General features: G+C 73.0%; 37 protein-coding genes (1 of these 37 running past the window's edge). 5 read left to right on the plus strand and 32 right to left on the minus strand.

What is annotated here, in order from left to right:
* Nucleotides 1-324: 324 nt before the first annotated feature.
* The 17 genes from ACIRG6_RS37035 to ACIRG6_RS37115 form a co-directional block, all read right to left on the minus strand.
* Complete coding sequence (locus tag ACIRG6_RS37035; RefSeq protein WP_364824072.1) at nucleotides 325-1,665, minus strand: dihydrolipoamide acetyltransferase family protein; 1,341 nt, start codon at nucleotides 1,663-1,665, stop codon at nucleotides 325-327.
* 10 nt (nucleotides 1,666-1,675) lie between these two features.
* On the minus strand, nucleotides 1,676-2,641 hold the full coding sequence (locus ACIRG6_RS37040; RefSeq protein ID WP_364684149.1) for an alpha-ketoacid dehydrogenase subunit beta: 966 nt from the start codon (nucleotides 2,639-2,641) through the stop codon (nucleotides 1,676-1,678).
* Nucleotides 2,642-2,658: 17 nt separating this feature from the next.
* Entirely contained in the window at nucleotides 2,659-3,816 is a 1,158-nt protein-coding gene (gene pdhA / locus ACIRG6_RS37045; RefSeq protein WP_364684080.1) for a pyruvate dehydrogenase (acetyl-transferring) E1 component subunit alpha, read from the minus strand.
* On the minus strand, nucleotides 3,813-5,069 hold the full coding sequence (locus ACIRG6_RS37050) for an AMP-binding protein (protein WP_403326461.1): 1,257 nt from the start codon (nucleotides 5,067-5,069) through the stop codon (nucleotides 3,813-3,815). The genes pdhA and ACIRG6_RS37050 overlap by 4 nt, the downstream gene beginning before the upstream one ends.
* A 14-nt stretch (nucleotides 5,070-5,083) precedes the next feature.
* Nucleotides 5,084-5,605, minus strand: coding sequence for a flavin reductase family protein (locus ACIRG6_RS37055; protein ID WP_189231469.1), 522 nt, complete (start codon nucleotides 5,603-5,605; stop codon nucleotides 5,084-5,086).
* Nucleotides 5,605-6,411, minus strand: a complete 807-nt coding sequence (locus ACIRG6_RS37060) for a thioesterase II family protein (RefSeq protein ID WP_364684085.1) — start codon at nucleotides 6,409-6,411, stop codon at nucleotides 5,605-5,607. Before ACIRG6_RS37060 ends, ACIRG6_RS37055 begins: the two co-directional genes overlap by 1 nt.
* Nucleotides 6,408-8,843, minus strand: a complete 2,436-nt coding sequence (locus tag ACIRG6_RS37065; RefSeq protein WP_364684087.1) for a beta-ketoacyl synthase N-terminal-like domain-containing protein — start codon at nucleotides 8,841-8,843, stop codon at nucleotides 6,408-6,410. Before ACIRG6_RS37065 ends, ACIRG6_RS37060 begins: the two co-directional genes overlap by 4 nt.
* Entirely contained in the window at nucleotides 8,840-18,010 is a 9,171-nt protein-coding gene (locus ACIRG6_RS37070) for an SDR family NAD(P)-dependent oxidoreductase (RefSeq protein WP_403326466.1), read from the minus strand. The genes ACIRG6_RS37065 and ACIRG6_RS37070 overlap by 4 nt, the downstream gene beginning before the upstream one ends.
* 56 nt (nucleotides 18,011-18,066) lie before the next feature.
* Nucleotides 18,067-24,336 carry a type I polyketide synthase gene (locus ACIRG6_RS37075; RefSeq protein WP_403326469.1) on the minus strand — a complete coding sequence of 2,090 codons (6,270 nt, stop codon included), beginning with the start codon at nucleotides 24,334-24,336 and terminating at the stop codon, nucleotides 18,067-18,069.
* A 232-nt stretch (nucleotides 24,337-24,568) separates the two neighbouring features.
* Nucleotides 24,569-26,212, minus strand: coding sequence for an NAD(P)/FAD-dependent oxidoreductase (locus ACIRG6_RS37080; RefSeq protein ID WP_318215527.1), 1,644 nt, complete (start codon nucleotides 26,210-26,212; stop codon nucleotides 24,569-24,571).
* 63 nt (nucleotides 26,213-26,275) lie between these two features.
* Complete coding sequence (locus tag ACIRG6_RS37085; protein ID WP_403326472.1) at nucleotides 26,276-29,080, minus strand: AAA family ATPase; 2,805 nt, start codon at nucleotides 29,078-29,080, stop codon at nucleotides 26,276-26,278.
* Nucleotides 29,081-29,161: 81 nt separating this feature from the next.
* Entirely contained in the window at nucleotides 29,162-30,361 is a 1,200-nt protein-coding gene (locus tag ACIRG6_RS37090; protein ID WP_350720444.1) for a cation:proton antiporter domain-containing protein, read from the minus strand.
* 152 nt (nucleotides 30,362-30,513) lie between these two features.
* Nucleotides 30,514-31,788: an NAD(P)/FAD-dependent oxidoreductase gene (locus ACIRG6_RS37095; RefSeq protein WP_225637005.1), complete on the minus strand. Its 1,275-nt coding sequence runs from the start codon at nucleotides 31,786-31,788 to the stop codon at nucleotides 30,514-30,516.
* 148 nt (nucleotides 31,789-31,936) lie between these two features.
* The gene (locus ACIRG6_RS37100; RefSeq protein ID WP_403326476.1) at nucleotides 31,937-32,947 is read right to left on the minus strand and encodes an MBL fold metallo-hydrolase; all 1,011 of its coding nucleotides are present in this window, start codon (nucleotides 32,945-32,947) and stop codon (nucleotides 31,937-31,939) included.
* Between the two features lie 135 nt (nucleotides 32,948-33,082).
* On the minus strand, nucleotides 33,083-33,691 hold the full coding sequence (locus tag ACIRG6_RS37105; RefSeq protein WP_189231478.1) for a TetR/AcrR family transcriptional regulator: 609 nt from the start codon (nucleotides 33,689-33,691) through the stop codon (nucleotides 33,083-33,085).
* Nucleotides 33,692-33,752: 61 nt separating this feature from the next.
* Nucleotides 33,753-35,315 (minus strand): MFS transporter, encoded by a 1,563-nt coding sequence (locus ACIRG6_RS37110; protein WP_364684098.1) that lies wholly within the window; start codon nucleotides 35,313-35,315, stop codon nucleotides 33,753-33,755.
* A 131-nt stretch (nucleotides 35,316-35,446) separates the two neighbouring features.
* The gene (locus ACIRG6_RS37115; protein ID WP_403326479.1) at nucleotides 35,447-37,330 is read right to left on the minus strand and encodes an AfsR/SARP family transcriptional regulator; all 1,884 of its coding nucleotides are present in this window, start codon (nucleotides 37,328-37,330) and stop codon (nucleotides 35,447-35,449) included.
* A 630-nt stretch (nucleotides 37,331-37,960) separates the two neighbouring features.
* Here ACIRG6_RS37115 and gndA point away from each other — a divergent pair.
* Entirely contained in the window at nucleotides 37,961-39,406 is a 1,446-nt protein-coding gene (gene gndA / locus ACIRG6_RS37120; protein ID WP_364684102.1) for an NADP-dependent phosphogluconate dehydrogenase, read from the plus strand.
* A 630-nt stretch (nucleotides 39,407-40,036) separates the two neighbouring features.
* Here the strand turns inward: gndA and ACIRG6_RS37125 are convergent.
* From ACIRG6_RS37125 to ACIRG6_RS37150, 6 genes are all read right to left on the minus strand, one after another.
* Complete coding sequence (locus tag ACIRG6_RS37125) at nucleotides 40,037-40,687, minus strand: aspartate/glutamate racemase family protein (RefSeq protein WP_364684104.1); 651 nt, start codon at nucleotides 40,685-40,687, stop codon at nucleotides 40,037-40,039.
* Nucleotides 40,688-40,692: 5 nt separating this feature from the next.
* Nucleotides 40,693-41,037, minus strand: coding sequence for a GNAT family N-acetyltransferase (locus ACIRG6_RS37130; RefSeq protein WP_350720432.1), 345 nt, complete (start codon nucleotides 41,035-41,037; stop codon nucleotides 40,693-40,695).
* Between the two features lie 24 nt (nucleotides 41,038-41,061).
* Nucleotides 41,062-41,481 (minus strand): aspartate 1-decarboxylase, encoded by a 420-nt coding sequence (gene panD / locus ACIRG6_RS37135; protein ID WP_364684107.1) that lies wholly within the window; start codon nucleotides 41,479-41,481, stop codon nucleotides 41,062-41,064.
* Nucleotides 41,482-41,523: 42 nt separating this feature from the next.
* The gene (locus ACIRG6_RS37140) at nucleotides 41,524-41,913 is read right to left on the minus strand and encodes a transposase (protein ID WP_364684151.1); all 390 of its coding nucleotides are present in this window, start codon (nucleotides 41,911-41,913) and stop codon (nucleotides 41,524-41,526) included.
* Nucleotides 41,910-42,080: a hypothetical protein gene (locus ACIRG6_RS37145; protein WP_364684109.1), complete on the minus strand. Its 171-nt coding sequence runs from the start codon at nucleotides 42,078-42,080 to the stop codon at nucleotides 41,910-41,912. The genes ACIRG6_RS37140 and ACIRG6_RS37145 overlap by 4 nt, the downstream gene beginning before the upstream one ends.
* A 139-nt stretch (nucleotides 42,081-42,219) precedes the next feature.
* Nucleotides 42,220-43,146: an oxidoreductase gene (locus ACIRG6_RS37150; protein WP_364684111.1), complete on the minus strand. Its 927-nt coding sequence runs from the start codon at nucleotides 43,144-43,146 to the stop codon at nucleotides 42,220-42,222.
* Nucleotides 43,147-43,569: 423 nt separating this feature from the next.
* Between ACIRG6_RS37150 and ACIRG6_RS37155 the strand changes: the two genes are divergently transcribed.
* The 3 genes from ACIRG6_RS37155 (at nucleotide 43,570) to ACIRG6_RS37165 (ending at nucleotide 46,141) form a co-directional block, all read left to right on the plus strand.
* Nucleotides 43,570-44,244, plus strand: a complete 675-nt coding sequence (locus tag ACIRG6_RS37155) for a TetR/AcrR family transcriptional regulator (protein ID WP_364684113.1) — start codon at nucleotides 43,570-43,572, stop codon at nucleotides 44,242-44,244.
* A gap of 690 nt (nucleotides 44,245-44,934) precedes the next feature.
* Nucleotides 44,935-45,762, plus strand: a complete 828-nt coding sequence (locus tag ACIRG6_RS37160) for an NUDIX domain-containing protein (protein ID WP_364684115.1) — start codon at nucleotides 44,935-44,937, stop codon at nucleotides 45,760-45,762.
* A 253-nt stretch (nucleotides 45,763-46,015) separates the two neighbouring features.
* Nucleotides 46,016-46,141, plus strand: a complete 126-nt coding sequence (locus ACIRG6_RS37165) for a hypothetical protein (protein ID WP_364684117.1) — start codon at nucleotides 46,016-46,018, stop codon at nucleotides 46,139-46,141.
* A gap of 64 nt (nucleotides 46,142-46,205) precedes the next feature.
* Here ACIRG6_RS37165 and ACIRG6_RS37170 read toward each other — a convergent pair whose 3' ends face one another.
* The 8 genes from ACIRG6_RS37170 to dnaK are packed head-to-tail and all read right to left on the minus strand — an operon-like array spanning nucleotide 46,206 to nucleotide 55,235.
* Nucleotides 46,206-48,020, minus strand: a complete 1,815-nt coding sequence (locus ACIRG6_RS37170; protein WP_364684119.1) for an FAD-dependent oxidoreductase — start codon at nucleotides 48,018-48,020, stop codon at nucleotides 46,206-46,208.
* Nucleotides 48,020-48,283, minus strand: a complete 264-nt coding sequence (locus tag ACIRG6_RS37175) for a UBP-type zinc finger domain-containing protein (RefSeq protein ID WP_364684121.1) — start codon at nucleotides 48,281-48,283, stop codon at nucleotides 48,020-48,022. The genes ACIRG6_RS37170 and ACIRG6_RS37175 overlap by 1 nt, the downstream gene beginning before the upstream one ends.
* 5 nt (nucleotides 48,284-48,288) lie before the next feature.
* Nucleotides 48,289-48,735, minus strand: a complete 447-nt coding sequence (trxA, locus tag ACIRG6_RS37180; protein WP_364684123.1) for a thioredoxin — start codon at nucleotides 48,733-48,735, stop codon at nucleotides 48,289-48,291.
* A gap of 29 nt (nucleotides 48,736-48,764) precedes the next feature.
* Nucleotides 48,765-51,371 carry an ATP-dependent chaperone ClpB gene (gene clpB / locus ACIRG6_RS37185; protein ID WP_403326489.1) on the minus strand — a complete coding sequence of 869 codons (2,607 nt, stop codon included), beginning with the start codon at nucleotides 51,369-51,371 and terminating at the stop codon, nucleotides 48,765-48,767.
* Nucleotides 51,362-51,769, minus strand: a complete 408-nt coding sequence (locus ACIRG6_RS37190; RefSeq protein ID WP_364684127.1) for a chaperone modulator CbpM — start codon at nucleotides 51,767-51,769, stop codon at nucleotides 51,362-51,364. Before ACIRG6_RS37190 ends, clpB begins: the two co-directional genes overlap by 10 nt.
* On the minus strand, nucleotides 51,766-52,707 hold the full coding sequence (locus ACIRG6_RS37195) for a J domain-containing protein (RefSeq protein WP_364684129.1): 942 nt from the start codon (nucleotides 52,705-52,707) through the stop codon (nucleotides 51,766-51,768). Before ACIRG6_RS37195 ends, ACIRG6_RS37190 begins: the two co-directional genes overlap by 4 nt.
* 6 nt (nucleotides 52,708-52,713) lie before the next feature.
* On the minus strand, nucleotides 52,714-53,325 hold the full coding sequence (grpE, locus tag ACIRG6_RS37200; RefSeq protein ID WP_364684131.1) for a nucleotide exchange factor GrpE: 612 nt from the start codon (nucleotides 53,323-53,325) through the stop codon (nucleotides 52,714-52,716).
* 8 nt (nucleotides 53,326-53,333) lie between these two features.
* Complete coding sequence (gene dnaK, locus ACIRG6_RS37205) at nucleotides 53,334-55,235, minus strand: molecular chaperone DnaK (RefSeq protein ID WP_364684133.1); 1,902 nt, start codon at nucleotides 55,233-55,235, stop codon at nucleotides 53,334-53,336.
* A gap of 285 nt (nucleotides 55,236-55,520) precedes the next feature.
* Here dnaK and ACIRG6_RS37210 point away from each other — a divergent pair, with 285 nt between their 5' ends.
* The gene (locus ACIRG6_RS37210; RefSeq protein WP_403326494.1) at nucleotides 55,521-57,290 is read left to right on the plus strand and encodes a PucR family transcriptional regulator; all 1,770 of its coding nucleotides are present in this window, start codon (nucleotides 55,521-55,523) and stop codon (nucleotides 57,288-57,290) included.
* A 120-nt stretch (nucleotides 57,291-57,410) separates the two neighbouring features.
* On the opposite strand, the gene ACIRG6_RS37215 is transcribed toward ACIRG6_RS37210, so the two are convergent.
* Nucleotides 57,411-57,671 carry the final stretch of a LysR family transcriptional regulator gene (locus tag ACIRG6_RS37215; RefSeq protein ID WP_364684137.1) on the minus strand. It continues 630 nt past the right edge of the window, so 261 of the gene's 891 nt are visible here — the last part of the coding sequence; the start codon falls outside the window, past its right edge; its stop codon occupies nucleotides 57,411-57,413.

Raw genomic sequence — 57,671 nt, forward strand, 5'->3', positions numbered from 1 at the left:
TCGGCCGGGAAGTTCGGCAGCGTCGACAGGTCGTTGCCGAAGGACGCCGTCTCCGAGGTGAAACGGTCACCGGTGAGCTGCATACCGTCACCGGAATCCCCGGCGAACCTGATGATCACCCGGTCGACGGTCTTCACCGCCTTCACCGAGTTGTTGGCCGACACTGCGGTGCTCCTCATGTGTTCGGGTACAGAAGGGACGGGCGGAAGACGGACCGGCCGCCAGGCGGGGGATGGCTGGCGGCCGGCCCTGTCACGGGGGCGTCACACAGTCTGCGACGGCGGTCTGTGCAACCTCTGGACATCGGCTGGAGGCGGGCCGCGCTCAGCTCCAGGCGATCAGGCGGTGGGGGCGCTCCAGCACCGCGGCGACGTCCGCGAGCACCTTGGAACCCAGTTCCCCGTCGACCAGCCGGTGGTCGAAGGACAACGACAGGGAGACGACCTGGCGGGGCACCACCTTGCCCTTGTGCACCCAGGGGCGGGGCGTGATCGCGCCGACGGCGAGGATGGCCGCCTCCCCCGGGTTGAGGATCGGTGTGCCGCTGTCCACGCCGAAGACACCGATGTTGGTGAGGGTGACCGTCCCACCGCTCAGCGCGGCGGGACTGGTCCGCCCGGCCCTGGCCGCGTCGACCAAGTCGTCCAGTGCGCCGGCGAGTTCGGCCAGTGACAGCGTGTGCGCGTCCTTGACGGCCGGGACGATCAGGCCGCGGGGGGTGGCCGCGGCGATGCCCAGGTCGACGTAGTGCTTGCGGACGATCTCCTGGGCCCCGTCGTCCCAGGAGGCGTTGATCTCCGGGTTGCGTTCGACGGCGACCAGGAGAGCCTTGGCCACCAGGAGCAGCGGGCCCACCCTGCGGTCCGCGAAGCGCGGCTCCCTTCTGAGGTCGCGCACCAGCTTCATGGTCCGGGTCACGTCGACGGTGACGAACTCGGTCACGTGCGGGGCGCTGAACGCGGAGGCGGTCACGGCTGCGGCGGTGGCCCGCCGCACTCCGCGCACCGGCACCCTCGTCTCCCTCGGCTGTCCCGTCCGCCTCGTCTCCATCGGCTCCCCGTCCGGGCCGGGTGCCGACTCCTGGGGGACGGAGGGCGATGCGGGAGCCGGGGCCGGTGCGACCACGGTGCCGGCCGTGTGCGCGGCCGCGTGTACGTCCGCCCGCAGGATGACGCCCTGCGGGCCCGAGGGCACGACGCGGGTGAGGTCGACGCCGAGGTCCTTGGCGAGTTTGCGCACCGGCGGCTTGGCCAGGACGGGTCCGGAGCCGGAGGCGGAGCCGGGTTCGGCGGGGCGGGCGGGGGGCGGGACCGCCGTGCGGCGACGGCGGCTCGTGGGCCCGGAGGCGACCCCGTAGCCGACGAGCACCGGTTCCCGGGCCGGCGGCGCGGGTGACGGGTCCGGCGCCCGGGCCTGGGCCACGGTGATGACGACCGTGCCGACGGGCACCGTCTCGCCCTCCGCGCACCGCAGTTCCCGCACCACCCCGTCGAACGGGATCGGCAGTTCCACCACGGCCTTGGCCGTCTCTATCTCGCACACGGTCTGCCCGTCGACGACGGTGTCGCCGGGCCGCACGTACCAGGTCAGGAGCTCCGCTTCCGTGAGTCCCTCGCCCACGTCGGGCATCCGGAACTCCAGCAGTCGTCCGGCAGTGTCAGTCATGGGTGGTCCCTCAGTACGCCAGCGCGTGGTCGACGGCGGCGAGCACGCGGTCGAGGTCGGGCAGATAGTGCTCCTCGAGCCGTGCCGCCGGGTAGGGGGCGTGGTGTCCGCCGACCCGCAGGACCGGGGCCTCCAGCGAGTAGAAGCACCGGGTGGTGATCCGGGCGGCGATCTCCGCGCCGGCCCCGAAGAAGACGGGTGCCTCGTGCACGACGACCAGGCGGTGCGTCTTCGACACGGAGTCCTGCACGGTGTCGAAGTCGACGGGGGACACGGACCGCAGGTCGACGACCTCCAGTGAGCGGCCCTCCTCGGCCGCCGCTTCGGCGGCCTCCAGGCACAGCCGCACCATGGGGCCGTAGGCGACGAGGGTCAGGTCGGTGCCGGGGCGCACCACCCGCGCCCGGTGCAGGGGGGCGGGGGCGGCGGCCTCGTCGACCTCGCCGGTGTCCCAGTAGCGGCGCTTGGGCTCGAAGAAGATCACCGGGTCGTCGCTGCGGATGGCCTGCTGGAGCATCCAGTAGGCGTCCGAGGGATTCGAGGGGGAGACGACCTTCAGTCCCGCCACGTGGGCGAAGAGCGCCTCCGGGGACTCGCTGTGGTGTTCCACGGCACCGATGCCGCCGCCGTAGGGGATCCGGACCACGACGGGCATCCGGATCGTGCCGTGCGAGCGGGCGTGGAGCTTGGCCAGCTGGGTGACGATCTGGTCGTAGGCGGGGAAGACGAAACCGTCGAACTGGATCTCGACCACGGGCCGGTAGCCGCCGAGCGCCAGTCCGATGGCCGTGCCGAGGATGCCCGACTCGGCGAGCGGGGAGTCCATCACACGGTCCTCACCGAAGTCCTTCTGCAGGCCGTCGGTCACCCGGAAGACGCCTCCGAGCCTGCCGACGTCCTCCCCCATCACGAGGACTCGCGGGTCGTCCTCCAAAGCTTTGCGCAAGGACCGGTTGAGTGCCTTGGCCAGTGTCATCGTGTCCGCAGGCATGGTCATCCACTCTCCGGGCGGGCGAAGGATCGGTGGTACTCCTCGAACTGCCGCCGTTCCTCTTCCAGGACGGCGTGCCCTTCGGCGTACACGTGGTCGAAGACGGCCGGCCGCTGCGGGTCGGGCATGTTCCGCACCTCGCGACGGACCCGGTGGGCGAGGTCACGGGCCTGTTCCTCGACCTCTTCGAAGAACGACGGCGCCGCGTGCCCGGCTTCGGTCAGGTGGACGCGGAGCCGGGCGATGGGGTCCCTCGCCCGCCAGTACTCCAGTTCCGTCTGGGTGCGGTACCGGGTCGGGTCGTCCGAGGTGGTGTGGGCGCCCATGCGGTAGGTGAACGCCTCGACGAGGAAGGGGCCGTTGCCGCTGCGGATGTGGTCCAGCGCGAACCGCGTCACGGCGTGCACCGCGAGGGCGTCGTTGCCGTCCACCCGCACGCCGGGGAACCCGTAGCCGTGGGCCCTGCGGTAGAGCGGGCCGCGCTGCTGCCGGGTGACGGGCTCGGAGATGGCCCACTGGTTGTTCTGGCAGAAGAACAGCACCGGCGCGTCGTGGACGGCGGCGAAGGTGAACGCCTCCGCGACATCGCCCTCGCTGCTGGCGCCGTCCCCGAAGTAGGCCACGGCCGCGGCGTCCGAGCCGTTCTTGGCCAGGCTCATGGCGTATCCGGTGGCGTGCAGGGTGTGTGCGCCGACGACCAGGGTGTACAGGTGGAAGCCGGACTCGCGCGGGTCCCATCCGCCGTTGGTGACTCCCCGGAACAGCCGGACCACGTCGACCGGGTCCACGCCCCTGCACCAGGCGACGCCGTGTTCGCGGTAGCTCGGGAACACGTAGTCGTCGGGGCGCAGTGCGTGGGCCGAGCCGACCTGGGCCGCCTCCTGGCCCGCCAGCGGCGGCCACAGTCCCAGTTCGCCCTGCCGTTGCAGGGCGGTGGCCTCGGTGTCGAGGCCACGGGAGATCACCATGTCCCGGTAGAGGGTGCGCAGCAGCTCCGGGGCGTAGCCGGGGATCTCCTCCGGGGGCGCGACCAGGGTGCCCGCCGGCGTCAGCAGTTGCAGCGTCTCCGGTTCCTGCGGGCGGGTCATGAAGGCGTTCACAGCGTCCGTGAAGCCGGGCGCCGGCGCCGTGGGCGAGCGGTCACTCGTGGGCAAGGTCATGTCACTTCCATGTCGGGGCGGGCCGCCGGGGCCGCCGGCCGGTCTTCGCGGCCGGGTCCCCGTGCCGCGCGGCCGGTGAGGTCGAGGGTGTGATCCGGGGTCCAGCAGCCCCGCCAGCCCGAGTACTGCACGTCCTCGGGCCACCAGGGCGGGCCGGTCGCGACGATGGAGCCGACCGCTCCCTGCGGCAGGCTCTCGCCGCCGGCTCCGGCGACGCGCAGGCGCAGCGGCGGCACCGAGCTGCCCGCGCCGGGTTCGTGGGGCCGTCCGCCGTCCCGGGCGAACAGCTCCTGCGCGGTCCACGGCACCGCGCCGTCGGTCGGGGCGAACTCGGACCACAGCCGGGTGCCGGGGCGGGCCGCGAAGTGCCGGGAGACCAGCCGACGCGTGCAGGGGCCGCCGATGAGCACCACGGTGCCCGGGCCGCCGGCGGTCCGAACGGTCCGCCGCTCGGGGGGCGGGCCGGCGTCGAGGCGGTCGGCGTACTCCTCCGGGGTGAGCACCGTGACGCTGTCACGCGCTCCCGTGAGCGGCCAGCCGGGGTCCTGGTCCCACGGCGCGGTGTGCAGCATCGCGCCGCAGCTGTAGGCCCACCACATGGCCGCCAGAGCGGCCGGCGACGCCGGTTCCTGATCGATGGTCACGGTGCCGCCGGGCACGCCGGCCCGGCGGCTGCGGTCGGCCGCGGAGCGCAGCCAGGACCGGTGGTCGATCAGCCGCTCACGGCCGTCCCGGTCGAGCAGCAGATGGGCGCCGCCTTCCGCCGACGAGCGGGACAGGGCCGCCTCCACCGGGACCGAGGCGATCTTGCGCCAGGTCGCCGGGTCGTCCAGGGCGAGCGACGGGGCGCCGTTCACGGCGGGGTCGTAGGTGGAGCGGCTGCACAGGACGGCACGCGCCCCGGTGGCGCGCACGGCGGCCGCCGTGCCGCCGGGGCCGTGCGGTGCGGGGACGCACACTCCCCCCGCCTTGAGCACGGCGAGCTGGGCGACGAGCCCCTGGCGGTGGTTCTCGCAGCGGACGACCAGCGGATCCCCGAGCTGGACCCCGCCGCGTACCAGGGCGGAGGCCAGCCGGACCGCTTGGCGATCGGCCTGGGCGTAGGTGAGCCGGTGCCAGCCGTCCTGGATCGCCACCCGGTTCGGATGACTCCCGGCGGTGTGCGCGAAGATCTGGTCGAGGGCGAGGGCGGCCGGTGGTCCGTCCCGGGACGGGAGGGTGGGCTCCCGCCGCTTCCGCTGGTGCGTGGTCACTGGTCCTCCCCGTCTCAGGAGATGAAGTCGTAGGACAGGTGGTCCTCGGTGTCGGGCCAGGTGGCGAAGCGCCGCAGCCCGTACAGCAGGGGGTGCTGCTCCTCCGCCATCCGGGTGACGCGGGTGACCCGGCCCATGATCACGACGTGGTCGCCGACGACCTGGTCGTTGGTGACCGTGCAGTCGGCGATCGTGTGGGCGGCGTCCACCAGGTGGGGACCGGCCGCGTCGTCGCCGGTGCGCCAGGGCACCCGGTCGAAGCGGTCCGGTGCCCCGGAGGCGAAGAGTTCGGCGGTGGCCCGCGCCCGGCGGTGCAGCAGGTTGACCGCGAACCGCCGGCCGTCCTGGACGGCGTCCAGGGTCGGGCTGCCCCGGCGCATGCACACCAGCAGCACGGGCGGTTCCAGGGACACGCTGCACAGCGAGGTGAGGGTCATGCCGCGGTGCGCCCCGTCGGGTCCCGTGGTGGTCACGACGGTCACGCCGGTGGGGAATCCGGCCATGAGGGTGCGGAAGTCGGCGGGATGCCCGTGCATCAGTACGCTCCTTCCCGGCCGCCCGTGGCCGCCGAGGACGACAGGGTGCCGAGCGCCTCCCGGATCTCGGCCACCACGGCCTCCGTGAACGCCGGGAAGGCGTCGCCGAGGAAGTGGAAGTGGCCGCCGGCGAAGAGCCGGCGCCGGAAGGCGCCCTCGGTCTCGGGGGCCCAGGCCGCCGCGCCCGGAGCGGGCGCCAGTGCGTCGTCCGTCGAGGCGAACACCGTCAGCGCGCCGGTCAGGGGCCGCCGCCCCGGGTCGGGCCGGTAGGAGTCCAGGGCCCGCAGGTCGGACCTGATCACCTTGAGGAAGCGGTCCTTGAACTCGGGGAGTTCGTCGAGCCGGTCCGGCATGCCGCCGAGCCGGGTGAGCCGGCGGACGAACTCCACGTCGGACAGGCTGGGGTCCAGGAGGCGGATCGCGGGCTGGATGCCGGGTGCCTGCCGGCCGGAGACGCCCAGCCACAGCGGGGCGGTGCCGCGGTCCTGGAGGGACCGTGCGGTCTCGGAGGCGACGACCGCGCCGAGGCTGTGCCCGAACAGGGCCAGGGGTGTCCCGTCGGAGACGGCGAGCACGTCCTCGGTGACCCGGGCGACCAGCGCCTTCATGTCGGTGACAGGCTGCTCGGCGTGCCGCCTGCCACGGCCCGGCAGGTCCAGGAGCAGCAGGTCCCAGGTGGGCGGCAGGAAGCGGGTCATGGGGTGGTAGACGCTGCCCGAGCCGCCCGCGTGCGGGACGACCACCAGACGGACGGCGGGCGCGGCGACGGCCCGGGGCCGGACGAAGGCGTCGGTGCCGGTCGTCATGCGCCCACCCCCCGGCCGGCGGCCGCGGTCGCGGCGATGCTTTCGGCGAGCTTGCCCAGCAGGTCCCGCAGGGGCATGGAGAGGGACAGCTCGTCGGCGGTCATGCCGACCTCGAAGTGCTCCTCGACGCGGGTGATGAAGAGGGTGGAGGTGAAGGAGTCGCCGCCCACGTCGAGGAAGGTCAGCTCGGGGTCGAGGGCCTCCGCCTGCAGGACCTCCTGCAGCAGGTCCAGGAGGTAGCGGGTCAGCGGCTCGGCTTCCAGCGACTCGGGGAGGGCGACTCCCGCCGCGGTCTCGGCGGTGGGCCCGGGCTCGGGAACGGCGGCCGGCTCGTCGATCCAGTACGTCCTGCGGCGGAAGGGATAGGTGGGCAGCTCTCCGACGAAGCGGGCGCCGGGGGCGGACAGCGCGCCCAGGCGGAGGTCGGCTCCCGCGGCGAACAGCTCGGCGAGGGCCGTCCGCAGCAGGCCGGGGGCGTCCTCGGGGCCGGCCCCGGCCAGCGGCAGGACGGTCCGGCGGCCGTGCGCCTCCCACGACAGGGCGACCCGGTCCTCCGTGTCGGCGGCGGTCCGCCCGGCGCCCTCGGCCGGCCTGGCGTGGACGCCGAGCCGGGCCAGCATGTCGCGCAGGCGGGCCGCGGGGTGCTCGGCCCCGGTGCCCGCGTCCCGCAGGCCGGGGTGGGCGTCGGCGAGGCCGGCGACCACGGCCTCCAGCTGCCCGGCCGGGCCCCCGGTGTGGAGGGTGATCAGGCGCGGCGGTTCCTGCACGGGAACCGTGACCACGCCCTGGGCGCGCCAGTCGGCGAGGGCCTCGGCGAGGTCGCGGGCGGTGGCACCGGTCAGTGCCAGGCGGTGGGCGAACGGGGCGCGTCCGGCGCGCAGGGTGTGGCACAGGTCGGCCGGCCGTGCGTCGGTGCGGCGCAGCAGCGAGCCCACGCGGTCGGCGAGCCGGTCGAGTGCCGCGTGGTCCTTGGCACTCAGGGTGAGCAGTTCGGGGCCGGGCGGGGCGGGGGCGGGCTCCGCGGGCGGCCGGTGGGCCTCGATGACGGCATGGACGTTCGTGCCGCTCATGCCGAAGGAGTTGATGCCGGCGACCCTGCGGGACAGTTCGCCGGGCCACGGCGTGTTCTGGCGCGGCACGGTGAAGTCGAGCCGCCCCCACGGGATGTGCGGGTTCAGTTCGCCGTCGTCGGGGTGCGCGGCAGCCGGGATCACCCCGTGCTGGAGCATGAGCACGGTCTTCATCACGGACGCGATGCCGGACGCGCCTTCGAGGTGGCCGAGCCGGGACTTGACGCTGCCGACGGCCAGCGGGACGCCCCGGCGGCGGACCGCCTCCCCGAGCACCCCGTCCAGGGCACCGATCTCGATCGGGTCGCCGAGCACGGTGCCGGTGCCGTGGGCCTCGACGAAGCCGACCTCGGCCGGGTCGACCCGGGCGTCGGCCAGCGCCGCCCGGATCACTTCCTGCTGGGCCGGTCCGTTGGGGGCCGTCAGCCCGGAGGCCGCGCCGTCGTGGTTGACGGCCGTACCGCGGATGACGGCGAGGACCGGCCGGCCCTCGCGCTCGGCGTCGTCGAGGCGCATCAGGGCGACGACGCCGACCCCCTCGCCGCGCCCGTAGCCGTCGGCGGTGGCGAGGAAGGACTTGGATCGGCCGTCCGGTGCCAGCGCCCTCGTCTGGCACAGCGAGACCATCAGGCTCGCGGAGAGCAGCAGGTTGGCGCCGGCGGCCAGCGCGTAACGGCACTCGCGGTTGCGCAGCCCCTGGACCGCCAGGTGCAGGGTGGTCATGGAGGAGGAACAGGCCGTCTCCACCCCGAGGACGGGGCCGGAGAAGCCCATCAGGTGGCTGACGCGTCCGGCGCCGAAGCTGAGGCCGCCGCCCGTGATGTAGTACGGGTCGATGCGGGACATGTCCGAGCGGTCCTCGTTGCGCTCGCTGTACTCGGACGTCATCATGCCGAGGTAGATCCCGACGTCGAGCCGGTCGGAGCGGCGGACCGCGATGCCGGCCCGCTCCAGCGCCTCCCAGCTGGTCTCCAGGAGCATCCGCTGCTGGGGGTCGAGCAGGCGGGCCTCACGCCGGGAGAGCCCGAAGAAGCCGGCGTCGAAGTCGGCGATGGTGTCGAGGAAGCCGGCGCGGTCGACGTAGGAGCGGCCGAGCCGTCCGACGGACGGGTCGTACACCGCGCGCAGGCCGGGCCGGTCGGCGGGGATCGCGGACAGCGCCGAGTCGGTGCCGCACAGGAAGTCCCAGTACGCCTCGGGCGTGTCGATGGCCGGCGGCAGCCTGAGCCCCATGCCGACGACGGCGACGGGTGCGTGACGGTCGTCCTCGAGCTCGGCGATCCGGGCCCGCAGCCGGTGGGAGAGCCGGAGCTGGTCCTCCATCAGGGCGCGGACGGCTTCGGTGTCCATGGCCTCACTCATGCCTGCCTGTCTCCTTTCTGGGATACGTCGCTGTGGACGGCCTGGACGAGTTCCTCGAAGGACAGTTCCGCGAGGTCCGGGAGGCCGGCGGCCTCCGCCTGGTCCGGTGTCTCCGGGCGGTCCGGCCGGCCGGGGTCGGCGGGCCGGGCGGGTTCGGGGTGCAGCAGGCCGAGGATGTGGTCCGCGAGGCGCGGGACCGTGGGGTGGTCGAGGGCCACGGTCGCCAGGAGGTCGACGCCGAGGGACTGGGAGAGCCGGGTCCGCAGGTCGATCACCATGATCGAGTCCAGGCCCATGTCCCCGAAGGTGGTCTCCTCGTCCAGGGCCGCGGGCTGGCCCAGGGTCTCCCCCGCGGCTTCCCGGACGAAGTCCCGCAGCGCCGCGTCGCGTTCGCCCGGGTCCAGCGCGGCGAGGTGGGCGCCGAACCAGCCGCGCGGCCGGCCGGACGGGTCCGCGTCCGGTCGGCGGGCGCCGTGGCCGTCTCCCCCGGCGGGGGCCTCCAGCAGGCGAGCCCGCGGATGGCCGCCGAGCGCCTCGGTGAACGTGTCGGGTGCGAGGTCTACTGCGATGACCCGGGCTTGGCGGGCGGTGAGCGCGGCCAGCAGCAGCGCCTCGGCCGCCTCGTCGGTGAAGGTGCCGATGCCGAGCCGGGTGGTGGCCCGGCGCACGGCCTCCGAGGCGGCCATCCCACCCTTGCCGTCGGGCACCCAGGGCCCCCAGGCGATGCTCGTGGCGGGCACGCCCTCGGCGCGCAGCGTCTCGGCGAGGCCGGTCAGGTAGCCGTTGGCGGCGGCGTAGGTGGTCTGTCCCGCCGAGCCGAGCACGCTGGAGGCCGACGAGAACAGGACGAAGGCGTCGAGCTCGTGGCCGCGCAGAGCCTCGGCGAGAACGTCCGCGCCGTGCGCCTTGGCGGCGAAGACGCGCTCGGCGGCGCCGCGGTCGACGCGGCCGAAGGCCCGGTCGTCGGTGGCCCCGGCGAGGTGCAGGACCAGGCGCAGCGGATGGACCGCTCCGGCCCGTGCGACGGCGCGGGCGCAGTCGGCGGGGTCGGTGACGTCGCCGCGCACCACGTGGACCGGTGTGCCGGCGGCGGTGATCTCCTCGATGAGGCGGCGCGTCTCCGGGTCCGGTTCCGAACGGGCCATCAGGGTGACGGCGGCGCAGCCGTTGCGGGCGAGGACCGCCGCGGTGCTCAGGCCCAGTCCGCCGAGTCCGCCGGTGACGAGGGCGGCGCCGGAGAGGCCGCCGGCCGTGGTGTCCGCCGGGGCGGCCGCGGGGACGAGCCGGGCGGTGCGGGTGCGGCCGGGGCCGATCTCCAGCCGGGTCTCCACCGTGCCGTCGTCGAGGATGCGGTCGAGGGCGCTCAGCAGGCCGGGGGCGTCCCAGCCGTCCGCGAGGGTCACGCGCAGCAGCCGGCGTTCGCTCTCCTCGGCCTCGACGCCGGCCAGCAGACCCCACAGCGCCTCGCGCAGGGGGGCGTGCGGGGTGCTGCCGGCGACCGGGACGGCGTAGGGCACGTCCTGGGGGACGGAGCGCAGGACGGCGGCGAGGTCGAGGACGGCCTCGGTCGCGGCCTGCGCGCCGGCCGGTGCGTCGGCGGTGAGGAAGCGGGCGTCGACGATCAGGTCCGGGGTCCGCGCGAGCGGCGCCTGCGCGTCGGCCGCGAGGGTGTGGTGGCCCGCTCCCTCGGCGGCCCGGGTGAGGAGCTTCCCGGCGGGGGTGGCGGCGCCGACGACGGCGACCGTCCGCTCCCGGGTGGCGGCCGGGGCGGTGGCGGGCAGCTCGGTCCAGGCCAGGTCCCAGGTGTGGCGGGTGCCCTGGCGCAGCGAGGACTGGAGCACGGCGCGGGAGGCCGTGCGGAACCGGAAGCCGTCCATGGCGAGGACGGTGGCGCCGCTCTCGTCGAACAGGTGCAGGTCGGCGGTCTCCACCTGGTGGAACCGGTCGTCGGCCGTCTCCCGCAGCTCGGCTCGGACGTGCCCCCACAGGGGCCGGCCCGGGACGGGCCGGCCGGGGAACGACACGCGGGCCGCGGCGAACGGGATGACCAGGGCCTTTTCCTGGTCCAGCGGCTCCGCGTCGTCCTCGTGGATGGCGAAGCAGACGGAACTCTGCAGGCAGGAATCGAGCAGGCCCGGGTGGATCTGGTAGTCCTCGGCGGGCTCGTTCATCTTCTCCGGCCAGTCGAACCGGATCAGGGCCTCGTCCCCCCGGATCCAGGCGTCTCCGACCCAGCTGAAGGACGGGCCGAGCAGGTAGCCGATGCCGCGCAGATGGCGGTAGAAGGCCTCGCCGCCGAGGTGACGGTCGGCGTGCGCGATGAACTCCCGCGGGTCGGGCGCGGTGCGGTGCCCGGCCGGGTCGGCCGGGATGCGGCGTGCGGTCAGGTGCTCCTGCCACAGATGGCGTTCCGGGTCGAGGAGGCTCTGCACGCTGACCGTGCGGGCGCCCCGTTCACCGTCGCGCTCGATGATCTGCAGTTCGTAGCGCTCGCCGTCGTGCAGCACCAGCGCGCGCGGGAAGTGCAGGTCCTCCAGGACCACCCGGTCGCCGTCGCGGCCCAGCGCGGACAGCACCGTGGCGGTCTGGGAGGCACCCGCCACCTGGACGGTGCCGAACAGCCGGTGGTCGTCGAGGTGCGGCGGGTACACGGTGCTGCGCTCGGTGACGAACACCCGCCCCTGGATCGCCGGTGAGCGCAGCTCGGTGCCCCACGGCGGGCCGGCCGGGGCGGCCGCGGGCACGGGCCGCCCGTCCTGCGGCGCGGCGGACGCGGGGACCGGTGTGCCGGCCCGGCCGGCGCCCCGCCAGTAGGGGGTCGCGGCGAACGGGTAGAGCGGGGCAGCCGCGCGCGGGGTGCGGCGCGGTGCCTGTACGGCGGCCCAGTCGATGTCCTGGCCGAGTTCGTACAGTTCCTTGGCGGCGGCGGCCAGGGCGGCCCGGTCCCCCGTCCCGCGCCGCAGCGAGGGCAGCAGGGTGCCGGCCGGGACCGAACCCCCCGCGCGCACCAGGTTCACCAGGGTGCCGTCCGGGCCGATCTCCAGGCAGACGTCCACCTTCTGCTCGGCGAGCCGCCGCGCACCGTCGTGGAAGCGGACGGGGTTGCGGGCGTGCCGCACCCAGTACTCCGCGTCGAACGTGCCGGGTTCGGCGAGGGTGCCGGTGAGGTTGGAGATCAGCGGGATGCCCGGGTCGGTGAGGTCCAGGGCGGCGGCGGTCTCACGCAGCCGCGGCAGGACGGGGTCGAGCAGCCGCGAGTGGAAGGCGTGCGAGACGGTGAGCCGGACGCCGCGTACGCCGTCCGCGGTGATCCGGGCGGCGAACCGCTCGATGTCCTCCGGGGCGCCGGCCACCACGGTGGCGTCCGGGGCGTTGACGGCCGCGATGTCGAGGGGGGTGTCCGCCAGCAGGGCGCGCACCTGCTGCTCGGAGGCGCGGACGGCCAGCATGGCTCCGCGCCGGGTGCCCTGCATCAGCTCGGCCCGCCGGGCGATCAGCCGCAGCCCGGACGACAGGTCCGTCACTCCGGCGTGGACGGCGGCGGCGACCTCGCCGACGCTGTGGCCCATGACCACGTCCGGGGTGACGCCCCAGGACTCCCACAGGGCGGCCAGTGCGCTCTCCAGGGCGAACAGGGCCGGCTGGGTCACCCGGGTCTCGTCGACGGCCTTCGGGTCGTCGCCGTAGAGGACGAGTTCCACCAGGGAGCCGCCCAGGACGGGGGCGAGTTCGCGGTCGCAGCGGTCGAAGACCTCCCTGAAGACCGGCTCGGTCTCGTACAGTTCGCGGCCCATGCCGAAGCGCTGGCTGCCCTGTCCGGAGAACAGGAAGGCGATGCGCGGGCGGCCGGTGGTCCGGCGGCTCGCGAGCGGGGCGGCGAGCTGGGCGAGGAGCTTGTCGCGGGTGTCGCCCAGCAGGGCGCGGCGGTGCGGGAAGTGGGCCCGGCCCGCGGACGCGGTGGCGGCCAGGCCGGCCAGCTCCTCGTCGCCCGCGGCGGTCAGCCGCTCGCGCCAGGAGGCGGAGAGCCGCTCCAGGCCCGCCGCGTCGGGGGCGGACAGGGGGACGAGGTACGGGGTGCCGGCCGGGGCGCCGCTCGTGGCGGCAGGGGCCCCGGCCGGTGCGTCGGCGAGCACCACGTGCGCGTTGGTCCCGGTGAGTCCGAAACCGGAGACGCCGGCCACGCGCGGAACAGCGCCGGAACGCCAGGGGATGGGGGTGTCCACCACCCGGACGTTCATCTCCGCCCAGTCCACGTGCGGGTTGGGTGCCGCGAAGTGGAGGTTGGCCGGGATGAGATCGTGTCTCAAGGCGAGCACGGTCTTGAAGACCGCCGCCATCCCGGCGGCCGACTCGCAGTGACCGATGTTGCTCTTGACGGAGCCGATGTGGAGCGGCTCGCCGGGCTTGCGGTCCGGGCCCAGGACGTGCCAGGCCGCGCCCAGTTCGATGGGGTCGCCCAGGGCGGTCCCGGTTCCGTGGGCTTCCAGGTAGGAGACCTGGGAACCGGTGACGCGGGCGTCGGCGAGGGCGTCGGCGAGCAGGGCCCGCTGGGCCGTGCCGCTGGGGGCGGTGAGGCCGGAGGAGGCGCCGTCCTGGTTGACGGCGGTGCCGCGGATCACGGCGAGCACGCGGTCGCCGTCGCGCCGGGCGTCGGTGAGCCGCTTGAGGACGAGCACTCCGCAGCCCTCGGCACGCACGAAGCCGTTGGCGTCCGCCGAGAACGTCCGGCAGCGTCCGTCGGGCGACAGCATGTGCGCGCGGCTGGCCGAGACGGAGGCCATCGGGTCGAGGATGATGTTGACCCCGCCGGCCAGCACCGTGTCCGACTCGCCGCCGCGCAGCGACCGCACCGCGAGGTGCAGGGCGACGAGGGAGGACGAGCAGGCGGTGTCCACCGCCATCGCGGGACCGTTCAGCCCGAGGGTGTACGCCAGGCGGCCCGCGGCGGCGTTGAGCGAGGTGCCGGTGCTGTAGTAGGCGTCGAGGTGCTCGGCGCCGGTTCCGGCGAGCACCCGGGCGTAGTCGGCGTAGCTGATGCCGACGAAGACGCCGGTGCGGGAGCCGCGCAGGGCATGCGGGTCGGTACCGGCGTCCTCCAGGGCGTGCCACGCGGACTCCAGGAGCAGCCGTTGCTGCGGGTCGAGGTTCTCCGCCTCGCGGCCGGGGATGCCGAAGAAGCCGGCGTCGAACCGCTCGATGTCCGTGAGGAAGCCGCCCTGGTCGGTGGTGATCCGGCCGCTCTCGGGGGCGTCGTCGCCGTGGAAGGCGGCGGTGTCGTACCGGCCTTCGGGGACCGGGCCGACGGCGTCGCGGCCCTCGCGCAGCAGGGTCCACAGGTCCTCGACGGAGTCGGCCTGCGGGAAGCGCCCGGCCATGCCGACGATCGCGATCGGCTCGTGTGCGGTGCTCGGGGGCTCGCCCGGGGCCTCGTCGTACGGCGTGGCGGCGGGTGCCGGAGTGTCGTACGGCGTGGTGGTGGCAGCCGGAGTGCCGTTCGGCGTGGTGGCGGGTGCCGGCCGCTGCCCGGGCGCGGGCGGGGCCGTCTCCGGCGCGGGGGCGGACGGCGGGGCGTCGGTGAGCAGGTACTCCGCCATCCGGGTCACCGTGGGGTGGTCGAACACGTCGGCCGCGCGCAGGGAGACCTCGAAGGCCTGGCCCAGGCGTGCGACCAGGTCCACGGCCATGATCGAGTCGAGGCCCAGGTCGAAGAAGCCGGTGTCGTCCTTGACGGCCGCCGCGGACTCGAAGCCGAGCTGGGCGGCGACGATCCGGGCCACGTGGACGCGGGCGGCGGCGGGCCGGGCACGCTCGGGCACCGCCGCCAGCCCGGCCACGACCGACGGCTCGCGGACGGCCGCCACGGGTTCGTCCCGCACCGGGTCCGGCAGGTCGGCGGAGAACAGGCCGCGGGCCCGGAAGCGGGACATGACCGAGCGGAACCGGGGCATGTCCAGCGGGCAGACGACGACGTGTCCGGAGACGGCGGGGGACGCGGCCAGCGCGGCACGGCCGGCGGCCGCGTCGAGGGCGCCGACGCCCAGCCGGGCGAAGGTGTCGCGGCTGGCGGAGTCGGCCATGCCCGACTCGCCCAGGTCCCAGGGCCCGTAGGCGATGCTGACCGCGGGCAGGCCGCGGCCGGCGCGGTGCGCCACCAAGGCGTCGAGACCGCCGTTGGCCGCGGCGTAGCCGGCGCACCGGTCGGTGCCCCACACGGCCGAGACCGAGGAGATCATGGCGAAGAAGTCCAACGGCCAGTCGAGCGAGGCACGGTGCAGCAGCCAGGCACCCGCGAACTTGCCGCGCAGGGCGTCGGCGAAGTGCGCGGCGCCGGCTTCGGCGGCGGGCACGCGGTCCAGCACGCCCGCCGCGTGCAGCACGCCCCGCACGGGCGGCATGGCCTCCAGCGCGGAGCAGGCGGTCGCCACGGCCTGAGGGGTGTCGCATCCGCCCGGCCGGTAGACGGCCTCGACACCGGCGGCGGCGAGGTCGTCGAGCAGCTCCCGCGCCTCGGGGGCCAGGTCCTCCCGGCTGCGCCGGCCGATGAGCAGGAGATGGCGGGCGCCGCGGGCGACCAGCTCCGAGGTCAGCTCGCGGCCGACGCCGCCGAGACCGCCGGTGACGACGTAGGTGGCCTCGGGGACCACCCGCAGGGGTTCGGTCGGTGCGGTGTTCTCGACGAGACGGGCGGTCAGGACCGCGCCGTCGCGGACGGCGGCCCGGTCCTCGGCCGCCTCCCCGCGGGCGGCGGCGTCGCTCTCCCCCGCGACGAAGGACAGCAGGGCGTCGAGATCCGCGCCGCCCGGGTCGGCGGGCAGGTCGACGACGCCGCCCCAGCCGGCCGCGAGTTCGAGGCCGAGGACGGGTCCCAAGCCGTGCAGGAGACCGTGGTCGGTCGCCGCCGCGGTGTCCTGCGGCCGGGTCCGGCAAGCGGCCCGGGTCAGGGCGAACACCCGGTGGCTGCCCGCGCGGGCGGCCGCGGTGACCGCGGTCGTCACCGCCGCGCACAGGGCGGCTCCCGGCTCCGCGGGGTCGCTCGCCGTGTCCGGGGCGCCGTCGCTCCCGGGGAGCGGGGTGGCGCGCAGGGCGAGGACGAGGGGGACGCCGGCCTCGCCGGTCGTGTCCTGGCCGGCGGCCCACGTTCCGGCCCAGGCGGCGGCGTCGGCCGGGAGCCGCGCGTGCCGCCAGCCGTCGGGCAGGTCCGTGGCGGACGGTGCGAGCACGGTACCGGTCAGCCCTCGTGCGGCGGCCCGGCCGGCCAGCGCGACGAGGAGGTCCTCGTCGTCGCCGGCGAGGACGACGGAGCGGGCGGCCGGAGCGGCCGAGGGGGCCTGGGGCCGCCACGCCACCTCGTGCACGAGCGGTACGGCGGGGGCGGCCGGGGCGGTGTCCTCCCGGCCGGCAGTGGCGGCACCGGGGCCGGCGGCGCGCGTCGGGGGCGCGAACCGGCTGCGCTGCCACGGGTAAGGGGGCAGGTCGACGACCCTGCGGGGTAGATCGGGGCCGGCGACGTCCGGCGCGCCGCCTCCCTCGGTGACCGCGACCTCCGGCACCGTGCGCCCCCCGGCGAGCGCCCGCAGCGCCTCGGCGGCGGAGCGGGGGTCGGCCGCGGTGACGGTCGCGTGCACGTCCATGGGCGTGCGTCCGGCGGTCGCGGTGTGCGCGAAGGCCGGGTAGTCGGCGGCGGGGAGTGCCTCCAGCGCCCCGGCGTACTGGGCGGCACGCGCCCGCAGCGCCTCCTCGGTCCTGGCGGAGACGGCGAACCCGGTGACCGTGACGGGCACGGAGCCGTCGTCGGGGCGGGCCGGCGCCTCCTCGGCCGACAGCGGTCCGACGATCGCGTGCGCGTTGGTGCCGCTCATCCCGAACGAGCTGACGGAGGCGCAGTCACCCGACAGCGGGGACCACTCCCCCAGCGTGTCGGGCACCGTCATCCCGGTCCCCGACAGGTCGATCCGCGGGTTGAGGTGGCGGAAGTGGACGACCGGGGGCACCTGGCGACGCGAGACGCACAGCATCGCCTTGATCAGCCCGGCCACCCCGGCGGTGCCTTCGAGATGCCCGAAGTTGGTCTTCAGCGCGCCGACCGGCAGCGGTGCGCCGCCGTTGCGCCGGCCCAGCGCGGTGGCCAGTGCGTCCATCTCGATCGGATCGCCGAGGGGGGTGCCGGTGCCGTGCGTCTCCGCGTAGCCGACGGCGTCCGGCTCCAGGCCGGCGTCCGCCAGGGCCGCTTCGATCAGCGACACCTGCGCGAGGACGTTCGGCGCGGTGAAGCCGCTGGAGCGGCCGTCCTGGTTGACGGAGGTGCCCCGGATCACGCCGAGCACCCGGTCCCCGTCGCGCAGGGCGTGGTCCAGGCGCTTCAGCAGCACCGCGCCGACGCCCTCGCCGCGGGTGAAGCCGTTGGCGCGGGAGTCGAACGTCTTGCACAGGCCGTCCGGCGACAGCGAGCGGGTCTCCTGCACCAACCGCATGGTCTGCGGCGACATGATGAGGTTGGCGCCCGCGGCGAAGGCGAGTTCGCACTCGCCCCGGCGCAGCGCCTGCACCGCGAGGTGCACGGCGACGAGGGAGGACGAGCAGGCCGTGTCGACGGTCATGGTGGGCCCGGTCAGGCCCAGCGCGTAGGCGACCCGGCCGGCGGCGAAGTTGTGCCCGTTGCCGGTGGCCCAGTAGGCGTCGGGTTCGCCCTCGCACCATTCCCGGTAGTCCTGCCACATCACGCCGAGGTAGAGACCGGCCCGGGCCTCGGCGAGCGTGCCCGCCGGGACGGCCGCGTGCTCCAGGGCCTCCCAGGCCACCTCCAGCAGGAGCCGGTGCTGCGGGTCCAGGTGGCGGGCCTCGCGGGGGCTGATGCCGAAGAAGCCCGCGTCGAAGTCGAGGACCTCGTCGAGGAAGCCTCCGCGCTGCGGCAGTCCCCGCCAGGCGTCGGCGAAGGGGCCCTTGCGGTGCTCCGGCATGGGACGCACCAGGTCGCGGCCCTCGGCGAGGGCGGTCCAGTACGCGTCGAGCGTGTCGATGCCGCCGGGCAGCCGCAGCCCCGCGCCGATGATCGCGACGGGCTGGTTCCCCCGCTGCTCGGCGAGCTGCTGCCGCAGGGAGCGGACGGTGTCCAGGGCCCGCGTGAGCGGCGTCTGCCTGCCTCCCTGGGAGGGGCTTGTCTCGTGCATCGGGGTTCCTTGTGGTCGGGGCGTCAGGGGGGCCGGCGGGGTGGTCCGGTCGGCGCTCACCGGGTCTCCTGCGCTCGGGTGACCTGTTCGGTCAGGGCTTTGGCGAGGGTGCGGAGCGTGCCGTACGTCCACATGAGGGTCGGCGACAGGCGCAGCCCGAAGGCGGCCTCCAGCCGGTTGCGCAGTTCGAGGCTCATCAGCGAGTCCAGGCCGAGGGACTCGAACAGGGTGTCGCGGTCGACACGTTCGGGGCTGAGGCGCAGCACCTGGGCGGCGAGTTCACGGACCTTGGCCTCCACCAGGCCGTGGCGTTCCTCCTCCGGTGCGTCCAGCAGGCCGGCCGCGAAGGCACTCCCGGCGGTGACGGAGCCGCCGTCCCGCAGCGCCTCGCGCAGACCGCGCCAGGCGCTCAGGGCGACCGTGTCGGGGGCGGCCTCGAACCAGCGGCGCAGGTCGAGGGGGACGTAGCCGTGGACGGGCCGTTCCTCCGTGAGCAGCCGGGTCAGCGCTGCCCAGGCCTCGTCCGCCGGGAAGCTGCTCATGCCGCGGTCCCCGAGGCGGGCGCCGGCCTCCGCGCTGCGCGCGGCCAGACCGATGTCCGCGAACGGTCCCCACTGCACGCTGAGCGCGGGCAGTCCGCGGTCGCGGCGCGCTTCGGCGGCGGCGTCGAGGTAGGCGTTGGCCGCGGCGTAGGCGGCCTGTCCCGGGTTGCCGACGAGGGCGGCGACGGACGAGAACATGACGAAGAAGTCCAGCGGTTCCTGTCCGGTCGCCGCCTCCAGGCTGCGTACGCCGTCCACCTTGGGCTGCAGCACCTTGGCGATCTGACGTGACGTCAGGCTGCCGATGGTGGCGTCGGAGACCACGCCGGCCGCGTGCACGACACCGCGCAGCGGCGGCAGGCCCCGCTCGCGCAGGCCCTCGAGCGTCCGGCGTACGGCGGTGCGGTCCCGCACGTCGCAGTGCGGGGTGTGGACCACCGTCCCCGCGGAGCGCAGCGCCGTCAGCCGGGCGGCGGCCTCGGCCGAGGGCGCGGACCGGCCGACCAGGACGAGCGTGCCGGCGCCGTGCGCGGCGAGGAACTCGGCGAGCGAGAGACCGAGGGCGCCGAGGCCGCCGGTGATCAGGTAGGCGCCGTCCGCGCGGAACCGGCCGTCGCGCAGGGGCTCGGGCGCCACGTGCGCGACCTCGGCGAGCCGGGTCAGCACGAGCCGGGGACCGTGCGGGTCGTGGTCGAGGTCGAACGTCGTGCCGGTGACACCGGCGCAGTCGTACGTCCTCGGCGGCGGGGCGGTGAGCCTGCCGTCGGCGGCCAGCGTCAGGACGTCGGTCAGCAGCCGGGCGAACAGGGCGGGGCGGCGGACCCGCAGCGCCTCGAGGTCGGTCGAGCCGAAGGTGGCGCCGGCGGGCAGCGGCCGTGCCTGCGGGGCCGGGTCCGACAGGGCCGCCCGGGTGACGTCCTCGACGTAGCGTCCGTCCGGGGCCAGGAGGTCCCAGGCATGGGAGGCGGTCGCTCCGCCGCGCGGGCCGAGGACCACGTCGACGCCCTCGCCGGCGATCGCCTCGACGGCCGACGGCCAGTGGGGGTCGGCGGTGTCGAGGACCTCGAGGGCACCGGCGGCGCGCAGCGACCCGGCGTGCCGGGCCGCTCCGTCGACGACGGCCAGCGGGACGGCGCCCCGGCTGCGGGCGATCTGTACGGCGGCGAGCGCGTCGGGCAGGGCCGGGGTGTGGATCAGGACGGTGTCGCCCTCCGCCAGCCGGCCGACGTGGGTCAGCGCGTACCAGGCGGTGACGGCCGGGAGGGCGAGGGCGGCGGCCTCGGTGTCGTCGAGCCGGTCGGGCAGCCGGACGGTGTGGGCCGCCTCGGCGAGCACGTGCCCGGCGAGCGCGCCGGGTGCCACGGCGGCGACGCGGTCCCCGGGGTGCAGCCCGCTCACGTCGGGGCCCACGGCGCTGACGCGGCCCGCGCACGCGCGGCCGAGCGGCAGGGTCACGGGGGCTCGTCCGGCGCGGATCTCCGCGAGGTCGCGCAGGTCGGCGGGTGACACGGCGGCGGCCGTGGTGTCGATGACGACCTGTCCGGGTCCGGGCGTCGGTGTCGGGTGCGGGAGGAACTCGGCCGTGGTGGAGGCGCCTCGCCGGGCGGCGCCCAGCCGGAAGGGCTGGGGTCCGGTGCGCCAGGCGGGACGCGCCGTGCCCTCGGCGCCGTCCGGGTCGCCGCCCCGGACGATCCGGGCGGCCAGCCGGCGGTCGCCGCGCAGGGCGAGCTGGTCGTCGGTGTCCTCGTCGAGCAGGGCGCGGCCGCACTGGGCGGCCCAGTCGGGGTGGGAGGCGTCCACGTCGACGAGCCGCGGCCGCAGTTCGGAGTGCTCGCGTTGCAGCACCCGTCCGTAGCCCCAGTACAGGGCGGCGCCGGGATCGGGCGTGTCGGCCGCCGTGACGCTCTGGGCCCGGTCGGTGAGCACGGTGAGCCGGGGCAGCGAGGGCAGGGCCGCGCAGACGCGGACCACGGTGGTGAGGTGGGTCAGTCCGCGCTGCTGGGCGTCGGGGCCGACGCAGGCGCGCGGGGCGAGGAAGACGACGCCGTCGACGTCGCCCGTGAGGGAGTTCTCCGGGTGGGCGGGGTCGTCCACCGCGGTGACCTCGGCGCCGGCCGCGCGGAGGGCGTCGGCCAGGTCCTGGGTGCCGCCCGTGCCGCCGCAGACGACCCAGCGCCCGGCCGTGGCCGAGCCGGCGTCGCGGGGCGGCGCGGCGGTGGTGTCGGTCCAGTGGAGGCGGTGCAACCGGTCGGCGTGCGCGTCGTGGCCGTCCGAGGTGGGAAGGGACCGCAGGACCAGCCCCTCCATCACCAGCAGCGGACGCCGGTCGCCGGTGAGGACGCGGACATCGACGGTGCCGTCGGGGCGGCGCAGGACGTGGGAGTGGAGTGCGGTGACGGGTTCGTCGCCGGCGTGCAGCACGTGGACGGCGCGTACGGCGGTCGGCATCAGCGCCTCGGCGCCGTCGTCGAGCAGCAGGGCGACCTGGAGCGCTCCGTCCCACAGCACGGGGTGCGGGACCCGGGGCCGCAGGCCGGCCCACAGCTCCTGCGGGAGCCGTATCTCGCCGAGCGCCTCGTCGCCCGAGGGGTGGCGCCGCAGGGAGTGCACCACCTGGAACGCCGGCCCGTAGTTCTGGCCGCGGGCGGAGCAGCGGCGGTAGAACTCGCCGGGGTCCTCGGCCGCGACCTCGTCGGCCCAGGCGGGGAGGCCGAAGCCCTCCGGGGCGTCGGTGCCGGGCTCGGCGCCGGCGGTGGCGACGACGTCCCACTCGGTGGCGCCGGGCGGCAGGGACAGCAGCCGGAAGGCACCGCCGCCGGGCGCGTCCTGCCACTCGGTGGTGAAGCGGACGGGGTCCGCGCCGATCGTCACCTCCTTGCGGAAGGAGACGTCGACGAGCCGGCCGGGCAGTGCGCCCGTGCGGGCCGTGGCGGTGTGCAGGGCCAGCGCCAGCATGCCGGTGCCGGGGAGCAGCGCGGTGTCGTAGAGCTTGTGGTCGGTGAGCCAGGGCTGGGTGAGAGGGGACAGCTCCAGGGCGCCGTGCCACACGCCGGGGCGGCCGGGGGCGGGGGCGAGCGGTGCCTCGAACCCCTGCGCGGCGTCGCCGGTGCGGCGGTTGTCGGCGGGCCAGAAGCTCTCGCGCTCGAACGGGTAGGCGGGCACCGGGAAGCGGCCGTCGCGGGGCAGCGTGCCGAAGGGTTCCAGACCGGCGGTGTAGGCGCGCGCGAAGGCGCGGGCGACGTCCCGGGTGCCGCCGTGCCCGCGGCGCAGGGTGGTGAGCAGCGCCAGGGGCTCCTCGCGTACGGCGGTCTGCTGTTCCAGGGCCGGCTGCAGGACGGGGTGCGGGCTGATCTCCACCACGTGGGTCACACCGCCGTCGAAGAGGGCGTCCGTCGCGGAGACCAGCTCGATGGGTTCGCACAGGTTGCGGACCCAGTAGTCGGGGCCCAGGGCGCCGCCGTCGACGACGCGGGCCTCGACGGTCGACATGAGGGGAATGTCGCCCGCGGCCGGCCGGACGGGGGCGAGGCCGGTCATGAGGTCCTCGCGCAGCACGTCCATGCCGGCGCTGTGGGAGGCGTAGTCGATGTTGACCAGGGCGCAGTACGTGCCCTCGGCCTCCAGCAGTTCCCTCAGCGCGAGGACGTGGTCGCGGTCCCCGGACAGGACGCAGGAGTGCGGGCCGTTGTGCGCGGCGAAGGAGACGAGGTCCTCGAACCCCTCCAGGGCCCGCTCGGCGGCCTCGCGGTCGAGGTCGACGGCGAGCATCAGTCCGCGGCCGGACACCCGCTGGGCGATCAGCGCGCCGCGGCGGGCGAGGACGAGGGCGGCGTCGTCCAGGGACAGGGCGCCGGCGAAGGTGGCGGCCGTGATCTCGCCCTGGCTGGTGCCGAGCACGACGTCGGGGGTGACGCCGGCGGCGCGCCACAGCTCGGCCAGGCCCAGGGACATGGCCCACAGCGCCGGCTGGAGGACGTCGGTGCGGGTCGTCCACGTGTGGGCGATCGTGTCGGGACCCGCGTCGGCGTCGGGGGCGAACACGTCGGTCAGGTCCCAGTCGACGTGCGGGGCGAGGGCCTTGGCGCAGCGGTCGACGACGGAGGCGAACAGGGCGCTGTCGCGGTAGAGGGCCACGCCCATCTCCCGCCACTGCGAGCCCTGCCCGGGGAAGACGAAGGCGGTGCGGCCGTGCGGCACGGCCCGTCCGGTGACGACGTCGGCGTCCGCGGCGGCGGGGTCGTCGAGGGCGGCGAGGCCGGCGGCGGCCTGCCGGAGGTCCTCGGCGACGAACGCGGCCCGCTCCGGGAAGTGGTCGCGGCGCCAGGCCAGCGTGCCGGCCAGCTCTGCGGCCTCGTGCTCGCCACTGGCGCCGAGCGCGTCCCGGAGCTGGGCCGCCCGGCGGGCGAGCACCGGGGGGCGCTTCGCGGACAGGGTGACCACGGGGGGCACCCCGGTCTCGTCGGACCGGTCGTGGCGGTCCGCGGGCCGGGGCTGCGGCGGGGAGGAGACGACCACGTGGGCATTGGTGCCGCCCCAGCCGAAGGAGTTCACCCCGAGGAGGACCGAGCCCTCGGCGGGCAGGGCGAGCGGCTCGCGCAGCACGCTCAGGTTGAGGTCCTCGAACGGGATGTCGGGGTTGAGCTCCTCGGCGTGCAGGGACGGCGGGACGGTGCGGTGGCGCAGGGAGAGCAGGACCTTGATCAGCCCGGCCAGACCGGAACTGCCCTCCAGGTGGCCGATGTTGGTCTTCAGCGACCCGATCGGCAGTGGGTCGCCGGCCGGACGGGCGCGGCCGAGGACCGCGCCGAGCGCGCCGGCCTCCGTGGGGTCGCCGCGCTTGGTCCCGGTGCCGTGGGCCTCGACGTACGACAGGGCGGCGGCCGGCACGGTGTGCTCCCCGTAGCTGCGGCGCAGCAGGTCCTCCTGGCCCTCCTGGCTGGGGCTGACCAGGCTGTGGCCGCCTCCGTCGTTGTTGGTCAGGGTGCTCACCAGGACGCCGTGCACCCGGTCGCCGTCGCGCAGCGCGCGGGCGAGGGTCTTCAGGTAGACGGCGGCGACGCCCTCACCGCGGACGAAGCCGTTGGCGGACTTCGCGAAGGAGGCGCAGCGGCCGTCCGGGGAGAGCCCGCCGAAGTGGGTGAGGCCGATGCTGACGTGCGGGTCCATCATCAGGTTCGTACTGCCGACGATGGCGGCCTCGATGTCGCCGGCGCGCAGCGCGCGGGCGGCCAGGTCGAGACCGACGAGCCCGGAGGAGCAGCCGGTGTCGACGGCGAGGCTCGGGCCGCGCAGCTTCATGAGGTAGGAGAGCCGGTTGGCGAGGATGTCACGGCCGGTGCCGACCAGGGAGTGGGAGGTGTGCAGGGCGCCGCGCGCCTTGCGGAGCAGCTCGTAGTCGTGCCAGACGGTGGCGACGTAGACGCCGGTCCGCGAGCCCGCGAGGTCGCTCGCCCGCTGTCCGGCGTCCTCCAGTGCCCGCCAGCCGACCTCGAGGAGCAGCCGCTGCTGGGGGTCCATGGCGGCCGCCTCGCGCGGGGAGATCCCGAAGAATCCGGCGTCGAAGAGGTCGATGTCGTCGAGGAAGCCGCCTACCGCCGGGATACGCAGCCGGGGGTCCAGCTGTGCGGAGGCGTCCCAGCGGTCGGACGGCACCGGCACGATGGCTTCCTGACGGTTCATCAGCAGGTGCCACAGGCTGTCGACGTCCGGTGCTCCGGGGAAGCGGCCGGCCATGCCGACGACGGCGATGAGCCCTTCGGGATCGGGTGTGGAATGCGCGTTCATTCGCTGCCTTTTCGTCCTGGGAGTAGTGCCGGGCTCGGCCTGGGACCTCACTCGCGGGTGCCGACGGCGTCGTGGGCGCGGACCTCGACGGCCCCTGGGAGGGACCGGATATCCGTGAACTCGTGTGGTTCCAGGCTAGGAAGAGCGCCGGGTGCGGGAGAACCCCCTGCCACGCGGAACGGGGGGTTCTCCCGCTGCCCCCTGAGACGGGCATAGGGGGTGCGGGGGCCGGCTATTTCCCGGCGCGCAGTCGCATGCGGACGAGCCCCTTGCTCGCATTGATCATGCGGGGGCCGATCTCCGGCGGCGCGTCCTTGCGGCACCAGCGCGCGTTCATCGCCATCTTGGCCGGGGACATGGCGAAGCAGCGGGTGTCGCGCTCCCCGAACCGGAACGACGGCGCGATGAAGTCGGCGTCCCGGATGTAGGAAAGGATCTTCCGCGCTGCCTCTCCGGAGGTCTCCGTGCCCTGGTCGACCGCCTCGCACAGCTCCCTGGTGAGGGGTCCCATACGGGTGAAGCCCTCGCTCACCGGGAGCGGGGACCCGGGGTGCCCGAACTCCTCCAGCTCCCGGAAGACGCCGTCGTCACCGGTGCGCTCGAACCGGTAGTAGGCGTCCTCCAGCATGACGTTGCCGAGCATGGTGCCGAGCATCCAGGTGCGGTTGACGGCGTTCCACAGCTCGTAGTCGCGGAACCCGACGAAGGAGCTGTAGACGATGTCGTCGTGGAAGTCGAACAGACCCTGCTGGAGGTCCTCCAGGTAACCGAACCGCTCCATGGACCAGTCGCCGTCCTTGCTGGCCGCGATGAGGCGCCAGCCGAGGGCGTTGACGAGTTCCATCGTGTTGGTCAGGCCGCGCGAGTACAGGGCGTCGATGAAGCCGGCCGCGTGGGAGGTGAGGCAGAACCGCTCGCCGACCACCTGCTTGGCCGAGTACTGCAGCCTGCCGGTCGACACCCAGGGGCGGACCGCCTTCGCCCCGCGGAACTGGTGCGCGATCTCGGGGTACCGGGCCAGGAAGTCGTCGAACTCCTGCTGCGGGGTGCGGTCGCCCTTGGGGTGGACGCGGGGGTCCAGGGTGAGGCCCACGCTGCACAGGGGGTTGAGCGAGTGCTCGTTGTTGTCGAACGGGATCACCCACAGCCAGCCGCCGTCGAAGACGTGGTGCAGGGTGCCGTGGTGCCAGGGGTTGGGCTGGTCGTGCCGGCGGGCCGCCGGCGCCTTGTCGAAGGGCTCGACCCCGATCATGTGGGTGAACAGGCACCGGGAATGGGTCCTGGCCCGGGTGGGCGTCTCGCGCAGGGCGAACTTCTCGGCCAGCGGGGAGCGGAAGCCGCTGCCGTCGACCACGTAGTGCGCGCGGAACTCCTCGCCGCCGTCGGTGCGCAGGACGGCGCCGGTGTCCGGGTCGGTCTCGACGTCCACGATCCGGGTGCCGAGCCGCGGGTGGGCGCCGTACTTGACGGCCACGTGGAACAGGTAGGCGTCGATGTCCTGGCGGAACAGGTGGGTCTCGGTGCGCAGCACGGAGGGGACCACCAGTTGGTTGATCTCCTGCCAGTCCTGCGGGGAGCCCTCGCGGTGGTAGACGAAGCCGAAGTTCTGCTTCTGGCCGCAGTTGCGCGAGACCTGCTCGCGGATGCCCTTGAAGCTCGACAGGGCGCGCAGCTCGGGCACCCGGTAGCGGTCCGCGATGAGCCTGGTCAGGCCGGAGGTGTAGGGGATGGTCGACTCCCCGACGGCGAACCGCGGGTGGGTGCCGGCGTCGAGGAGCAGCACCTTGACGCCGTTCCGTGCCAGGACGGCGCCCAGCATTCCGCCGGCCATGCCGCTGCCGAGGATCGCCACATCGTATTGGTCACTGCGGTTCATGGGGTTCCTGACCCTCCTCGTGGGGTGGTGACTGCCGCTGACGGGCAGGGGGACCTGGGCGGTTCACCCGGCCAGGGCCCGGTTCTGGCGGAGATCGCCGCGGGTGCGGACGCCGAGCTTGCGGAAGATCCGCGTCAGATGCTGCTCGACGGTGCTGACGGTGATGCTGAGGCGTGCGGAGATCTGCTTGTTGCTGAGCCCTTCTCCGGCCAGTGAGGCGACGCGCTGCTCGGCCGGGCTGAGCAGGTCCAGGTCCTGTGCCGGAGCCGTGCCGGGCGTGCCCGGCGGTGCCATCCGGGTCGGCAGCAGGCGGGCGAATTCCGCGGCGAGGGCCGGTGCTCCACAGGCGCCGGCCAGGTGCGCGGCCCGCTGCGCGAGCGCCTGGGCCTCGGTGTCCCGGCCGGAGCGCAGATGCGCGACCGCCAGTTCCGCGAGGGCCCCGGCCAGCTGGAGGCGGTCACCGGAGCGCTCCAGGATGGCCGTGGCGCTCTTCAGCAGGGCGCCCCGCTGGGAAGGCCGCCCGGCGGCGGCGAGGACCCGCAGGGAGATGCCGCGGGTGCGGGTCAGCGCGTCCCCGGCCAGGTCGAGTTGCTGCCGGGCCAGGGCGTGCGCGCGGTCGTTGTCGCCGAGGGCCAGCAGGGCCCGCGCGGCACCGGACCGCCAGGGGACGAGGGACGGCTGGTCCAGTCCCCAGGCGCGCATGAGGGCACCGCAGTTGGTGAAGTCGTCGAGGGCGGCCCGGGGCTGCCCGGTGGCGAGGTAGTGCTGTCCCCGGGCATGCAGGTAGTACAGGCCGAACCGGCTGTCGAACATCCCCTGCGGCAGCGGTACTTCGAGGTACTCGGCCGCCGCCTCGTGGTCACCGAGGTCGGTGTTGGCCTGGATCAGGTTGGCGAGCGGCCCGCCGATGCACACGCCCCAGCTCTCCACGGGGATCCGCGCGAGGGCGGCCTCCGCCAGCTCGCGGGCCTCGCGCGGCCTGCCCTGGCGCAGGGCGATACCGGCCCGCAGCGAGGAGAACTCGGCGATCCACAGCGGGACCCTGCGGCCGCGCGCCTCGTCGAGCCAGTGGTCGCACCAGGCCGCGGCGGCCTCCGTGCGGTCCGCGAACAGCAGCGCGGAGACGGCGCAGGTCAGCCACTCGTGGGTGTTGCGGCCCAGCCGCATCGCCCGCATGGCCGCCTCGGCGGAGTCGACCACGTCCTGGCGGGGGCCGCGCCGCAGCACGTCGGAGAGGGCCACCGCGCCCCGGATGCGCGGGTCGCCGCCGAAGGACACCTGCCGCGCGGGCCCGGTGGCGGTCGCGCCCGCGGACACCAGCCCGGGGTAGCCGACCGAGAGGAGTTCCCGGGTGGCCCGGGCCTCGGCGGCGGCCAGCGGGTCGGTCATGCCCGCGTCGCGGCGTCCGATCCGCTCGACGGCGTCCGCGGCCTCGACGTACCGCCCGTGCCACAGCAGGTACTTGGCGAGCACCACGGCGTACTGGTCCGGCAGCCGGCCGGCCCGGAGCGCGTCGGCGAGTTCGACGAGGTGCCGTGCCCCCATGGTGGGGTCCAGCACCCAGGTGGCGCCCGCCAGCAGCGCCTTGAGCCGCAGTTGCTCGTCGTCGTCCCGGCAGTGCCGCAGGGCGACTTCGAGGCACAGTCTGGCCTCGGCGGGGCGGCTGAGGGCCAGGTGCCGTTCGGCGGCCTCCCGGAGCTGGTCCACCGCCCAGGGCGCGGTCGTCGTGCCGGCCGCGACGAGGTGCCGGGCCACACCGAGGACTCCGGCACCGCCCTCCTCGTACAGCAGTTCAGCGGCGCGGCGGTGCAGTCGGGCGCGTTCCTCGCCGGTGCAGCCGGCCAGAGCGGCGGCAGCGGCGGCCGGGTGGCGCAGCCTGCCGTCGGAGATCAGACCGGCGTCGTCCAGGGCCCGCAGGCCCCGGCTCAGTACGGCGTCCTCGACCCCGGCGAGGCGGGCCACGGTCTGCGCCGTGGCGTGGTCCTCGTGCAGTACGGCGAGGGCCTGGGCGATGTGCAGCAGGGCGGGCCAGCCGCGGTGCAGACAGCCGGTGACGGCGTCCAGGAAGGCGTCCCCGACGACCAGGCGCCCGGTGGCGTGCACCGTGCCGGCCGCGCCGCGCCTGCTGTCCTCCGCGAGCGCCCTGATCAGCAGCGGGTTGCCGCCGCTGACCCCGTGGCACTCGGCGGCGAGCCGGGAGGCGAGGTCGGCGCCGAGGTACGGGACGAGGACGGCCGCGACCCCGTCGCCGGTCAGCCGGCGCAGGGCGAGCGGCCGGTGCTCGGGACGGCGGCGCAGTTCCGCGCGTAGCCGGGGGTCGGCCGGCCGGGAGAGCCCGCGCTCGGTCATGATCAGGGTGACGGGCACGTCGGAGAGCCGGCGGATCAGCAGCAGCACCCAGTGCAGCGACAGGTCGTCCAGGAACTGGACGTCGTCCAGGCACAGCAGCAGCGGAGCACGCCGGGCCCGTCGTTCGACGACGGCGCACAGGTCCTGCAGGGCGCGCCCGGTCTCCGCGTCGAGGGTGTCCGGGCCGAGCCGGGCGACCGTCCCCGTGCCGTCGTGCCGGCCCGGGCCGGCTCCCCGGGCCGTCCCGGCCGCCACCGCCCGGTCCACGAGGGCCGGTTCGACGTCCCGCAGCAGTTGCCCGAGCACCGCACCGGGGATCGGGCGCTCGACCAGTGAGCCGGTGGCGCCGCGCACCTCGAAGCCCAGCTTCTTGGCGACGGAGCCGATCTCGGCGAGCAGCGCGGTCTTGCCGCAGCCGATGCCGCCGGTCACCAGGGCCACCTGCCCGGCGCCGCGGGCGCTGCTTCGGATCACGTCGGTGAGTGAGGAGAGCTCCTGGTCCCGTTCGACCAAGCGCATGTGGGGTCATCCCTTCGGTGCCTGTTGAGTTGCGTCCGCACGCCCGCGCCGTCGCGGGGCCGTTCCTGGGTCGCGTCCGTCCTAGGGGGCCGCGCTGATCCGTTCGCGGGGCGCGGTACCGTCGGCCGGGGTCCCGGAGCGGCCGGATCCGGCGAGGCTCAGCAGCGGACCGGTCATCACCGTCGTCACCACGGCCATGACGACCATGAGCGAGTACAACGAGTCGTCCAGCAGCCCGAGCTGGAGGCCGACACCGAGGATGACCAGTTCGGTGAGGCCACGGGTGTTCATCAGCGCCGCGAGAGTGGCGGAGGGCCGGGGGGCCAGTTTCGTGGCGCGGGCGCCGAGGTAGGTGCCGCCGAACTTGCCCGCGATGGCCACCAGGAGGATGAGGGAGAGTTCCCGCAGCCCGCCGAGCCCGATGCCGCCGAGGTCGACCTGGAAGCCGGCCACCACGAAGTAGACGGGCAGCAGCACCGACGTGAGATGCGTCGTGCGGTCGTGGAGGTCGGCGCGCAGGGCCTGGGCGCGTTCGCGGGGCACCATCAGCCCGAAGAGGAAGGCGCCGAAGATGTGGTGCATGCCCATCGCCTCGGTGGCCGCGGCCGACAGCAGCGCGCCGACCAGGACGACGGCGAACTTGAGCGGGCCCGGCTCCGCGGCCTTGTCGCCGGGGGCGAGCACGCGGCGCAGCAGCGGGCGGACGACGAAGAGCATGGCGGCCAGGTAGGGCACGGTGAGCAGGACGAGCCGGTGGTCGCCCGCCGCGCCGACCGAGGCGTTGACCGCGGCCAGCGCCGCCCAGGCGACCACGTCGACGAAGGCCGCCGCGGCCAGGGCGATGCCGCCGATGGCGGTACGGGTCAGGCCCCGCTCGGCGAGGATGCGGGCGAGCACGGGGAACGCGGTCACGGACACGGCGAGCCCGATGAAGACGACGAAGGTCCCGCGGTCGGCGGGGTCGTGCCCGGGCATCAGGGCGAAGGCGAGTCCGATGCCGAGCAGGAAGGGAACGGCGGTCGAACCGACCGCCGCGGCCACGGTGGTGCGGCCGTGCCCCTTCATCAGATTGCCCTCGATCTCGAGGCCGACCACGAACATGAAGAGGGCGACGCCCAGATTCGCCACACCCGACAGCACGGGCCGGACGTCGTCGGGGAACAGGGTCTCGCTCAACACCCCGTCGAAGAGGGTCGGACCGAGCAGCACTCCCGCGAGGATCTCGCCCACCACCGGCGGCTGCCGAATGCGCGAGGCGAGATGTCCGAGCCCGCGCGCCATGACGAGAATAATGGCTAGATCGAGAAACAGAATTTGTAACTGATGACTGTTCATTTCCCCCGGCCTCGTCTTCGAATGCAGCGCGTTTCGTGCGCGGAAATGCTGCTGGGGCAGCCGTCGAATCCGCCCGGCGGCTACCCCAGGAATTACTTTCAGGACTGCGTCATGTCCGGCGTCGAGTGGTCCGCGATGAGGTCGTCCAGCGTGATGTTGAACAGGGGGTGGTTTCCGCTGAGACCGGAGATGAGGGTGACGAAGTCGTCGGCGGGCTTCCGCTCGTGCTCCGGGTCGATCATCTCCTGGGCGAGGCTGTGGTAGAACTCCTTGTACTTCGTCTGGTCGTAGAACCGCTCGACGAATTCCCGGATCTCGTCGAAGAATCCGGAGTACGCGGTGGCGTACCGGTCCAGGGCCTTGGCCTCGATCTCCGGGTGCTTGATGACCTGGTCGACGATCTTGGCGAGGGTGCTGCCGGCCATGCAGGCCAGGGCCACGCCCGTGGAGAAGAGCGGGTCCACGAAGGCCGCCGTGTCACCGACCAGCACCCAGCCGTCGCCGTGGAAGCGGTCCGAGTGGTACGACCAGTCCCGGGCGGTGCGGAAGCCCGCCGACTGCCGGGCGTTGGCCAGCATCTTCCTGAGCTTGACGGTGCGGTCGCGCTGCTGGTGGAACAGCTCCTCCAGGGACTGCCCCGACTCCCCCGCGCTGGCGACGCGGGTGACGTACCCGACGCTGATGGTCCCCTTGTCGATGGGGATCGCCCAGAACCAGCCGCCGTCCAGGCCCTCGATCAGGATGTTGGTGTACTCGTCGCCCTCGAGGCGCTCGCAGTTGTCGTAGTACGTCCACACGGCGACGTTGCGCAGCTGGTCGTGCCACTTGACGTCGGTGTAGCGCCGGCTGAGCACGCGCGCCTGGCCGGAGGCGTCGATGACGAGGCCGGCCCGCACCTCGCGCAGGCCCTCCATGCCGCGCAGGGCGTAGCGGACGCCGACGACGCGGCCGTCCTCCTCGATCGGGTCCTTGACGGTGGCGTCCTCGACGATGTGCGCGCCGAGTTCGCGGGCACGGTCGAGGATGAGGGCGTCGAGGTCGGCGCGGCGCGTGTGGAAGGCGTAGGGGTGCTTGCCCTTCAGGAAGGCGAATTTCCACGGCACCTGGTTGTTGCCCCACACCAGACTGCCGCCGTACTTGCGCTCGAAACCGCGCTGGTCCATGCGCTCGGTGAGGCCGAGCTCCTCCATGGGGCGCATGAACGCCGGAATGAGCGACTCGCCGACGTGGTAACGCGGGAAACGCTCGCGGTCGAGTACCAGAACACGGTGTCCGCGCTGGGCGAGGAGACCGGCCGTCGTGGCACCGGCCGGGCCTCCTCCGATGATGACGACGTCGTAGTCGGCGGATATTCCGTAAATACTAGATGACACGCCTGTTACCTTCCCCTAGACCCTGGACCGGTGCGAGAACTGAGCGGGATTCGGCGAATTCGACCCCCCGCCGTATTGCCCGCCGCCAGTCTGCATTGAGTCACCTGGAGAAGGTCTGCAGCTCCTCTGGACGAGTTCTGGTCGTCGGCTAAAGACCGGCCTTCAGGACCTTCGACGCGCCGATGGGGAGGTCCCACAGGTCCTCGCGGGGCCGTCCGGTCCGCTCCCAGGCGGCACGGACCCGGTGCAGCGGCTCCAGCGGCGGTTCGGCGGACAGCAGGAAGGTCGCCCAGTGCATGGGCGCCATGCTCGTCGCCCCCATGTCCTCGCAGGCCTGGACCGCCTCCTCAGGAGAGGTGTGCACGGGCCGGAGCATCCAGCGCGGCTCGTACGCGCCGATCGGCAGGATGGCCACGTCGATGCCGGGGTAGCGGCGGCCGATCTCCTCGAACCAGTGGCCGTATCCGGTGTCTCCCGCGAAGTAGACCCGGTGCCCGTCCCCGGCAGTCAGCATCCAGCCGCCCCACAGGCTGCGGCAGGTGTCGGTCAGTCCGCGCCGGCTCCAGTGGTGGGAGGGGACCAGGTCGAACCGGACCGGTCCGAGCGGTCCGGGCAGTTCCACCGCCTCCCACCAGTCGAGTTCGGCGACCTCGGTGAAGCCGCGGCGGCGGATCCACGCGCCGAGGCCCGCCGGCACGAGGAGGGGGGTGTCCGGCGGCAGCCGGTCGAGCGTGGCGGTGTCGAGGTGGTCGTAGTGGTTGTGGCTGATGACGACGGCGTCGATGTGGGGCAGCTCGCGCCATGGCACACCGACGGGGGTGACGCGTTCCGGGGTGCCGACGATCCGGTGCGACCACACCGGGTCGGTCAGGACGGTGAGGCTGCCGATCCGGACGACCCAGCTCGCGTGCCCGGCCCAGGTCAGGGAGAGGTCCGTGGGGGCGACGTGGGGGACGGGTGCGGGGTCGACGGGCAGCTCGCCGAGCTGGGCGAGCGTTCTGCCGGGCGGGCGCAGACGCTGGCCGCGCAGGGCGAGGCGCAGGAAGTCCGTCACGCCGGGCAGCGGGGAGGTGAGGCGGTCGGCGAAGGAGTCCGGCCACGTGCGGATCTCACCGAACGGGCGCGGCGGCGACAGGGGCGGGCGGGCGGGGGAGGTCATCGGAAGTCTCCATCGGTGACGAAAGGAGACCGGCCCCGGTCCGCCCTCGGTCTCTGTCGAGTGCGCGGGGGCGGAGCGGGGCCGGTCGCTGCCGTCCGGGGACGGCTTCAGGCACGGAGGGCCGTCAGAGCGGAGTCACAGCAACACGCCTCCGAGGAGGGCGTCGATCATCTCCTGGATCTGCTCGTCGGTCAGCGGTTTACCCTGCCCCAGGAACAGGCGGAGGATCACCACACCGGCGAGCATGTCCACGACGGCGGTGAGGTTGACGTCCTGGCGGACCAGGCCGTCGGCCCGGCCCCGGACGAACACCGCCTCGACGGCGTCGCGCCAGGGGCAGACCCAGGTGTCCATGTGGCTGGAAGGGAAGTTGGGATCACTGACCGCCTGGGCCGCGAGGTGCGGCAGGAGCCGGCCCTCGGGCGCGTTGAGCAGCCCGTCCCGCAGCCAGCGCGTCATGGCGAGCAGATCCTCGTGAAGGTCGCCGCTGGGCTCGAGGTCGAAATCGGCCATCAGCGTGTCGAGCGCACCGATGATCATCTCTTCCTTGGAACGCCAGCGCCGGTAGACGGTGGCTCTTCCGACTCCGGCCCGGCGGGCGACCTGGTCCATGGTCAGTCCCTGGAACCCGGACTCGCCCAGCACCGTCACCGCCGCCTGCAGGATCGCCGCGTCCGCACGGGGGCTGCGCGGCCGCCCGACGGGGGTGGATGTGGCCTGTCGACCTTCACGCGTCTCGTACATCTATCCCGTCAGCCTCTCGATATGACCACTGCCGCAGACCGAGCACGTTCCGAACGAACCATCATACGGACTCCGTGACGGGCGGGGAGGTGCCCGCCGAGGGCGAGGGCGCGTCGTGCTCCGCGGCCCGACGCGGCATCCAGGCGAAGACCACCGCGGCGAGCGCGAGGACCACCACGGCCCCGCCGACCAGGGCGACGTCCATGCTGTCGACGTACGCCCGGCGGGCGGCCTCCGCCAGTTCCCGTCCCGCGGGACCCAGCTTCTGCGCGACGGCCAGCGCGGCGCCGACCGTCTCCTCGGCGGCGTCGGCCGCCTCCGGGGGCAGACCGTCCACGGACTTCTCCATGTCGCTCCGGTACCCGGTGCTGAGCACGCTGCCGAGCACCGCCACGCCGATCACACCGCCGACCTGCCGGAAGGCGCTGGTGATGCCCGAGGCCTCACCGGACTTGTCGTCGGAGGCGGTGGCGAGCGCGGCGTGCATGGCGATGGCCAGGGTGAGACCGATGCCGATGCCGAGCGGCACCTGGCAGGCGGCGACGGTGAACTCGCCGGAGTCGACGTCCGTGCTCGAGAAGAGCAGCAGTCCCACGGCCATCAGTAACAGGCCCGCCACCACGGGACCGCGCGGACCGACCCGCGGCGCGAGCCGCTCGGCCGTGCCCGCCCCGACCATGACCGCGAGCACCACCGGAAGCATCCGCACGCCGGTGCCGAGGGAGGAGTTGCCGAGCACGGCCTGGAGGTAGGGGCTCAGCATGAAGAGGAAGCCGGTCATCGCGAAGTGCACCAGCAGCAGTGCCGAGATGGAGGCACCGAAGTAGCGGTTGCCGAAGGACCGCACGTTCAGCAGCGGGTACGGGGTGCTCCGCTCGCGCAGCACGAACAGGACCAGGAGCACCACGCCGGCCGCCGCACCGCCCAGCGTCCGGCCGCTCAGCCAGCCCTCCTCCGGGGCCTGGGTCAGCGCGAAGGTGATGGCGCCGAGTCCGAGGACGGACAGCACCGCCCCCTGCCAGTCGAAGGCGTGCTCGCGCACCCCCCGGTGCTCGGGGAAGAGGAAGAAGCCCGCCACCATGGCGGCGACCAGGATCGGGATGTTGATCAGGAAGACCGATCCCCACCAGAAGTGCTCCAGCAGCCAGCCGCCGGCCAGCGGACCGATCGGCAGGCCGAGGGCTACGCCCGCGGACCAGATGGCCAGCGCGCGCGCCCGTTCCCGCGGGGCGAAGAGGACCGGCAGCATGGCCAGGGACACCGGGGTGACGATGGCCGCCCCCAGCCCCATCAGGGCTCGCCCGAGGATCAGTTCACCGGAGCTGTCCACCAGCATTGCGTAGCCGGACGAGAGACCGAAGACCGCGAGTCCCACCAGGAGCAGCCGTTTGCGTCCGATGCGGTCGGCGAGCACGCCGAAGGGCAGCATCAGGCTTGCGAAGACCAGCAGATACGCGTTGTGGAACCACTGGAGATCGGAGTTGGAGGCGCCCAGCGAGTCGACGAGCTCGGGCATCGCCACATAGAGGATCGTGGCGTCCAGGCCGTTGACCAGCACGCACATCACCAGCACGGCCAGTGCCCACCAGCGCTTCGGGCTGGTCCACACTGCGGATGCAGACACAGCTCCCCCTTTCTGAATTTTGATACGAGACTGACTCGTATCAAAACACGGGCGCACCCGGCCCGCACCCCCTGAAAGCGCCCTAGGGGGTGCTTTTCAGCCGGACGGGTGAAGCACCCCGTCCGGACTCGTCAGCCCGTGCGCAACTCGCTGTCGACCGGCGCGCTTTCGGCCGCCCGACGCAGCAAGGGGGTCCGCCGCGCGGGCCATTCCTCCTCCGCGCACTCGACGGCGAAGACGCGCGTCAGATCGTCGAACCGGTAGACGCCGGCCCCGGTCCGCTCCAACAACCCCAGGTCGGCGAGGAGTTCGAGCTGCGCGGCGACCTCGGAGCTGTGCACGCCCAGCAACTGGCTGGATTCGGGAACCCCGATCTCCTCCAGCCCCACCCTGCCGAGCAGCCGGAACAGGTGGGCCGTCTCGCCGGGCAGGCCGCGGTAACTGGCGGCCAGCGAGGCGCGCAGGCTCATCCCGTCGTCACCCACGACCGTCAGCAGGTCGAGCCGGGTCACCGGGTCCTCGTAGAGCGCCGCCAGCCGCTCGGGGCCGGCGTAGGAGGCTTCCAGCAGCGCTGCGGCGGTGATCCGGATGCTCAGCGGAAGGTACCCGCACAACTCGGCCAGCCGGTGGACCGCCGCACTCCGCCCCCCGGCACCCTCGCCGCCCAGGAGCTTGCCGAGCAGTTGGGCGGCGGGAGCGGGGAGCAGCGGTTTGAGGCCGATGCGGTGCGCGCCGTACCGCGCGACCAGCCCGCGCTGGGGCCGGCGGCTGGTGACGATCAGACAAGCCGACGCCTGCGGGATCAGCGGTCCGATCTGCTCCATGTCCACGGCGTCGTCGAGCACGACCATCATCTGCTTCTCGTGCAGGAGGCTGCGGTAGAGCATGGCCCGGCCGTCCAGATCGACGGGCAGGTCCGCCCTGCTGACACCGAGGCTCTCCAGCAGCCGACCCAGGGCATGGAAGGGATGGATCGGACGTTCACCGGTCCCGCCGAGGTCCGCGTAGAGCTGGCCGTCGGGGAAACGGGGCCCCAACTCGTGCGCCAGTTCGAACGCGAGAGCGCTCTTGCCCACCCCGGGCCGTCCGTCGACGGCGACGATGGGGGTGGCCCGCCCCCGCGCCGGGGACGCCTGGTCGAGCAGCGCGCGCACCTGCTCCAGCTCCGCCTCGCGGCCGGTGAACATGTGTGCTCGGGATGGAAGTTGACGCGGGCACAGTCCCATCCGGGTCAACACGGCGCGCTCGCCGCCCGCCTGGGAGGGGGTCTGCACGACGGCCGGGCCGGCCGACGCGATCTGCCGCCGCACGGCACTGTCGTCCACCGTGCCCGCCAGGATCCTGGCGTGCAGCTCCTGCAGTTCCGATCCCGGCTCGATGCCGAGTTCGTCACGGAGATGGCAGCGGGCCTCGCCGTACGCCTGGAGGGCGTGCGCCTGCCGGCCGGACCGGTAGAGCGCCAGCATCAGCAGCCACCGCAGCTTCTCCCTCAGGGGTTCCTGCGCGACGGCCTCGCTCGTCACCACGATCGCCTCCTCGCTGCGTCCGGCGGCGATCATTCCGGCGATCCAGTCCTCCGCGGCGGAGAACCGCATCTCGCGGAGCCTGCTCCGTTCCAGGGCCGCGAAAGGGCCGGGCACCCCGGCGAGGGCATCCCCGCGCCACAGCCCCAGCGCCTTGCCGAGCATGTCGAAGGCGGCGTCGGAGTGGCCCTGCGCGGTCAGTCGCCGGGCCTCCGTGAACTGCTGCACGAACTGCGGTGCGTCCACCGCCTCCAGGGGCAGGCGCAGTTCGTATCCGCCGGCCACGGAGAGCAGGACACCCCCCGACTCTCGCCCGCGGCGCGTGGGGTCCAGAGCCCTGCGCAGGCCCGCGACATAGGTGTGCACACCGTTGATGGCCGTGTTGGGCGCCACCGGACCCCACAGTCCGTCGATGATCTGGCTGGGGCCCACCACCGTGCCCCGGTGGGTGCTGAGCAGCGCCAGCAGTGCCCGCTGCTTCGGCGGCCCCACGGCTAACTCTTGATCACCTCGCCAGACGCGGAGAGGTCCAAGAAGTTGAACAGACAGTGAACCGGCCGCAGCCGACATGAGCTCCCCCTTGAGAAGTACGACGTGGTCACGTCTCGGGACGCGGCGACCGGGCCACGAGGCCGTAGAGGTATGCGGAAGCCCCGTCGATGACACGGACGCCCGTCAATTCCCCACCCCCGAGCGGTTTCCGTCGCACCCCGACTCCATTACGTCATCATTCGATCACACGGCAACCTCGGCCAACAAGACGTTCCGAGAGGCCTGCAACTTCCTGCTCGCAACCGGTTTCAGCGCCGTGAACACCTCGTTGCGCCTGCCCGAATCCGCCCTGCGGAGAGCTGCCGAAAGGCCGCCCCTTCGACGCGGGGCAGGGCGGGAACGGAGGAGGAAGGGCTTTCCCCCGGCATGGGATTTGATGAGAATGCGGCCCCTTCTCCTCCGGATTCCGATCCGGCCATCCCGGGGGTAAGCCCATTAACAGCCGGTCCGTCGGACCCACCCCGTTCACCCGTTTCCCTCACGCCTCCCGGGCGTCACCCGCCCCCGTCCCGGCTCCGCCCACTAGTGTCGGAGCCCCCGGTTCGGGACAACCGATCGAAAGAGGTCCAGATGGAGACCAGCGGATCCGCCAACATCGGCGTCGTCGGGCTTGCGGTGATGGGTTCGAACCTGGCGCGCAACCTCGCCTCCCGCAAGGGCAACAGCGTGGCCGTCCACAACCGCACCTACGCCCGCACCGAGAGGCTCCTCTCCGAGCACCCGGAAGCGGGCTTCATCGCGGGCAGGTCGATCGACGACTTCGTCGCCTCGCTGGCCAGGCCCCGCACCGCCATCATCATGGTGCAGGCGGGAGCGGGCACGGACGCGGTCATCGACCAGCTCGCCGAGCGGTTCGAGCCGGGCGACATCATCGTCGACGGCGGCAACGCCAACTTCCAGGACACCATCGCCCGGGAGAAGCGGATCGCGCCCACCGGCATCCACTTCGTCGGTGTCGGCATCTCCGGCGGCGAGGAGGGCGCGCTCAAGGGGCCGTCGATCATGCCGGGCGGCTCGGAGGAGTCCTACCGGACCCTCGGACCCATCCTCGCCTCGATCGCCGCGGTCGTCGGGGACGAGCCCTGCGTCACGCACGTGGGCACCAACGGCGCCGGCCACTTCGTCAAGATGATCCACAACGGCATCGAGTACGCGGACATGCAGTTGATCGGGGAGGCCTACGACCTGCTGCGGACGGTGGGAGGCCTTGATCCGCGCGCGATCGCCGACATCTTCACCGAGTGGAACAAGGGCACGCTGGAGTCCTACCTCATCGAGATCACCGCCGACGTCCTGCGCCACGTCGACCAGGCCACGGGGCAGCCGTTCGTGGACGTCGTGCTGGACCGGGCCGGCTCCAAGGGCACCGGCGTGTGGACCGTGCAGAACGCCCTGGACCTGGGCGTGCCGGTGGGCGGCATCGCGGAGGCCGTGTTCGCCCGTGCCGTCTCCGGCAAGGCCGAGCAGCGCGACGCGGTGCGCCGCCTGCGCCCCTCCCGGCCGGAGCCGCAGGCGGTCTCCCCCTCCTTCGCGGACGACGTGGCCGCGGCTCTGTACGCCTCGAAGGTCGTCGCGTACGCACAGGGCTTCGACGCCATCACCGCCGGCGCGGAGAAGTACGGCTGGGACATCCACAAGGACCGGATCGCCAAGATCTGGCGTGGCGGCTGCATCATCCGGGCGCGGTTCCTCGACCGCATCGCCCAGGCGTACACCGAGAACCCGGACATCGCCACGCTGCTCGAAGCCCCGTACTTCGCGCAGGCCGTCGCCGACGGGCAGGACGCCTGGCGGCGCGTGGTCGCCACCGCCGCACTGTCCGGCGTCCCCGTACCCGGCTTCAGCTCCGCCCTCAGCTACTACGACTCCCTGGCCGCCGAGCGCCTGCCCGCCGCGCTCGTCCAGGGCCAGCGGGACTACTTCGGCGCCCACACCTACCGGCGCACCGACAGGAGCGGCACGTTCCACACGCTGTGGTCCGGCGACCGTACGGAGGTCGAAGTCGACGGCCACTGAGGTCGACGACAGTGCCTGGGGTGCGCCGGGCTCGGACACCGGCGGCCGCGTGGACTCGTCGTCGGGGCGAGCGGTGAGGGGCGGGGGACGGCCTGTGCGGTCGTCCCCCGCCCCTCACCTGTCCTGTCCCCACTGCCTGTGGCTACGGCCACGGCTGCCGATCGGGACCGGGCCGGGTCAGGTGAGCGGCGGTCCCGGTTCCGGGTTGGGTACGGGCTCCGGGCCCGGCGGGATCGGTGACGGGGAGGGCTCCGGCGGGCCGGGGTGCGGGGGCGGCGGAGTCGGCCCCGGCGCCGGGCCGGGTCCCGGGGGCTGGGGCGTCGGCTCGGGTCCCGGACCCGGGGGCTGCGGGGTCGGTGCCGGGCCGGGGCCAGGCGGTGGCGGCGGGGGCGTCGGGTCCGGGCCCGGCCCGGGCGTCGGAGGCGCGGGCGTCGGGTCCGGTCCCGGAGTCGGTCCCGGGGTGGGCCCGGGCGGGACGGGATCCGGATACGGGTTCGTCATGGCGGGGTCCTCCGGCCAGTCGGTCGAGAGCGGCTCTGGACTTGTCCCCCGCCTACCCGACCGCGGTGTCCCCACTCACTCCCCCGCATGAAGGGCAGGGCCCAAGTGGCCGAGGAGGTCCGCAGCTCCTCAGACCGCCGGCCGGCCGTCCCGTACGGCGTCCGCCCCGGCGGCCAGGCCCGGCGCGGGACTGGCCAGTACCGGAATCCGGGTACGCGTCAACCGCCCGGCGGGCGCCATGGACGCCTGGGCCAGGACGATCGCGTCGGCGTCGGTGACCGCGTCGGCCGCCTCGGCCACCAGACGTGCGTAGCGGTCGGTGTCCCCGGCCTCGAAGTACGGCCAGGCACCGTCGACCAGACCCGTCCGCACCTCGACGGGGCGCCCGGCGCGCCGGGCCTCATCGGCGACGAGTGCCCGAGTCGGCGCGAGCGTGCTCTCCACGGCGGCGAGGACGACGACGCGCGGGCCGGCGGCCACCGCCGCGGCGGCCATCGGCCGGTCGACCCGCAGCACGGGCACCCCGACACTGCCGGCGCCCTCCTCGGCGACACCGCCGATGGTCGAGCAGGTGCACAGCACGGCTCGCGCGCCGTCGGCGACGGCCTGCCGCAGCGCGGCCAGTACGCCGGCCCGCACCGCCTGCGGCCCCTCGCGCCGGGCCCGGTCCAGCAGCCCGGCATCGACGTGGTGCCGCAGTTCCAGGCCGGGGTGAGCCTCGTCGCGCAGGGCGTCGAAGACCGGCACGTGGACGGGTGAGGTGTGCAGCAGGGCCAGCATGCCGGTCAGAACCGGCCGGGGTGGGCCACGAGCCATTCCTTCGCCGCGCGCAGCAGCTCGGGGTCGGCGGCGGGGGCCTCGTCCGGGTGCCGCTCGGCCCACTTGACGACGTACGGGCACAGCGGGGCGACGGGGATGCCCTCGCCCCGCGCCATGGTGTAGAGCTCGCGTGCCAGCGAGCCCGCGATGCCCTTGCCCTCGTGGGCCGGCTCGACGATGGTGTGCACGGGGACGAGGGCGCGCTCGGGGGCTTCCAGGACGAAGTACTCGATGTGGCCGACCACCTCGCCGTCGCCCCTGGCCTCCAGGCGGCCCGCCGCCCGGTCGTCACGGATCTCGATGTCGCTCACGGGCACGCTCCTCGTACGAAGGGGTCAGGCCGACACGGCCTGGGGACTGCGCTGCTGGTCCGATCCCGGCACCGGTTCGGACGGGTCCGCACCGAGCTTGACGATGCGGTTGTCGCCGTCCACGTGCACGACTCTCGGCTTCAGCGACCGCGCCTCGGCGTCGGTGACCTGAGCGTAGCTGATGATGATCACCAGGTCGCCGGGGTGCACGAGATGGGCGGCGGCCCCGTTGATCCCGATCACGCCGGAGCCGCGCTCGCCCTCGATGACGTACGTCTCCAGCCGGGCACCGTTGGTGATGTCCACGATGTGCACGAGCTCGCCGGGCAGCAGATCGGCGGCGTCCAGCAGGTCGGCGTCGATCGTCACGGATCCCACGTAGTGCAGGTCGGCCTGGGTGACGGTGGCGCGGTGGATCTTGGACTTGAACAAAGTACGCAGCACTTTGGACTCCTAGAAGACGGCTCCCCGCCAGCTTCCTGCAGGTCAGGGGCGTTTCTCACTGTACATCGGCCGCCTTCGACTCGAACACCTTTCACAACATCGGGCGCCGTGGCGAACAGGCTTCTCATCTGCGCGTTCTACGCGAATCATGCTGCCGCGAAGCCGTTGAGCAGGAGCGCGTACGGAATACTGTGGGATGGCGTGCCCGATGCCGCGTTTGCGCAGGTAGGAGCGGAACCCGCGGGAGGCGTACGCCTTGTCCGCGATCACGTGGTCCGGGCGGCAGCGCGGTCGGCATCGCCCCGCACGCGGCACCCGGATGCGCTCAAGCAGCGGACGGGCGCAGACGCCGCGGTGACGCCGGCCGGCCGTGAGCAGGAGGGCCGGCGGCCGGCCCGGGCCGTCGCAGGCGAGGTGGCCCTTCGTGGTCAGTCCGCCTCGGAACCGGCCGAGGGCGTCATCGTCCGGTTCGTCCGGCCGCTCCGTCCCCCTCTTCGGCCGGTGGCGGTGGCGTGCTGGTGGGCGCGGACGATGGTGGAGGCGATGCAGGGCCCCGGCAGGTCACGCCAGGAGAGCCCGGTCCGCATCTTGTAGGCCATCGGCGGTCCACCACCCGAGGCCGACCCGTCGCGTCCCGTGGAATGAGCGGGGCGATTAACTCCCGATCCTCATGGGTGAGTTCATGACGACGCACCACGCCACCATGGTCCGCCATCTGGCGACCTGTGAAGAGGGACTCTAGAGGGCGGCCCCGGCTTCGAGGTCGAAGGGGACACCTGTGAGCTGCTCGCTCGCCGTCCACAGCCGTCTGCCCTCCGCGGGGTCGTCGGCGCCTGTGGGGAGCTTGACGGGCTTGGGGGTGCCGGAGGTCTGGTCCCGTCCGGCGGGGCCGATGAACCGGCCCGACCGGACGTGCGGGCTGGTCGCCGCGTACAGGGAGGGCCAGGCCGCACCCTCGGCCGAGCCCATGAGCAGGCGTGCGGCGATCGGGGTGACCATGCGGCTCAAGGTGCCGGTGCCGTGCTGCTGCAGACCGGTCATCGCCGACCCCGGGTGGACGGCGAGCGCCTCGACGGGGCTGCTTGCAGTGCGGCGCGCGAGTTCGAGGGTGTAGACGATGTTGGCGCGCTTGGACTTGGCGTAGGCGCCCATGGCGCGGTAGCTCTTCTCGCTCATCAGGTCGTCCAGCTTGCCCATCGGCCACCGCGCCGCGATGGCGCTGACGGTGACCACACGCGGTGCGGACGAGCGGCGCACGGCGGGCCAGACCTGGGCGTTGAAGGCGAAGTGGCCGAGGTGATTGGTGCCGACCGTCATCTCGAGGCCGTCGTGGGTGGTCCGCCGCTCGGGCAGGTTCATCACGCCGGCGTTGTTGAAGAGCAGGTCGACCGTCTCGGTCTCGGCGATTCGGGCCGCAGCGTCGCGGACGGAGGAGAGGTCGGAGAGGTCGAGCACGAGAGTGTCCGTCCGGGCCTCGGGGGTCGCGGCGCGTATGGCCTCCGCGGCCTGGTCCAGCTTGGTCTGGCTGCGGCCGGCCAGGATGACGCGGGCCCCGTGCCGGGCGAGCGCGCGGGCGGTCTCGAGTCCGATCCCGCCGTTCCCGCCGGTGATCAGCGCCGTGCGGCCGGTCTGATCGGGGATGTCGTCGGGAGTCCAGTGGTTCACCGTTGTCACGCTCCTCGGATTCGTTGATTCGTGCTCGGTGCGGCGCTCGGCAGTTTCGTGATGGCGAGTCGGAAGAGCATGCCGATGATGTCCTCGGCGAAGCGGCTTCGGTGACGACCTGGATGATGTCCAGGCGCATGCCGCTGAACGCGCGCGGGACTGAGCCGCCATGAACTTCCCATTGGCGCAGGCGCCTCGGCGTTCTCCCAGGCTGGCGCCGTGTCACGTGATGTGCGGCTGCACGAAGTTGGTCGACAACGTCGAGACAGTCCCCGTTGACGACTTCGCAGGGAAAGGCGTCGCTCTTCGTGCGCAGCCCAGACCCGCCCCCCCCTTTCAGACCGGTGGTCTGTTCGACTGCGATCCCAACATAGAAGACCACCGGTCTGATGTCAAAAGACCGGCAGTCTGTAACCTGGGGGCATGACGAACTTCCAGCGCGCGCGCAGTGAGGAGCAGCGTGAGGTACGGCGCCAGGCCATCCTCGACACCGCCGCCGCCATGCTCGAGGAGATGCCCATCGGCGAGATCAGCCTTAATGAGCTGAGCCGCCGCGTCGGGCTGGCGAAGTCCAATGTGCTGCGCTACTTCGAATCGCGTGAGGCGATCCTGCTGGAGCTGCTCGACCGTGCCTGGCGGCAGTGGGTGGCCGACTTGCCTGCCCTTGTGCACGCAGGCATGGACCAGGACGCTCCGGTGAGCCGGCGTGGTGAGCAGTTCGCCGCCGTCATCGCGGCCTCCCTTGCCCAGCGCCGGGTCCTGTGCGACCTGCTGAGCGCGCAGGCGGGCGTACTGGAACACAACGTCTCCCCGCAGGTGGCCGCCCGCTACAAGCGCGCGGCCGTGGCCAACGTCGCCGACATCGCGGCGTTGGCCCACCAGCACCTTCCTGAGCTGGGCGACAGCGCACCGCAGTTGACCGCAGCCATGATCATGGCCGCCGGCGCCGTGTGGACACATGCCCGGCCCTCCCCGGCGATGCTCGCCGCCTACGAAGCCGACCCCTCACTCACCGCGTTCAAGCTGGACTTCGTAACTGCCCTGCAGGAGATGCTGGCCACGCTCACCGCGGGCACCATCGCCCGCGCCTCCGCCTGAGCCCGTCCATGCAGTAGCCGCGGGCCGGCCGCAGTGGCCGGCGCGCGGTGGCGCGGGGCGACCAGGTACGACAAGACCGCCACCTCCGACGAAGCAGCGGCCTCTCTCACCTCGTTCCTGCTCCGGGCGAGACCTGTGGGAAGACGGACCCTGGCCCGCTGGCGAACCAGCCCCGCTCCGGTCGGAACGTGAACGCCTGAGTGTCGGCCAATACATCACTGGAGGTGTGCTCGCACGGCAAGGGCGGTGCACCGCACACCTCGAAAGTCCGCTCAACCCAATGGTGCGCAACCCGTCCGAAAGCGTAGGCGTGCGAAACCGGTGCGGCGTCGTTGGACACAGCGACACCTCCATCACGTCCACGAGGGGGAACACACTGGCGTCCGTCGAACGGGACAACGGTGGAGCCGGGAACCCGCCCAAGGCCGCGGCCGGCTCCCGCGGGACCCAACCGCCCGACCACCAGACGGCGAGCCCACCCACCAGCGCGAGGACTGCGTCACCCCGACTCCGCCTTCGCGCCCTTTGTGTTCGACTCCCTGACTCCGTCACGGAGCAACCAAGAGCGTCCCCAGCCGATAAGGACCCAGCCAGAACATCGATCGGAGGCATTGCGTGCCTGACGACATTCAACAGGCGATCTCAGCCGTCCCGAGTCCGGCGACAGGAGGTGGGCCACGAGAGCACCACATGCACCTGCTCCCGCGGTACTACCGCCAAGTGGAGGCAGGCCGCAAGACGATCGAAGTGAGGGTGGCCACCCCACGAAAGCGCGCCGTCGCAGCCGGCGACACAGTCGTCTTCCACGACCGCGACACCGGCAGGGAACTCGACGTCATCGTGCAGCGGATCACCCCGTACCCCTCCTTCGAGGACCTGCTCAGCTCGGAGGACCCCGCCCGCATCGCCCCGGACGGACCACCCGGAGAACTGCTCGCCAACCTCCGGAGCATCTACCCGCCGGCCAAGGAAGCCCTCGGCGTCCTCGCCCTCGAATTCGACCACCGACCGGCCCGCCCAGGCCGCCCCATGCCGATGACGCCCACGCACTACGCACAGACCGTCCCCCACCACACGGTGTACGGGTGCTTGTACATCCGAGACGAGCACGACAGGCCGATCCAGCTGCGCTCGGTGTACGGATCGCGACTCTGGCAGTTCCCGGGCGGAAACCTGGACGCCCAAGGAGAGGACCCGCTGCAGACCGCCCGCCGCGAAGCGGTCGAGGAGACCGGCCTGGAACTCGGCCCGGACGCGCCGCGGCTGTTGCTGACGCACTTCGTGCACGCCGGGCCCGGCACGCCACTGAACAAGGTGGGTCTCGTCTTCGACGGAGGGCAGTTGACCGCGGACCAGCTCGACCGGATCCGACTCGATCCCGCCGAGCACGACATGTGGGCCGTCCACGACCTCGCCACATGGCAGGAGCTGATGGCGACACGGGCCTTCGCCCGGCTCGACGCCGTCGAGCGAGCCCGTCGCGGCGAGGGCCCCGGCTACCTCAACACGCACACCTGACCTCAGTACGCCCACCTGGCGAGCAGGGACACCCGTCTCTCCCGAACGGCCGCAGCAGAGGCTCGCCGCCCGCACCGGATCCCCGGCCTTGACGGACCCCACCTCGTCCGCGGCGGATGCGGCGTTGAGGTGGCGACGAAAGAGTCCGATTGCTGCACCGACAACCTCGTGGCAGTGATCGCCTCCGCAGTGACTGAGGGGCGCAAGACAGACGCTGACAAGTAGGGCGACATCGGGGCGGGCCGACCTCGCCGTGGTCCTCGTCCGGCTCGAAGCACTCGTAGACGACCAGCCCAAGCGCCTCCAGTACGGGCCGGACACCCTCAACGGCCTCATGGCCGGCACCGGCCTGACCCTCGACGATCCAGCGGCACCGTGACCAGCCGACGTTGCTGCACCGAGCGGCCTCATGTTCGAGGACTCGCACCGGCCCGTCGCACGGGTCATGCGAGCCATGGGGACTTCTTGTGACGCATGTGTGGGGCGATGTCCGAGCCGCCCGCGGCAGCGGACGTGCCCGTGGTGCCGGGTGCGGCCGAGTGCCCCAGATGCCGGTGCACGAAGTGGATGGCCATCGCGCCCTCACCGGCCGCCGAGGCCACCCGCTTCACCGAGCCGCTGCGGACGTCCCCTGCCGCGAAGACCCCGGGCAGGCTGGTCTCCAGGGTCATGCACGAGCGCCCGAGGCCGTGCCACACCTCGGGGTGGGCGCAGGCTTCCTGGGCCTCCGGCCCGGTGAGGACGAAGCCGCGGGAGTCGAGGGCGATGCTGCCGGCGAGCCACTCGGTGTGGGGTTCGGCACCGGTGAAGACGAACAGGCCCCGTACCGCGAGTCGGCGGTGCCCGCCCGTGCGGTTGTCGACCACGTCGAGCTCCTCCAGCACCTCCTGGCCGATGACCTCGGTGACCTCGGTGTGCAGCATGATCTCCACCCGCGGATGGCGCTCGACCTGGTCGATCAGGTAGCGGGACATGTTGGCCTCAAGGCTGGGTCCGCGGACCAGCAGGTGCACCTTCGGCGTGTACCCGGCGAGGAACAGCACCGCCTGGCCCGCCGAGTTGCCTCCGCCGACGACGGCCACCGGGTCGGTGCGGCACTGCTGGGCCTCGTAGACGGTCGCCGAGTAGTGGACGCTCGTTCCCTCCAGGCGTTCGATGCCGGGCACCTGGAGCCGGCGGTAGCGGGCACCCATGGCCAGGACGACGGCGCGGGCGGCGATCTCGCTGCCGTCGGCGAACGCCACCACGAAGTGGTCCTCGTCCTTGGGATGAAGACCGGTCGCCTCCGCCGGAATGCTGATCCTGGCGCCGAACTTGTCGGCCTGGAACACGGCGCGTTCGGTGAGTTCGGCGCCGGAGATGCCGGAGGGGAAGCCGAGCAGATTCTCGATGCGGGACGACGTGCCGGCCTGACCGCCGGTGGCCATCGCCTCCACCACGGTGGTGCTCAGGCCCTCGGAGGCGGCGTACACCGCGGCAGCGAGGCCGGCGGGCCCGGAGCCGACGATCAGGACGTCGCCGTGACGGTTTCCGGCGGGCAGTGACGGCAGACCGATGAGCCGGGCCAGTTCCGCGTTGCTGGGGTTGCGCAACAGGGTGGTGTCCCGCCAGATGACGAGTGGTGTCTCCGCCGGGCCGACGCCGAAGCGGCGCAGCAGGTCCTCGGCCTCCTCGTCGGTCTCCAGATCGATCCAGCGGTGCGGCAGCCGGTTGCGGACGGCGAACTCGCGCAGCCGCCTGGTGTCGGGCGAGTAGCGCGAGCCGATGATGCGGAAGCCGGCGCCCTGTCCGACGAGCAGTGCGCGACGGCCCAGACAGGCGCGCAGCACGACGTCCCCGATGGTGGAGTCCTGGGACACCAGGTGGCGCAGCTGCTCCAAGGAGACGACGAGGACCTCGCCCGGCTCTCGGGCGACAGCGGTGTAGAAGGCCACCTGTCCGTGCAGCAGCCCGAGTTCGCCGATGAAGCGACCGGGGCCGTGCACGCGCAGCACGTGCTCCTCGGGAGTGCCGTAGTCCTCGACGACGGCGACGGAACCGCTGAGGACGACGAAGAACGCCTCGCAGCGCTCCCCCTCCCGGATCAGCACGTCGTTCGGAGCCATGCTCCGGCGTTGCCCGTGCTCCGCCAGACGTGCTGTCTGGTCCTCCGTGAGGCGCGGGTACGCGCCGTAGATGTCCGGGGTCTCCCAGAAGGCGGCCTCGTCCGCTTTCTCCGGCACCGGTTCCCCGCCCGGCAGCGACTGGTCGGCGGACATCAGACGAACGCCTCGTGGACGAAGCACCAGCGCCAGTCCTCGCCGGGCTGGAACGACTGCACGATCGGGTGGGCGTCGGCGGCGGCGTGCCTGCGCGCGTGCTTGTTCGGCGAGGAGTCGCAGCAGCCGACGTGCCCACAGGTCAGGCAGAGCCTCAGATGGACCCACGGGGAGCCGAGCAGCAGACACTCCTGACACCCTTCCGGGGTCAGCGGCTGGACCGGCTGGACAAGCGCGAGGTGGGGGTCTGTGTGCAGGGTCATCCGGATCACCCTTCCCGGGCCGTGATCGACTGTTCCACCCACTGGCGCAGAGCGGGGGCGGGCGCCGCCCCCGCCTGCCGGGCGATGGTCTCCCCCTTGTCGAGGACGAGCAGTGTCGGCACCGCCTGGACCTCGAAACGCTGCGACAGTCGCGGGTTCTCGTCGACGTCGACCTTGACGAGTTTGATTCGCCCGGCCAGATCGGTGGCCACCTTCTCCAGCGCGGGGCTGACCATGCGGCAGGGGCCGCACCAGGTGGCCCACAGGTCGACCACGACGGGGACGTCGGCCCGCTCGGCGACCTCGGTGAAGTCGTCGTCGCCCGCGTCCACCATCCACGGCAGGGGCTGCTTGCAGTGGCCGCACTTGGGGCGGCCCTCCGCGGCCGCCGGCACCCGGTTGGTGCGCCGGCAGTTCGGGCAACTGACGGTCGCCGCCTGCATCGTGCTCATGCCGCCCGTGCTCCCTTCTCGTCCTCGGGCTAGTCGTAGGTGACCACCAGCTCTCCGGCCTGGGCGTCGACGCGGACCGTGGCGCCGTCCTGGACGTCGCCGCGCAGCAGGGCGCGCCCGACCAGCGTCTCGACCTCGTGGGAGATGTAGCGGCGCAGCGGCCGGGCCCCGTACACCGGGTCGTAGCCCTGATGCGCGATCAGTTCGCGTGCCGCGTCGGTGAGTTCGACGGTGATGCGGCGTTCGGCGAGCCGCTGCCGCAGCTCCTCGAACTGCAGCTCCACGATCCGCTCGATCTGCCGCTCACCGAGCGGCTTGAACAGCACAATGTCGTCGACGCGGTTGAGGAACTCCGGGCGGAAGTGCCCGCGCAGCTCACCCATGACCAGGGCGCGGGCGTCGGGTTTGATCTCTCCCTCGGCGGTGACGCCGTCGAGGAGGTGCTCGGAGCCGATGTTGGACGTCATGATGATCACGGTGTTGCGGAAGTCGACGGTGCGGCCCTGGGCATCGGTGATGCGGCCGTCGTCGAGGATCTGCAGCAGGGTGTTGAAGACATCGGTGTGCGCCTTCTCGATCTCGTCGAACAGCACGACCGAGTACGGCTTGCGGCGTACGGCCTCGGTGAGCTGGCCGCCTTCCTCGTAGCCGACGTATCCGGGCGGTGCGCCCATGAGCCGGCTGACGGTGTGCCGCTCCTGGTACTCACTCATGTCGAGGCGGACCATGTTCTCCTCGGAGTCGAACAGGGCCCGGGCGAGGGTCTTGGCCAGCTCGGTCTTCCCGACGCCGGTGGGGCCGAGGAAGATGAACGAGCCGATGGGGCGGCGAGGGTCGCGGATGCCGGAGCGGGCGCGGATGACGGCGTCGGCGACGAGCTTGACGGCCTCGTCCTGGCCGATGACGCGCTCTCGCAGGATCTCGTCGAGGCGCAGCAGTTTCTCGCGTTCTCCCTCCTGGAGGCGGGCGACGGGGACGCCGGTCCAGGCGGCGACGATCTCGGCGATCTCCTCCTCGGTGACGACCTCGCGCAGCAGCCGGTTCTGCCCTTGTTTGGCGGCCAGTTGCTCCTCCTCCGCGGCGAGTCGGCGTTCCAGGTCCTGGAGGCGGCCGTAGCGGAGTTCGGCGGCGCGGTTGAGGTCGTAGGCGCGTTCGGCCTCCTCCGCCTCGTGGCGGACCTGCTCCAGTTCCTGGCGCAGTTCCTGCACGCGGCGGATCGCCTGCCGTTCGGCCTCCCACTGGGCGTGCTTGGCGTCGGCCTCGCCGCGCAGGTCGGCCAGTTCCTTGCGCAGCTCCTCCAGCCGGGTCTTGCTGGCGGGGTCGGTCTCCTTGGACAGGGCGGCTTCCTCGATCTCCAGGCGGGTGACGCGACGGGTGATCTCGTCGAGTTCGGCGGGCATGGAGTCGATCTCGGTACGCAGCCGGGCACAGGCCTCGTCGACGAGGTCGATGGCCTTGTCGGGCAGGAACCTGTCGGTGATGTAGCGGTGGCTGAGGGTTGCCGCGGAGACCAGCGCGGTGTCCTGGATCTTCACGCCGTGGAAGACCTCGAGGCGTTCACGCAGTCCGCGCAGGATGGAGATGGCGTCCTCCACGCTCGGCTCGTCGACCAGGACCTGCTGGAAGCGGCGTTCGAGGGCGGCGTCCTTCTCGATGTGCTTGCGGTACTCGTCGAGGGTCGTGGCGCCGATCATGTGGAGTTCGCCGCGGGCCAGCATGGGCTTGAGCATGTTGCCCGCGTCCATGGCCCCTTCGGCGGCACCCGCTCCTACGACGGTGTGGAGTTCGTCGACGAAGAGCAGGATGCGCCCCTGGGCGGCCTTCACCTCGGACAGCACGGCCTTGAGGCGTTCCTCGAACTCGCCGCGGTACTTGGCGCCGGCGACCAGGGAGCCCATGTCGAGGGCGAACACCGTCTTGTCGCGCAGGCCCTCGGGGACGTCGCCGCGGACGATGCGCTGGGCCAGGCCCTCGACGATGGCGGTCTTGCCGACGCCGGGGTCGCCGATGAGGACGGGGTTGTTCTTGGTCTTGCGGCTGAGGATCTGGGTGACGCGGCGGATCTCCGCGTCACGGCCGATGACCGGGTCCAGCCGTCCGGACCGCGCCTCGAGGACCAGGTCGCGGCCGTACTTCTCCAGAGCCTCGTAGGCCACTTCGGGGTTGGCGGAGGTGACCCGCTGGTTGCCGCGGACCTGGGTCAGTGCGCTCAAGAACGAGTCCCGGGTGATGCCGTGCTCCTTGAGCAGGCGTCCGGCGGCGGTCGCCGAGCCCTCCTCGGCCAGGGCGAGCAGGAGGTGCTCCACGGACACGTACTCGTCCTTGAGGCGTTTGGCCTCCCGCTCGGCCGCGTCCAGCAGCCGGGACAGGCGCTGGGTGACGAACACCTGGCCCGGCGCCGCACCCGGGCCGGTCACCTTGGGCCGACGGGAGAGTTCCTCGCGCACGGCAGCGCGCAGTTCCTTCGGCTCGGTGCCGGCCTGCTGCACCAACCGCGGGATCAGACCGTCCTCCTGATCGAGGAGAGCGAGCAGCAGGTGTTCACCGTCGACCTCGGTGTGCCCCATGCTGACGGCCGCCGTCTGGGCCTCCTGGAGGGCTTCCTGGGACTTCTGGGTGAGACGGTTCATGTCCATGGGGGTGTTTCACTCCTCGTGCCGCGGCCGCGCAGGGCGGCTTCGAGCAGGCTGATGCGGTCGAGCAGGTCGAGCACCAGGCCGATGGATGCGTAGTTGAGGCAGAGTCCGGTGCGCAGCCGCTGGATGCGGGCGAGGACCGCCGGGGCCGTGCGGTCGAACACCAGGCGTCCCGCGTCGTCGCGCTCGGCGTCGACCAGGCCGAGGGCGACGAACCGCCGGATCAGGTCAGGATGGAGGCCCGAGCGACGGGCCACGGCGTCGAGGGAGAGCCTGGGGGCGGGCACGAGCGCGTACCGGACAGCCGTCGAGGCGGTGATGTCGGCGCCCGTTCGTACCGGACGGCCGCCCGCACCGGCCCGGCCGATGCCTGCCGCTCCCGCGGGTCGGTCGTTCATCGCATCCTCCTGGGGTCGAACGAGGAAGTGGCGGCGAGCTCCTCGAACAGTTCGCGCTCCCGGTCGCCGAGGGTGGGCGGCACCATGATGCGGAGTTCGGCGTACAGGTCACCGTTCGCGCCGCGCGGGTTCGGCATGCCCTCGCCGCGCAGCCGCAGCCGTCGGCCGCTGGACGAACCCGCGGGCACCGTGACCTTGGCCGTGCCGCCGCCGGGCGTGGGTACCGGCACGGTGGCACCCAGGGCCGCCTCCCAGGGAGCGACCGGAACCTGGATGTGCACGTCGCGACCGTCCAGCCGGAACCTTGGGTGGGGCTGGATACGCACCCGCAGGTACAGGTCGCCGGGGGCGGCGTCACCGCTGCCCTGTCCGCCCTCACCCGCCAGTCGGATGCGCTGCCCGTCGGTGACGCCCCGCGGCACGTCGACCTCGTACTGCCGCGGCTGCCCGGCGGGACCGGCGAGCGTGACGGTGTGGCGGCCGCCTCGGTACGCCTCCTCGACGGTGAGCGGCAGTTCGGCCTCCTGGTCCGCTCCGGGGACGCCGCCTCGGGCGGCGCCGGCTCCGAACATGGAGCCGAGCAGGTCCTCGATGTCGATGTCCTCCGCGCCGAAGCCGCCGGCGTACCGGACGCGAGGTCCGCCACCGCCTGCGGTCCTCCGACCGCGGAAGCCGCCACCCGCTCCCGCCGCGACCCGTTCGTCGTAGTCCTCCGGGATCTTGCGGAAATCCTCGCCGAAGCGGTCGTAGCGGGCTCGGGTCTGGGGATCGGACAGGACGCTGTACGCCTCGTTGAGGTCCTTGAACCGCTCCTCCGCCCCGGGGTCCTTGTTGACGTCGGGGTGGTACCTGCGGGCGAGTTTGCGATAGGCCTGCTGGATCTCGTCCTGGCCTGCGGTCCGCGACACGCCCAGCACCTCGTAGAAGTCCCGCGCCATGACCGGTCACTCCCGCTTCGCGACGGTCACGGCGGCGGGCCTGAGCTGCCGCTCGCCGTCCCCGTAGCCGGGGCGCAGCACCTCGACGACCGTGCCCGGTGGGGCATCGGGGTCCTGGACGACGCCGACCACCTCGTGCCGGGCCGGGTCGAAGGGGACGCCGGTCTCCGCATGCCGCGGGTAGCCGAGCAGATCGAGGACGTTCACCGCCTGGTCGCGTACGGCCCGGATGCCCTCCACGATCGCGCCCGGATCGGCGCCGGCGTGGGTCAGGGCGAGTTCGAGGTTGTCGAGGACGGGCAGGAAGGCGGCCGCCGTGCGGGACCGCTCGGCGGCCCGTTCGCGCTCCAGTTCCCTGGCGTGACGCTTGCGAAGGTTGTCGAGGTCGGCGAGTGCGCGCCGCCAGCGGTCCTCCAGTTCCCGGACAGCGGTCGTGTACGCGTCCTCGGCAGGCGTGGGGCCGGCGGCATCGGGTCCCGGTTCGCCGTCCGCCGGTTCGGGCCGGGACGGCGGGCCCGGTTGCGGCACATCCCCGCGAGGGGGGCGTACGGCGCCTTCCGGGGCCGGTTCGACCGGATCCGAGGCGGCCCGGTCGGCTTCGTGGGGGTGGCTGGGCATGACGCGCCTCAGTCCTTGTCGAACTCGGCGTCGATGACGTCGTCGTCACCGTCACCGCCACTCGTGGGACCATCGGTGGCGGCATTCCGGACGGGGCCGCCATCCGCGGTGGCGGTGCCCTGATGAGCCGCCAGCCCGGCGAACGCCTGCTGGAGTTCGGAGGTCAGGGGCCGCACGCGCTCCACGCCTGCTTCTTCCTTGATCGCCGCCCGGGCGTCGGACACGAGCATCTCTGCGCGTGCCTTCTCGTGCGCGGGCGCCGCGTCGCCCAGTTCGGTGAGACGCTTCTCGACCTGGTACGCGACGGCGTCGAGTTCGTTGCGGGCGTCGACGGCGTCGCGGAGTGCCTGGTCCTCGCCCCGGTTGCGCTCGGCCTCCTGGACCATGCGTTCGACCTCACCGCGGTCCAGGTTGGAGCTCTCGCTGATGGTGATGCCCTGTTCCTTGCCGGTGTCCCGGTCGCGGGCCTTGACGTTGAGGATGCCGTTGGCGTCGATGTCGAAGGTGACCTCGATCTGCGGTTCACCCCGCGGCGCGGGCCTGATGTCGGTGAGCTGGAACCGGCCCAGCACCCGGTTGTCGGCGGCCCGCTCGCGCTCGCCCTGGAGGACCACCACATCGACGGCCGGCTGGTTGTCCTCGGCGGTGGAGAAGGTCTCGCTGCGGCGCACCGGGATGGTGGTGTTCCGCTCGATGATCTTTGTCATCACTCCGCCGCGCGTCTCCACGCCCAGCGACAAGGGGGTGACGTCGAGCAGCAGGACGTCCTTGACCTCGCCCTTGAGCACCCCGGCCTGGATCGCGGCGCCCAGGGCCACGACCTCGTCGGGGTTGACACTCATGTTGGGTTCCTTGCCGCCGGTCAGCCGGCGGACCAGGGCCTGGACTGCCGGAATACGTGTGGAACCGCCCACGAGGATGACCTCGTCGATGTCGCTCTCGCCGACCTTGGCGTCGGCCATTGCCTGCTCGACGGGTCCCAGGCAGCGCTCCACCAGGTCGCTGTTGATCTGCTCGAACGTGGACCGCATGATCGAGTCGGTGAGGTGCTTGGGGCCCGAGGCGTCGGCGGTGATGAACGGCAGGCTGACCTGCGTCTGTGTCACTGAACTGAGCTCGGTCTTGGCCTTCTCCGCCGCCTCGAACAGTCGTTGCAGCGCCTGCGGGTCCTTGCGCAGGTCGATGCCGTTCGCCTTCTGGAAGTCGTCCGCGAGGTGATCCACCAGACGCCGGTCGAAGTCGTCGCCGCCCAGGTGGCTGTCGCCGGCGGTGGAGCGCACCTCCACCACGCCGTCGCCGACGTCGAGGATGCTCACGTCGAAGGTGCCGCCGCCCAGGTCGAAGACGAGGACGGTCTCGTGCTCCTTCTTGTCCATGCCGTACGCGAGGGCGGCTGCCGTCGGCTCGTTGATGATCCGCAGCACCTCCAGTCCCGCGATCCGTCCGGCGTCCTTGGTGGCGGTGCGCTGAGCGTCGTTGAAGTAGGCGGGCACCGTGATGACCGCCTCCGTGACCCGCTCCCCGAGCTGCTTGGAGGCGTCGTCGGCGAGTTTGCGCAGCACCTGTGCGCTGATCTCCTCAGGCGCATAGAGCTTGTCCCGCACCTTGAAGCGAGCCGCCCCGCCGTCGCCCTCGACGACGTCGTAGGCCACCGCCCTGGCCTCGTCGGAGATCTCGTCGAAGTGCCGGCCGATGAACCGCTTGGCCGAGTAGATGGTGCCCTTGGGGTTGAGGATCGCCTGACGTCGAGCCAGTTGGCCCACCAGACGTTCCCCGGTGTCGGTGAAGGCCACCACGGACGGTGTCGTGCGGTTGCCCTCGCTGTTGGGCACGACGGCCGGCTCGCCGCCCTCCCACACGGCGATCACCGAGTTGGTGGTGCCCAGGTCGATGCCCACTGCCTTGGCCATGAGGAACTCCTCCCGGTACGGCGCCCGCGTCGACTCTCCGGATCACGTTCGTTCAGGTGGGACCTCCGCCGGCTCCCCACCGGTGCGGCACGGAGGGTGCCGAGCACTCCTCAGCGTGACGAACCGGGTGGCTCCACGCCTGCGCCTGGCGAGTCAGGAATGCACGGGTCCGGTCGCCCCACGAGTACGAGAGAAACAATCCGCGCTCCGGGTAGGCCGGCCCGAGAGCGGGTACGCGAATCACCGCTCGCCCCCGTGAAGGCGCGGGGAGAACGGAGCGATCCCATGGCCCGCAGTCGGGCGCACAGCCTGTACCGCCGCTACTCCAACCGGAAGGGCAGCCTTCCACGGGGCAGCGCCGGGCGGCATCCCGCGGCCGCGCACAGAGGGCCCCGCACCCCGGCCGACCATGCCCTCCGCGACCTGACGGTGCTCTCCCGCGCCCTGTTCGACACCCCGGACGAAGGCGAGATCCTGCGCCTGGCCATGGACCACATAGCCGCCGCCGGGCCCTACAGCGCCGAGGCCGGATACCTCACGGTGGACGGCGACCTGGTCCCCAGCCCGAGGAACGGACAGATGCATGCCTCGGCCGTGGGCCGGAGGGTGCGGGAGCTGGCCGGGCAGGACGGCCCCGTGACCGTACCCGGCAGGTCCTGGGGCCGGGCCCTGGGCCTGCGCGGACTCGAAGGACTCCACGGCTACCTCGTGGTGACGTCCCGCTCCCGGCCCACCGAGGCCGAGCGGTCCCTGCTCGCCACGCTCGTCGGGCACACCGCTGCTGCACTGTCCGTCGCCTTCGCACACCGCCGCCGACGCGAGGACGCGCTGGAGCTGCACCGGCTGAGGGACGAACGCACCGCCCTCCAGCAGCAGCTGATCTCCGTCGTGGCCGAGCTGGGGTACCAGCGGGCCGTTCACGCGCTCATGGCCGACGTCGCTGCCTCCAGCGACGGCGAGGAAGCCGTCACCCGTGCACTGCACAGGCTCACCGGACTTCCCGCGCTGGTCGAGGACCGCTTCGGTCGGCTGAGGTCCTGGACCGGCCCCAGCCGCCCCGACCCCTATCCCGAACCGGACCCCGTGCGCCAGGACGAAATGCTGCACGCCGTCGCCCGGGAGGCCGGGCCGGTGCGGATAAAGGACCGGCTGGTCACCCTGGTCCGTCCGCACGGCGAGATCCTGGGCGTACTGGCTCTGGTCGATGTCCGTGACGAGGCCGACGAGCACACCGTACTCGCGCTCGGACACGCCGCCACGTCGCTCGCCCTGGAGCTGGCGCACCTGCGCGATCTGGCCGAAGTGGAGCTGAGGCTGCACCGCGATCTGGTCGACGACCTCCTGGCCGGGACGGCCGAGGCGAGTGCCTACGCCCGGTCCGAGGCAGTCGGACACGACCTGCACCGCAGCCACTACATCGTCGTGGTGCAGTGGTCGAACCGGACTGCGGACGATTCCTTCGCGCAGGCCGTGGGCCGGGCGGCCGCCGCCGTGGGGATGCACTCGCTGCTGACCCGCCGTTCCGAGCACGTCGTCCTCGTCGCCGATGGCAGGCCGCACGCCCGCGCGTTGTACGAGGCGCTCGCCCGGGAGACCGGGACACGGTCCGGGACGATCGGGGTGAGCTCCCCTTGCGACTCCGTGGACGACATCCCTCGCCACTACCAGGAGGCGAGGCGCGCCCTGGAAGTGCGCCGCCGCTCCCGCGAGCGCTACGGCACGACGTTCTTCGACGAGCTCGGCCTCTACCGCATCCTGGGACCCGGCAACGATGACCGGGAGCTGGAGACGTTCGTCCAGGAGTGGCTCGGGCAGCTCATCGACTACGACTCCCTACACCACGCGACCATGGTGGAGACCCTGTCCCGGTACTTCGACTGCGGCGGCAACTACGACGAGACCGCGGAATCCCTCGCGATCCACCGCAGCACGCTGCGCTATCGGCTCCAGCGCATCCGCGACATCAGCGGCAACGACCTCGCGAACGTCGAGGACCGGCTGAACCTCCAGGTGGCGACCCGAGTGTGGAAGATCATGCTGGGCGGACCCGGCTGATGCCTCAGGGCGAGTGGCCCGGAAGAAGGTGTCCGACGCCGCCCGTGGACGGCGGCAGCGCGTCAGCGGATGCGGCGGCAGATGTCGCGGCCGGAGCGAGGCGGGCGCGGTGGCCGGGCGTCACAGGGCGATGACGTGGAGGTCGACCAGGTCGAGCAGCGCCCGCAGGGCCGAGCTGGGCCGCCGGGTCGACGACGTGCCGAGATGCATGCTCCAGCGGAGCCTGGTGCCGTGGACGTCCAGGACGTGCAGGCCGGGGGTTCGGGCTACGGCGAACGCGGGCAGGAAGGCGATGCCCAGACCGTGCCGGACCAGTGCCGCCCCCATGTCGATGTCGGGCACTTCCAGTGCCACCCGGCGTGCGACGCCCGCCGCCGCGAA

This window comes from Streptomyces flaveolus, from assembly GCF_044765825.1.
GTDB lineage: Bacteria > Actinomycetota > Actinomycetes > Streptomycetales > Streptomycetaceae > Streptomyces > Streptomyces flaveolus.

Bases quoted from the DNA above. Each gene is read 5' to 3' on its own strand.
- ACIRG6_RS37035 (WP_364824072.1), bottom strand. From the start codon at position 1,665: ATGACTGACACTGCCGGACGACTGCTGGAGTTCCGGATGCCCGACGTG.
- ACIRG6_RS37040 (WP_364684149.1), bottom strand. From the start codon at position 2,641: ATGACACTGGCCAAGGCACTCAACCGGTCCTTGCGCAAAGCTTTGGAG.
- pdhA (WP_364684080.1), bottom strand. From the start codon at position 3,816: ATGACCTTGCCCACGAGTGACCGCTCGCCCACGGCGCCGGCGCCCGGC.
- ACIRG6_RS37055 (WP_189231469.1), bottom strand. From the start codon at position 5,605: ATGCACGGGCATCCCGCCGACTTCCGCACCCTCATGGCCGGATTCCCC.
- ACIRG6_RS37060 (WP_364684085.1), bottom strand. From the start codon at position 6,411: ATGACGACCGGCACCGACGCCTTCGTCCGGCCCCGGGCCGTCGCCGCG.
- ACIRG6_RS37065 (WP_364684087.1), bottom strand. From the start codon at position 8,843: ATGAGTGAGGCCATGGACACCGAAGCCGTCCGCGCCCTGATGGAGGAC.
- ACIRG6_RS37070 (WP_403326466.1), bottom strand. From the start codon at position 18,010: ATGCACGAGACAAGCCCCTCCCAGGGAGGCAGGCAGACGCCGCTCACG.
- ACIRG6_RS37075 (WP_403326469.1), bottom strand. From the start codon at position 24,336: ATGAACGCGCATTCCACACCCGATCCCGAAGGGCTCATCGCCGTCGTC.
- ACIRG6_RS37080 (WP_318215527.1), bottom strand. From the start codon at position 26,212: ATGAACCGCAGTGACCAATACGATGTGGCGATCCTCGGCAGCGGCATG.
- ACIRG6_RS37085 (WP_403326472.1), bottom strand. From the start codon at position 29,080: ATGCGCTTGGTCGAACGGGACCAGGAGCTCTCCTCACTCACCGACGTG.
- ACIRG6_RS37090 (WP_350720444.1), bottom strand. From the start codon at position 30,361: ATGGCGCGCGGGCTCGGACATCTCGCCTCGCGCATTCGGCAGCCGCCG.
- ACIRG6_RS37100 (WP_403326476.1), bottom strand. From the start codon at position 32,947: ATGACCTCCCCCGCCCGCCCGCCCCTGTCGCCGCCGCGCCCGTTCGGT.
- ACIRG6_RS37105 (WP_189231478.1), bottom strand. From the start codon at position 33,691: ATGTACGAGACGCGTGAAGGTCGACAGGCCACATCCACCCCCGTCGGG.
- gndA (WP_364684102.1), top strand. From the start codon at position 37,961: ATGGAGACCAGCGGATCCGCCAACATCGGCGTCGTCGGGCTTGCGGTG.
- ACIRG6_RS37125 (WP_364684104.1), bottom strand. From the start codon at position 40,687: ATGCTGGCCCTGCTGCACACCTCACCCGTCCACGTGCCGGTCTTCGAC.
- ACIRG6_RS37145 (WP_364684109.1), bottom strand. From the start codon at position 42,080: ATGGCCTACAAGATGCGGACCGGGCTCTCCTGGCGTGACCTGCCGGGG.
- ACIRG6_RS37155 (WP_364684113.1), top strand. From the start codon at position 43,570: ATGACGAACTTCCAGCGCGCGCGCAGTGAGGAGCAGCGTGAGGTACGG.
- ACIRG6_RS37160 (WP_364684115.1), top strand. From the start codon at position 44,935: ATGCACCTGCTCCCGCGGTACTACCGCCAAGTGGAGGCAGGCCGCAAG.
- ACIRG6_RS37170 (WP_364684119.1), bottom strand. From the start codon at position 48,020: ATGTCCGCCGACCAGTCGCTGCCGGGCGGGGAACCGGTGCCGGAGAAA.
- ACIRG6_RS37175 (WP_364684121.1), bottom strand. From the start codon at position 48,283: ATGACCCTGCACACAGACCCCCACCTCGCGCTTGTCCAGCCGGTCCAG.
- trxA (WP_364684123.1), bottom strand. From the start codon at position 48,735: ATGAGCACGATGCAGGCGGCGACCGTCAGTTGCCCGAACTGCCGGCGC.
- clpB (WP_403326489.1), bottom strand. From the start codon at position 51,371: ATGGACATGAACCGTCTCACCCAGAAGTCCCAGGAAGCCCTCCAGGAG.
- ACIRG6_RS37190 (WP_364684127.1), bottom strand. From the start codon at position 51,769: ATGAACGACCGACCCGCGGGAGCGGCAGGCATCGGCCGGGCCGGTGCG.
- ACIRG6_RS37195 (WP_364684129.1), bottom strand. From the start codon at position 52,707: ATGGCGCGGGACTTCTACGAGGTGCTGGGCGTGTCGCGGACCGCAGGC.
- grpE (WP_364684131.1), bottom strand. From the start codon at position 53,325: ATGCCCAGCCACCCCCACGAAGCCGACCGGGCCGCCTCGGATCCGGTC.
- dnaK (WP_364684133.1), bottom strand. From the start codon at position 55,235: ATGGCCAAGGCAGTGGGCATCGACCTGGGCACCACCAACTCGGTGATC.
- ACIRG6_RS37210 (WP_403326494.1), top strand. From the start codon at position 55,521: ATGGCCCGCAGTCGGGCGCACAGCCTGTACCGCCGCTACTCCAACCGG.